A 55,791-nucleotide genomic window follows, 5' to 3' on the forward strand; every position below is an offset into this window, starting at 1 on the left:
TCGGCAGCGAGAACAAGCTGTTCTCGCTGTCCGGCTCTTCCACCATCATCTCGCCCTATCGGGACGCCGCCGGCCACATCGTCGGTGTTTTGGGCGTAATCGGCCCGACCCGGCTGAATTATGCCCGTGTGATCCCGACCGTGGACTACGCTGCCCGCATCGTCAGTCGCCTCCTGGGCGGCTGACCGGCGGCTCAGACGATCACGGGCGCTTGATTTTCGGCGCCCGAAGCACGATATCCGGGCGAGAAAAATCCCTGAGACGAGTTTGAAAAGAGAGCCGATGACCGATCGAGACCGGCAACCCGAAGACACGACCGCTGCGACCGGCGAGCCCGTGGTGTCGAAGCCCTACATCATGCCCGACGATCCCGAGCCCGGCTCGGTCGAATTGTTGCAGAAGGAAGCCGCCGAGGCGCGCGACCGCATGTTGCGGACGCTGGCCGAGATGGAGAATCTGCGTAAGCGCACCGCCAAGGAGGTCGCCGACTCCAAGCTCTACGGCGTCACCGGCTTTGCCCGCGACGTGCTCGACATCGCCGACAACCTCCAGCGCGCGCTCGATGCCATTCCGGCCGAGACTCGCGCCGCCGCCGATCCCGGCATGACCTCGCTGATCGAGGGTGTCGAGCTCACCGAGCGCTCGCTGCTCAATGCGCTGGAGAAGCACGGCGTGAAGAAGTTCGACCCCTCGGGCCAGAAGTTCGACCCGAACTTCCAGCAGGCGATGTTCGAAGTGCCCGATCCGTCGGTGCCGTCAGGCACCGTGGTGCAGGTCATGCAGGCCGGCTACACCATCGGCGACCGCGTGCTGCGTCCGGCTCTGGTCGGTGTCGCCAAGGGCGGCGCGAAGGCTGCGCCCGCGGCCAACAGCAACGAGGCGAACTGAAGCGGGCGTAAGCTCGCAACCCTCATGGTGAGGAGCCGCGCCCGAACGGCGCGCTCCTCAGGATGCGGGTTTGGCGGAAGAGTCGCGTCGCCTTACGCGCTCACCGCGATATCCGCAGACTGAATCCGCTTCACGCCGGCCTTGGCCATATCGGCCCAGGCTTTCGCTAGCGAGCCTTGATTGTCGATGCCGCGGCAGGCGTCCTCCACGACATAGACCTCGAAGCCGGCCTTGCGCGCGTCGAGCGCGGTCCAGGCGACACAGAAATCCGTCGCGAGACCCGCAACGAACACGCGCTTGATCTTGCGGCCCTTGAGATAGCCGGCGAGGCCGGTCGAGGTCTTGCCGTCGGCCTCGAGGAGGGCCGAATAGCTGTCGACGTCCTTGTGAAAGCCCTTGCGGATGATGAGCTCGGCCTGCGGGATCGAGAGATCCTTCGACAGCGAAGCGCCGTCGGTGCCCTGCACGCAATGGTCCGGCCACAGCACCTGCTTGCCGTAGGGCAGGTCGATCGTTTCGAACGGCTTCTTGCCGGAATGAACTGAGGCGAACGAGACGTGGCCGGGCGTGTGCCAGTCCTGCGTCATCACCACGTTCGAAAATCCCTTGGCCATCTTGTTGATGACGGGCACCACCTGCTCGCCTTCCTTCACCGCGAGGCTGCCGCCCGGAAGAAAACAGTTCTGCACGTCGATCACGAGCAGCGCGGATGTGTCGTCCGGCTTGATCGAGGCCGCGGCCAACAGCGCGGTTGGAGCGAGGCTCGCGAGCGCCGTCGTCCCCAACGCCGCCAAGATTTGTCGCCGATCCAGCATCGTTCGTCTCCCTCTGAATGATCCAACGAGGAAGGAGCCTAATTCCGTTCGTATACGAACAGAAGCCCGAAAATGCAGCCGGGTCTGTCCAGCCCTTGGGCGGGCTATTTTCTCGTCGTCCCGGCGAAGGCCGGGACCCATACGCCGCAGCAATAGTTTTGCGAAGACTCGGAGTTACCGGCTCGTCCTGCAACCACTCCCTGTGGTTATTGGGTCCCGGCCTCCGCCGGGACGACACCGAGTGTGCTGGACCGTTTTCGCTTAGCCCTTCGGCTGGATGCCGTCGCGCACGGCGCGGAAGCGGGTGAAGGCGTTCACCCACTGGTCGCGCGGCGCGCTGGCGATGATGCGCAGCGAGGCGCCGCCGGTTGAGAAGCGGATCCACTGCACCACCGTGACCGCGGTCTTGTCCCTGCCGCTGATGCCGTCGATCCGGGTCTCAAAGCCCTGCTGGCCATTGATGCGGATCGGCTCGGACATGGTGACGCGCGATTCGCGCACGCCGGGGATCTGGAGCGCGGCCTCCTGGGCGAAGCGGGCGCGATCGTCGGCCTGCTGCGGGGTCGCGCCGATCAGGCCGAGGATCATGAACGGCTTCGATTCATAGCCTGTGCTCTCGTTGCCGTCGGCCAGGATGATGCTGCTGCCCGGGACCAGCGTGCGAACGTCCTTGAAATCGGCGAGGTCGGTGATCTTGAACGGCATCAGCCCGATCTGCTCGTCGGCCGACACCTCCCTGCGGGTTACCGCGGTCGCAAACATCTGCCGCACCGCGTCGTCGGTGTAGATTTTCGATGCGTTCTCGGGGACCTGCACCGCGACATAGCCGGAGAAGCCGGCACCCGGCACGATCATCGAATAGCGCTTCACCGGAGTATCGCCGGCCTTGCCGCTCTCGGTGGTGAAATAGGCCAACCCCGCCGGCGTCTCGATCTTGTCCGGCTTGACGCCGTTGCTGCCGGCCGGATTCGCGTTGAAGGCGGCCACGACCTCGCCATAGGCCGCCGGCGGCAGCTCGGTGATCAGCACCTTGACGTTGCCGTCCTCGCTCTCGAAGCCGGGAAAGGTCTTGGCCGTGCTCAGCCCGACCAGTGGCGCCATGCCGAGGCGCAAGCCAGGCGGGAAAACGGCGTCGGCGGCGAAGGCCGGAAGTGCTGTGGCAGCGAGGAGGGCGAGCGCGGCGAGGGGGCGAATGAGCTTCATGGGCACTCTACTTGGTTCACATTGAGGCCGTTCGATGGTCGGCCATCGGGCCCCTTTGTCGCGTGGGGCAGCCTCGCGCGCGGTGGTCCGGCCGGTCCGCCTTTTAGCGGGTTTGGTCTTGCCGCAACAGGGTGGCGGCGGGGGGCAGGCCGAGCGCAGACCTGTTAATAATTCCTCACCCGCAAGGGCGGTCCAGCCCGGATATGTTCTTCCAAAACCCAATGTTTTCACGGCCGAAACTTGCGTTCGGTCCTTGCGGGGCCCACCCCCCCTCCTATATGAGCGTCAACCATCGCAATATCGCGGATGTTTGATCTTAGGGGGTTTCGGTTCGGGTGCCTTCTGGGCCCAGCCAACCTGCCGCAAAAACAAGGATATCTGGACCATGGGAAAGGTCATTGGGATCGACCTCGGCACCACGAATTCGTGCGTCGCCGTAATGGATGGCAAGAACGCCAAGGTCATCGAGAATTCCGAAGGCATGCGCACGACGCCTTCGATCGTCGCCGTCACGGATGACGGTGAGCGCCTCGTCGGCCAGCCTGCCAAGCGCCAGGCCGTCACCAACCCCGAGCGTACGTTCTTCGCAGTGAAGCGCCTCATCGGCCGCCGCTACGACGACCCGATGGTCGAGAAGGACAAGAAGCTCGTTCCGTACAAGATCGTGAAGGCTTCCAACGGCGACGCCTGGGTCGAGGCCGACGGCCAGACCTACTCGCCCTCGCAGGTTTCGGCGTTCATCTTGCAGAAGATGAAGGAGACCGCGGAAGCCCATCTCGGCCAGAAGGTCGACCAGGCGGTCATCACCGTTCCGGCCTACTTCAACGACGCCCAGCGCCAGGCGACCAAAGATGCCGGCAAGATCGCTGGCCTTGAAGTGCTGCGCATCATCAACGAGCCGACTGCGGCAGCCCTCGCCTATGGTCTGGACAAGACCAAGACCGGCACCATCGCGGTGTACGATCTCGGTGGTGGCACGTTCGACATCTCCATTCTCGAAATCGGCGACGGCGTGTTCGAGGTGAAGTCGACCAACGGCGACACCTTCCTCGGCGGCGAAGATTTCGACATGCGCCTCGTGGGCTATCTGGCCGACGAGTTCCAGAAGGAGCAGGGCATCAACCTGCGCAACGACAAGCTCGCGTTGCAGCGCCTGAAGGAAGCCGCTGAAAAGGCCAAGATCGAGCTGTCGTCGACGACGCAGACCGAGATCAACCTGCCCTTCATCACCGCGGACCAGACCGGCCCGAAGCATCTGACGATGAAGCTGACCCGCGCCAAGTTCGAAGCGCTGGTCGATGACCTCGTTCAGAAGACGGTCGAGCCCTGCCGCAAGGCGCTGAAGGATGCGGGCCTCACCGCCGCCGAGATCGGCGAAGTGGTGCTGGTCGGCGGCATGTCGCGCATGCCCAAGGTCCAGGAAGTCGTGAAGCAGTTGTTCGGCAAGGAGCCGCACAAGGGCGTCAATCCGGACGAAGTCGTGGCGATCGGCGCTGCGATTCAGGCTGGCGTGCTCCAGGGCGACGTCAAGGACGTGCTGCTGCTCGACGTGACCCCGCTGTCGCTGGGCATCGAGACGCTGGGCGGCGTGTTCACCCGTATCATCGACCGCAACACCACGATCCCGACCAAGAAGAGCCAGGTGTTCTCGACCGCCGAGGACAGCCAGAACGCGGTCACCATCCGCGTCTTCCAGGGCGAGCGTGAAATGGCGGCCGACAACAAGATGCTCGGTCAGTTCGACCTGATGGGCATTCCGCCGGCCCCGCGCGGCATGCCGCAGATCGAGGTCACCTTCGACATCGACGCCAACGGCATCGTCAACGTCTCGGCCAAGGACAAGGCCACCGGCAAGGAGCAGCAGATCCGCATCCAGGCCTCCGGCGGCTTGTCGGAAGCCGACATCGACAAGATGGTCAAGGACGCCGAGGCCAATGCGGCAGCCGACAAGCAGCGCCGCGAGGCGGTCGACGCCAAGAACCATGCCGACGCGCTGGTGCATTCTACCGAGAAGGCACTCGCCGAACACGGTTCGAAGGTCGCCGAGACCGAGCGCCGCGCCATCGAGGATGCCGTCAGCGACCTCAAGGAAGCGCTGAAGGGCAACGATGCCGAGGCGATCAAGACCAAGACCAACACGCTGGCCCAGGCGTCGATGAAGCTTGGTGAGGCCATGTACAAGCAGCAGGCCGAGGCCGATGCGGCCAAGGATGCTGCCAAGGACGACGTCGTCGACGCGGAATTCACCGAAGTCGACGACGACAAGAACAACAAGAAGTCTGCATAAGCCCGCGAGGGTCATGATGCGGACGGCTTGGACCCCACACGCTGAACTGGCCTCTCCCCTCAGGGGGGAGGCCGTCGTGTCGGGCTCGACGGGGCGCGCTCCCGTTACGATCGATCAATTCCCAGCCGTTATTCTCAACGCTGCCGTGGTGCCCTCTGCCGCAAGGCGGAAGGGCGCTTATATCGTCGCGTGGCGGCGTTGTTTCGCCCCGACTTGAATCGCGATTGGATAGACCGGGTCAGACATGTCCACCAAGCGCTGCTATTACGAAACCCTCGAGGTCGAACGCTCCGCCGACGATTCCGTCCTGAAATCGTCCTTCCGCAAGCTTGCGATGAAATTTCATCCCGACCGCAATCCGGGGGATGACACCAGCGAAGTCCGCTTCAAGGAAATCAACGAGGCCTACGAGGTCCTCAAGGACAAGGACAAGCGCGCGGCCTATGACCGTTTCGGCCATGCTGCCTTCGAGCAGGGCGGTCCTGGCGGCGGTGCCGGTTTCGGCGCGGGCTTCGCCTCCTCCTTCTCCGACATTTTCGAGGATTTGTTCGGCATGGCCGGACAGCGCGGCCGTGGCGGCCGCGAGCGTGGCGCCGACCTGCGCTACAACATGGAAATCACCCTCGAGGAAGCCTTTGGCGGCAAGACCGCGCAGATCGAGATTCCGGTCTCGGTCACCTGCGAGGCCTGCTCGGGCATCGGCGCCAAGGCCGGCACCAAGCCGAAGACCTGCTCGACTTGCGGCGGCGCCGGCCGCGTGCGGCAGTCGCAGGGCTTCTTCACGCTCGAACGCACCTGCCCGGGCTGTCAGGGCCGCGGCCAGATGATCGAGGACGCCTGCCCGTCCTGCTCGGGCCAGGGCCGCGTCACCCGCGAGCGCAATCTGTCGGTCAACATTCCCCCGGGCGTCGAGGACGGCACGCGGATCAGGCTCGCCGGCGAAGGCGAAGCAGGGGTCCGCGGCGGCCCGCCCGGCGACCTCTACATCTTCCTGTCGCTGGCCCAGCACCAGTTCTTCCAGCGCGACGGTGCTGATCTGCATTGCCGTGTGCCGATCTCGATGGTGACCGCGGCGCTCGGCGGCGAATTCGAGGTGCCGACCATCGAGAAGGGCAAGACCAAGGTGAAGGTCCCCGCCGGAACCCAGTCTGCCCGCCGATTTCGCATTGCATCAAAAGGCATGCCGGTGCTGCGCTCGCGCCAGATGGGCGACATGTACGTCCAGGTCGTGGTGGAGACCCCGCAGAATCTCACCAAGAAGCAGCAGGAATTGCTGGCCGAGTTCGAAAAACTCTCCTCCGGCAATACCCAGCCGGAATCCGAGGGGTTCTTCACCAAGGTCAAGGATTTCTTCGGTAATCGGGCGAACTGACCCGTCTTGACCGTATCGTTTTCGGCCTATACCTGTTTATGACCATTTTCTGACACGCCGCGGTCACGCGGTCTCGTCCCGTCCGGTCCAGACATGCCATTGCCGTCGTCCGCGCGTGCGTTGAAGAAGCCTCGTCTTGATGACGAGGTGCGCTTTCTCAGATCGTGGATCGAAAAGCCCCTCCACATGGGCGCGGTGATGCCGTCGGGCAAGCTTTTGGCCCGGACCATGGCCCGTTACGTCGATATGAACTCGGATGCACCGGTGGTCGAGCTCGGCCCCGGCACGGGCGCCATCACCTCGGCGCTGGTCGAGCGCGGCGTCGACCAGAAGCGTCTCGTCCTCGTCGAATACAATCCGGGCTTCTGCGCTTTGCTGCGCGATCGCTATCCGCAGGCCAAGGTGGTGCAGGGCGACGCCTATCGCCTGCGTGACACGCTCTGGAACGTGCTGAGCGCACCGGCCTCCGCAGTTGTGTCCGGCCTGCCGCTGGTGACAAAACCGATGCTGACGCGGCTGCGGCTCATCCGCGATGCCTTCACGGCGCTCGCGCCCGGCGCCCCCTTCGTACAGTTCACCTATGCGGTGGTGCCGCCGATCCCGAAATCGCTGCCAGGCGTGTCCACAGAGGCCTCGGAACGGATCTGGATGAACCTTCCGCCGGCCCGCGTCTGGGTGTATCGCAAGGACTAATTCCGCCGGCTTCCCTCTTTGCGCGGCGGGTTTGTTTCGCCGAACGCATGGAAGCGGATGTCCGCACCGAAAATCCTGGTCATTCCCGGCTCACTCCGCACCGGCTCGCACAATGCGAAGCTGGGGGCGGTTGCCGCTTATGAATTCGCCCAGGCCGGCGTCGACGTCACCCGCATCTCGCTCGCCGATTTTCCGCTGCCGATCTACGACGGCGATCTCCAGGCCAAGTCCGGCGTGCCCAAGCACGCGGTCAATCTCAAGCGCATGATCGGCGCGCATCATGGCGTGCTGATCGTCTCGCCCGAATACAATGCCTCGGTGCCGCCGCTGTTGAAGAACGCGATCGACTGGGTCAGCCGCGTGCAGGATCCGCACGAGGCACGCGGCGAGGTCTTCCGCAACCGTACTTTCGCGCTCGCCGGCGCTTCGCAGAGCAGGCTTGGCGCGGCCCGAGCGCTTGGGGCGTTGCGATTGATCCTGACCTCCTGCCACGCCAGTGTGATCGCCAGCCAGCTCACGCTCGCCTTTGCCGACCAGGCCTATGACGATATGGACAGGCTGAAGAACCAGGGCGATATCGACGCCATGAGGGAGATGGTGCGGCAGTTGATCGACATTTCTCAACGCATGATGTGAGGTGACATGACGCCAGCCGAAATCGCCCCGAAAGACCGCCTGATCGTCCCGCTCGACCTGCCGAGCCCGGAGGCCGCGGAGGCGATGGTTGCAAGGCTCGGCGACAGCGTCACCTTCTACAAGATCGGCTATCAGCTCGCTTATGCCGGCGGCTTGCCGCTGATCGGCAAGCTCGCCGACAAGGGCAAGAAGGTGTTTGCCGATCTCAAGATGCACGACATCGGCAACACCGTGATGCGCGGTGTCGAGAGTGTCGCCAAGCTGGGGGCGACGTTCCTGACCGTGCACGCCTATCCGCAAACCATGAAGGGCGCCGTCGAAGGCCGCGGCAGCGCCAGCCTGAAGATCCTCGCCGTCACGGTGCTGACCTCCTACAACGACGACGATCTGCATGCGGCCGGCTATCGGCTCAGCGTGTCGGAACTCGTCGAAGCGCGCGCGCAGCAGGCGCAGGTGCTCGGCGTCGACGGCCTCGTCTGTTCGCCGGAAGAAGTGGGCGCCTTGCGCAAGATCGTCGGCCATCAGATGAGCCTCGTCACGCCCGGCATCCGGCCCGCGGGCGCGCCGACTGGCGACCAGAAGCGCATCATGACGCCGGGCCGTGCGATCGCCGCGGGGGCCGACTATCTTGTCGTCGGTCGTCCGATCCTCGAAGCCGCCGACCCCAGGGCGGCGGCTGACGCAATCCAGGCCGAAATCGCGCAAGCGCTCGGCTGATCAAGCTGATCAAAAAGGGAGAAGAACAATGGCAAAAGGCTACTGGATCGGACGCGTCGACGTGCACAGTGACGAGGGCTACAAGCCCTACGCGGTGGCGAATGGTGCGATCTTCAAGAAATGGGGCGCTCGCTTCGTCGTCCGCGCCGGCAAGTTCACCACTGTCGAAGGCGCCAGCCGCACGCGCAACGTCGTGATCGAATTCCCGGACTACGAGACCGCGATCGCCTGCTACAACTCGCCGGAATACCAGGCCAACATCAAGGTGCGCCAACCGCACTCGCTCGCCGACCTCATTATCATCGAGGGCTATGACGGCCCGCAGCCGTCAGATGGCTGAGGCGGGATCTGAGCGCGCGCCTCGTCCTTCGAGACGACCGCTCTGCGGTCTCCTCAGGATGAGGCTAAGCAGCATCGGCACCCGTCGAATTTGCTGCCATGTACTCCGACCTCATCCTGAGGGCCCGCCGTAGGCGGGCGTCTCGAAGGATGGCCGCAAGCGGCCGGCCCTCCAGGAGAGTTAGGCGTGCGCCTGCGCCTGCCCGATCCCCCTCGGTTGCCGGAACTGCGTCCCGCCGCTACAACGCACCTGAGAGGATCAGACCATGTCCGAGATGCGCTTGATTGTTGCTGGAGCCGGCGGCCGGATGGGCCGGGCGCTGACGCGGGCGATTGCCGACACCAAAGGTGCGGTCGTGGCCGGTGCGCTGGAAGCGCCGGGCTCGGAGCTGCTCGGCAAGGATGCCGGCGTGCTCGCAGGCCTGCCAGCCAACGGGATCAAGCTGTCCGCCGACCTCTGGGCGATGTCGAAGGATGCTGACGGCATTCTGGATTTCACCGTGCCGGCGGCGACCATCGCCAATGTCGCGATCGCGGCCGAGCGCGGCCTCGTCCATGTCATCGGCACCACCGGTCTTTCGGGCTCCGACAACGCTGTGATCAAGAGCGTCACCAACCGCGCCGTCGTGGTGCAATCCGGCAATATGAGCCTTGGCGTCAATCTGCTGGCCGCGATCGTCAAGCGCGTTGCCAAGGCGCTCGACGACAGCTTCGATATCGAAGTCGTGGAAACTCACCACCGCATGAAGGTCGATGCGCCCTCCGGCACCGCGCTGATGCTGGGCCAGGCCGCTGCTAGTGGCCGTGGCATTTCGCTCGAGGAGAACGCGGAGCGTGGCCGCGACGGCATCACCGGCGCGCGCAAGCCCGGCGCCATCGGCTTTGCCTCCTTGCGCGGTGGCACCGTGGCCGGCGAGCACAGCGTGACATTCCTGGGCCCCTTCGAGCGCCTGACGCTGTCGCATCTCGCCGAAGACCGCATGCTGTTCGCCCATGGTGCGCTGAAGGCGGCGTTGTGGGCGCATGGCAAGAAGCCGGGACATTATTCCATGGCCGACGTGCTCGGCCTCGCCGACATCTGAACGAGAGAGCATGATCCGGAAAAGTGTGAAGCGGTTTTCCGACAAGATCATGCTCAAACAATAACCCGAACGGAAAGCAGTCAATGAGCGAACGTCTTCTCGTGCTCGTGCGCCACGGCCAGAGCGAATGGAATCTGAAGAACCTGTTCACGGGCTGGAAGGATCCTGATCTCACCGAGCTAGGTGTGAAGGAAGCCAGCGAGGCCGGCCGCAAGCTGAAGGCACAGGGCCTCGTGTTCGACGTCGCCTACACCTCGGTGCTGACGCGCGCACAGCACACGCTTGATCTCATTCTCGGCGAACTCGATCAGAAAGGTTTGCCGACGTCGAAGGATCTCGCGCTGAACGAGCGCGACTATGGCGATCTCTCCGGCCTCAACAAGGACGACGCGCGCAAAAAGTGGGGCGAGGATCAGGTGCTGATCTGGCGCCGCTCCTACGATGTGCCGCCGCCCGGCGGCGAAAGCCTGAAGGACACCCTCGCGCGCGCGCTGCCGTATTACGTGCAGGAGATCCTGCCGGGCGTGCTCAACGGCAAGCGCACCCTTGTCGCCGCCCACGGCAACTCGCTGCGCGCGCTGATCATGGTGCTGGAAAAGCTCTCGCCCGAAGGCATCCTGAAGCGCGAGCTCGCGACCGGTGTGCCGATCATCTACCGACTCAATGCGGATTCGACTGTGGCGTCGAAGCTGGATCTGGCGGGTTGAGCACGATCCCGTAGGGTGGGCAAAGGCGCATAGCGCCGTGCCCATCATTCTTCCGCCTTCGCTGATGCATGGTGGGCACGCTTCGCTTTGCCCACCCTACGGCAGCGTGCCTACTGCATCCCCACCTGCCCGGCTTCCCAGCCCAGCATCGCCTGCTTGCGGGTGATGCCCCAGTGATAGCCGGTGAGCGTGCCGCTCTTGCCGAGCGCGCGGTGGCAGGGCACGACGAAGGAAACGGGATTCCTGCCGATCGCGGCGCCGACGGCGCGCGAGGCCTTCGGGTTGTCGATGTTGCAGGCGATGTCGGAATAGGACACCGCGCGCCCCATCGGGATCTTCAACAGCGTCTCCCACACCCGCACCTCGAAATCGGTGCCGATCATGACCACGCGCAACGGCTGATCCGGCCGCCACAGTTTTGTGTCGAAGATGCGTTGCGCGAGCGCAGCGGTGCCCTCGTGATCCTCGACGTAGGTTGCGTTCCGCCAGCGCCGCGTCATGTCGGCAAGCGCCGCCTTCTCCTCGCCGGGATCGGCGAAGGCAAGGCCTGACAATCCGCGATCGGTCGCGATCACGATGGCCGTGCCGAAGGGCGAGGGATGGAAGCCATAGCGCAAGGTGAGACCGGCACCGCCGTTCTTCCATTCGCCCGGCGACATCGCTTCATGGGTGACGAAGAGATCGTGCAACCGGCCCGGGCCCGACAGGCCGGAGTCCAGCGCGGCGTCGAGGATGCTCGCGGAATCCCTGAGCAGCCCCTTGGCGTGATCGAGGGTCAGCGCCTGCATGAAAGCCTTTGGTGTGATCGAGGCCCAGCGGCGGAACAGATGGTGGAGCTCATCCGGCGTGACGCCGGCCGCATCCGCCATCGCCTCGATGGTCGGCTGCGCGCGCCATTTCTCCGAGATGAAGGCAATGGCCCGGCGCACGGAATCATAGTCGCGCAGCGCGGCGTTCTGGGAGCCCGGCTTGGCCAGGCGCTGGTCATGTATGGCGAGTGTCATCATGACCGGAAATGTAGGAGAGGCGGCGGCGCGAAACCACCCGTTTTCCGATCCGGAATCAGGAGACCGGATTATAGATCGGGCCGCGCTTTGCGGCGTTGAGCGCATCAACCAAGGCTTTGTAAAAACTAGCCTTTTCGTCCGGTCCGAGAAAGCCGGCGATCTGGATCCGGCGGCCGCGCGAGATCAGATAGAGGTGCTCGATGCCGTACTCCTCGTCGATCTCCTGGTCGAGGCGGACCCAGAGCGGGTTGAAAGTCCATTCGGCGACCTGGCCGCGATGGCTGACGCGGCGCACGCGCAGCTCCGACGGCGTGACCACAATCTCCTCGCTCGCCCGCGCGGTGCGGAAATTGACCTTGAAGGCCCACCAGACCACCAGCACGTCGAGGCCGAAGAAACCGAGCACCGGCCACGCCCCCATCATCAGGAAGACCATGCCGGTGACGAAGCTGACGACGCTCAGGAACAGCATCACGGCGAGGAAACCGGTGCGGTTCAGCGAGCGATGCGGCGTCAGCCGCGCAGAGAGGATCTCCACCTCGCGCGGATCTTCAGCGTCTTTGCGCTCAATTTCGTTGCCTGTGCTCATCGTCCCTCAGTATATCCCGATCATGGCGAAAATCATCCGCAAGCCGGCCCCGCGCAAAGTGGCCGTGACGAAGAAAACGGCAAAGACGGCCGCAGCGAAGCCGAAGGCGGTAAAGACCAAGGCCCTCAAACCCAAATCTACAAAACCTTGGACCCCGGCCGAGATCCACGAAGTCTTCAGCCGCTTCCGCAAGGCCAATCCTGAGCCGAGGGGCGAGCTCGAGCACGTCAATCCGTTCACGTTGTTGGTTGCCGTGGTGCTGTCGGCGCAGGCAACCGATGCCGGCGTCAACAAGGCGACGCGCGCATTGTTTGAGGTCGCCGACACGCCGCAAAAAATGCTCGATCTCGGCGAGGAGCGGCTGCGCGAATACATCAAGACCATCGGCCTCTACCGCACCAAGGCCAGGAACGTGATCGGGCTGTCGGCAAAATTGCTCAGCGAGTTCGGTGGCGAGGTGCCGCGCACGCGCGCCGAGATCGAGTCGTTGCCCGGCGCGGGGCGCAAGACCGCCAATGTCGTGCTCAACATGGCCTTCGGCGAGCACACCATGGCGGTCGATACGCACGTGTTCCGCGTCGGCAACCGCACCGGGCTCGCGCCCGGCAAGACGCCGCTCGAAGTCGAGCTTGGACTCGAAAAGGTGATCCCGTCCGAGTTCATGCTGCATGCGCATCACTGGCTGATCCTGCATGGCCGCTACACCTGCCTCGCGCGCAAGCCGCGCTGCGAGGTATGCCTGATCAACGATCTTTGCCGGTGGCCGGAGAAGACGGTGTGAGGCAATATTCGCCGTCGTTCCGGAACGATGTGAAGCAAGTTGGTTTTGAGGTCATGTCGTGAGTGAGCAGGAACAAGTCTCGCCGCCCCCGTCTGCCGCCGCACCAGCCGCGGCGCCCAAGCCGGCACTGCCGCCGGCGAGCTCGCTCTGGGGCCGGCTCGCGATTCCGCTGTTTGCCGTGATCGTCGCGCTCGCCTTCGTCGCGCTGGCGACGCTGCGCTTCGACGAATGGGTCGGCAATGCGGTGGTCCAGACCACCAACGATGCCTATGTCCGCTCGGAGCTGACCCGTCTTGCGAGCCGCGTCTCGGGCGAAGTGCTGACTGTCGCGGTGACCGACTTCCAGCGCGTCAAGGCCGGCGACCTCCTGATCCAGATCGATCCCGCTGATTACGAAGCCCAGGTCGCGCAGTCCGAAGCCGCGGTCGCCGCGGCGCAAGCCGTGCTCGACAATCTCGCCAACCAGATCGAGCTGCAATATGCGACGATCGCGCAGGCCGAAGCTTCGCGACTGTCGGCGGAGGCGCTTGAGGTCGAGGCCAAGCAGGAGCAGGATCGCCAGCAATCGCTGACGCAAACCGAATCCGGCACGCGGCAGCGCTTCGAACAAGCCGTCGCGGGCTACGCCAAGGCGCAGGCCGATGTACGCGCCAGCCGCGCCGTGATCGCCGCCCAGCAGCATCAGCTCGAAGTCCTGCAAGGCACCAGGAAGCAGCGCGCCGCCGATCTCGACGCCACCAAGGCGACGCTGGCGAGTGTGAAGCTCAAGCTTGGTTATTCCAAGATCACGGCGCCGTTCGATGGCGTCGTCGGCGAGCGTCAGGTGCAACCCGGCGATTACGTCAATATCGGCACCAATCTCATCAACGTGGTGCCGCTGCCGAAAGTCTATGTGATCGCGAACTACAAGGAGACCCAGCTCACGCACGTTTCACCGGGCCAGCCGGTCGAGATCACAGTCGACAGTTTTCCGCGCGAAAAGCTCCGCGGCAAGGTCGAGCGCATCGCCCCCGCAACCGGCGCGCAGGTCGCGCTGCTGCCACCTGACAACGCCACCGGCAATTTTACCAAGGTCGTGCAGCGCATTCCCGTACGCATCCAGCTCGATGACAACCAGCCCTTGCTGACGCGGCTGGTGCCGGGCATGTCGGTTGTCACCAGCATCAACACCGCGGGCGCGAATGGCGGAAAATAACGACGCCGATCGCGGGCCGGTCTCGCGCGGCGGCGTCGCGCCACAGCCGCTGTTCGCCGTGGCGGCGGTGCTGCTCGGCTCGTTCCTCGCCAATTTCGACAGCCGCCTGACCACGGTCGGCCTGCCCGATTTGCGCGGCGCGTTTTCGCTGAGCTTCGACGAGGGCGCCTGGCTTTCTACCGCCGGCATCGGCTCGCAGATCTTCATCGCGCCGGCGGTGGCGTGGCTTGCGACCGTGTTCGGCCTGCGGCGTGTGCTCGGCATCCCGAGCCTGGTCTATGCCGCGGTCTCGCTGACGCTTCCGTTCGTGCGCGACTATCCGACGCTGATCGCGCTCAGCGTCGTGCATGGCCTGTTGCTCGGTACGTTCGTGCCGGCGACCTTGATGATCGTGTTCCGCAATTTGCCGATCCGCTGGTGGCTGCCGGCGATCGCGCTCTATTCGATCCGTGTCGGCTTTGCGCTCGATACCTCGTCATCACTGGTCGGCTTCTATGTCGATCATCTCGGCTGGCAGTGGGTGTATTGGCAGAGCGTCGTGATCGCGCCCCTGATGGGCCTGATGGTCTATCTCGGCACGCCGAACGACCCGGTCAACCGCGCCTTGCTGCGCGAGGCCGATTGGGGCGGCATGCTGCTGCTCGGCGCCTCGGTCGGGATGATCTATGCCGGCCTCGACCAGGGCAATCGGTTGGACTGGCTCGGCTCCGGCACGGTGATGGCGCTGTTGGTCGGCGGTGGTGTCTTGTTCGTGGCCTTCGTCATCAACGAGGTGCTGGCTCGCCAGCCGTGGGCGCATGTGAGCGTCCTGTTCTCGCGCAATATCGGGCTGTCGCTGGTCGTGATCCTGCTCTACACCCTGACGAGCCTCTCCAACTCATCGCTGGTGCCGAACTTCCTCGGCAATGTCATCCTGCTCAGACCGGAGCAGAGCGGGCTGCTGCTGCTCACCTATGGCGCGCTACCGATGTTCGTGCTGGTGCCGATTTCGATCTGGCTGCTCCGGCATTTCGATGCGCGTGTGGTGACGGTGCTGGGATTTGCCTGCTTTGCCGCCGCCAATCTCTGGGGCACCCAGCTCACCCATGACTGGGCGCGCGAGGATTTTATCGGCATCGTGCTGCTGCAAGCGGTCGGTCAATCGACGACGCTGTTGCCGATCATCATCCTGGCGGTGTCGAACTCCGACCCCAGCCGGGCCACGGCCTTTGCCGCCTATATCCAGATCATGCGGCTCGGCGGCGCCGAGATTGGCGTGGCGCTGATGGGAACGTGGCTGCGCGTCCGCGAGCAGGTCCATTCCTTCTATCTCGGCCAGAACCTCGAGGTCGGCGACGTCAATGTCGTGCGCGCGCTCCAGCAGCTTGCAGATCACTTCGCGGCCCACGGCGCGGGCTCGGCGCAGGCACGCGCGGTCGGCACGCTCGCAAGTTTCGTGCAGCGCGAGGCCAATGTGCTCGCCTATATCGATGGTTTCTGGCTGTGCTTCTGGCTGGCGATGGCCGCGCTCGGCTTCATCGCGCTGATCACCCGCGCGCCGCCCGGCCCGTTCACGCCGGCGCCGTTCGGCTTCGCCAAGATGCTGCTGCGCAAATGCGGAGTGCGGGTCGCGTAGTCGCCGTCACCGCATCTGCCGCGCGGGCTCGATCAGCTCCGGCCGCGGACCTGACAACCGCTTGTGCATGTGGACCATGAAGGCCATGCCAAAAATCGGCGTCGCCAGATTGACGATCGGGATCGAGACGAAAGCCGCGATGATCAGGCCGGCGGTGAAGATGGTCGCGGCATTGTCGCGGCGCATCGCCTTGGCTTCCTCCGGCGAGCGGAAACGCATCGCGGCGAGCTCGAAATATTCGCGGCCCAGGAGCCAGGCCGTGGCGAGGAAGAAGATCAGGAAGCCGGCGCCAGCCAGGAACACGAAGGGCAGCGCGATCAGATAGACCAGGATTGTCAACAGCCCGGTCTTGATGCCCTCGTAGATCGCCTGGTTGAACGGCAGAGCGACGCCCGGCCGCTCGGCGGGATAATATTCGCGCTCGACGATCTCGGCGACGTCGTCGACGAACAGGCTCGCCACCAGCGAGGTGATCGCGGGCATCAGGAAGACACTGCCGAACACCACGCCAAGACCGGCCGCGATCGAGATGATCCAGGCAAAAATTTCGAGCGAAGAATGCCAGCTTGGCCCGAGCAGGCCCTCGAGCCAGACCTCGCCATAGGTGGCAAACCAGCTGAGCAGCCGCTGCAAGCCGATCGCCAGCACGACGATCAGCACCAGAGCAAGGCTGATCGATCGCCACAGGATCGAGCGCATCGGCGGCGAGATCATTTGCGACAGCGCCTTGACGGCGGCATCCAGCATGGAACTTCCCCTCACGAAATCACCTGCGAGAGGTAGACACCCCAGGGCGCTTCGGCAAGGGACGCTGACCTGTTGCGGCCTGCGGCTCGGCCACAATGCTGGCCCAGCAGGTGATGGCACTACAGACCGTGCTCCAGCGACCAAATCCCTTGTAGATCTGGGCAGCGATCTGCTCCTGCTGCTTCAGCGTGCCCTCGGCCTTGATCTGCGGATCGGAGACGTTGCGGATCGCGAGCCAGCGCGGCGCCTTGGCGCCCATCTCCTGGGCCACCAGCCCGAGGATGGCGTCGCCCATCTCGGAGACGTCGCCGAGGCCTTGGAGATGGAAATGATCGTCCGAGGTGTCGAAGCCGAAGAAGTCGGTGGTGACCACGGAGGACGACAGGTCGCTGGGCTTGGTGACGAAAATCTTCGGCGCCCTGGTGTTGTCCTTCGGCAATTGCCCGGCATTGGCCTTGAACAGCGTCTTGGCGACCGCGAATTTCGTCGTCTTGGCCGACTTGCTGGAGAAATGCTCCTGGGCAAAAGGCTGCTTCTTGAACTTCGACAGGCAGTCGAAGCGGACGATCGGGCTGACGATGACGTCGCCGACCTCGACCTGCTTGCCGATGCCGCCGGCTGTTCCCGTGGTGATGACGAGGGTCGGCTGTACCTCGGTGATGATCTGACGCCAGACGTCGATGTTCGGCAGCTGCGGGCCGTCCTGCGACATGTGCGAGTCGGATTTGAAGATCACGACCTTCTTCTTGCCGATCGTCGTGGTCCAGTAGGTGCCGAGCCGCTTCGCCTCGATCGCCGGACAGCCGTTGCGCATCTTCTTGGAGATAGCAGCGTAATTATGCGTGTAGGGCACGTAGTCGTTGCGGGAATCCTTGCCCGGCGTCAGCACGCGGCTGAGCGCGTGGCCTTCGTCGACGGTCCAGGTCACGACCAGCACGTCCGCGCGCGGCAACGGGCCCTTGCCGTCGCCTTTCGGCTTCGGTCCGGTTTGCGGCGCCAATCCCTTGGGCCAGGGAATGTCGGTGAAGCGCGACAGGCCGGTCGCGGTCGAGAAGGCAAGGAACGCGCGGCCCTCGCTCGATTCGGAATCGAAATCGATGATCTCGCGTTGAAAGTCCTCCGCATTGACCTTCGCGGTCTTCTTCACGGCGACGTCCGCGATACGCTTGACCGTAAAGGTCTCGCGCGGTGGCGGCGTCGTGATCGGATCGAACCCAAGATTTCTCTGAACCCATTTGCGATCGGCCGGCATTGCATCGTCTCCGCCAATTGATTTTCACACGCGTCTGATTTTGACAAACGTCTTTCATTGGTCGGCCAAGGTGGCCGGCGGTTGCAATCTAAAATCGAATTCTTTGACATCGAATGGTCGGGGCTACTGACCGATTCTGTGTCGATTTTTGCTCGTGGAGGATTTCACCTGTCAAAGAAGAACTATTCTGAAAAAATGTCGCTCAATATCTGAACCAATCAGGTTCTCAGATTACACCTATAGTTGAGATGCGACAATCTGTCTTCCAATCACAAACGGAGGAAGTCATGGCAAGCTCGACCAAGCGTGTTGCGTTGGTGAACAGCGCGCGGAAATTACCGAAGGGGGCCAAGCTCGTCGGCGCGGCCGATCCCAAGCAGGAAATCGAGATCAGCGTTCGCCTGCGCGCGAAGCGTGCCGACGACGAGAAGGTGATGGCGCTCGGTGCGCAACCGCCGCGCGAGCGGCAATATCTTTCTCGCGCCGAGTTTGCCGAAGAGATGGGCGCCGATCCCGCCGACATCGCCAAGATCGACGATTTCGCCCATCATCACGAACTCAACGTCAAGAGCGTGCACCTGGCCTCCCGCACGGTGAAGCTGACCGGTACGGTGAAGGCGATGAGCGCGGCCTTCGGCGTCAAGCTCAACAAGGTCAAGCATGACGGCGCGACCTATCGCATGCGCAAGGGCAACGTGCAGATCCCGGCCGAGCTCGAAGGTATCGTGATCGGCGTGCATGGTCTCGACAATCGACCCGTTGCTCAGCCGCACTTCCGCCGCAGGACGGCGACGAAGGGCGCGACCGCGCGCGCGGGGCAGGGCGGCAGCTTCTCGGTCGAGCAGATCGCCCAGCTCTACAACTTCCCGGGCGGCGAGACGGGCGCCGGCCAGTGCATCGCCATCATCGAGCTCAACGACATCGACCAGAAGGGCCACCCCACGGGTGCCGGCTACAAGACGTCGGACCTGAAGGCCTTCTTCAAGAAGGCGGGCATCCCGATGCCGAAGATCGCCCCCGCAAGTGTCGACGGCGGCGCCAACAAGCCCGGCCATTCCGACGCCGACGGCGAAGTCGTGCTCGACATCGAGGTCGCCGGGGCGGTCGCACCCGGCGCCAAGATCGTGGTCTATTTCGCGCCCAACACCACCAACGGCTTCATCGACGCGGTCAAGGCCGCGGTCCACGACACCGCGCGAAAGCCCTCGGTGATCTCGATCAGCTGGGGCGGACCGGAAGATCCGGCCGGCTCGCAGCAATTCGTCGACGGCCTGAACGAGGCGATCCGCGATGCCGCCGCGATGGGCGTCACCGTCTGCGTCGCCTCCGGCGACAATGGCTCAGCCGACATGAGCGAAGGCTGGGACGGCAAGCCGCACGCCGACTTCCCGGCATCCAGCCCATTCGCGCTGGCCTGCGGCGGTACCAATCTGAAGGCGCCGAACGGCCACATCAACGAGGTGGTCTGGAACGGCGGGACGCAGGGTGGCGCGGGTGGCGGCGGCGTCAGCATCGTGTTCCCGCGGCCGCAATACCAGGCCCACGCCCATGTGCCGAAATCGCCGTCGCATTCGGTCGGGCGCGGCTTGCCCGATGTCGCCGGCGACGCTGATCCCGCGACCGGCTACCAGATCTTCCTTAACGGCGTCATGACCACCATCGGCGGCACCAGCGCGGTGGCGCCCTTGATGGCCGGACTGATCGCCCGCATCAACGAGGCCACGACCAAGAAATTCGGCAAGACGGTCGGCTTCATCAACCCGCTGATCTACGCCTCGCATGCGCAGGGCGTGTTCCGCGACATCACGGTCGGCAATAACGACATCACCGGCTCCCTCCACGGCATGTACAAGGCCGGCCCCGGCTGGGATGCCTGCTCCGGCCTCGGCGTCCCCAACGGCGCGGCGTTGCAGAACCTGCTCGCGGTGTAAACGGCGGTCGCTCTTTTCCCTCTCCCCGTTCTTACGGGGAGAGGGCTACACCACGTCCAGCGGCTTGCCGCGCACATTCGGGCCGAACAGCGTCATTGCGATCACCACGATCAGCATCGCTGTGGTGATCAGGCTGAACACGCCGGTGACGCCGGCTTCCTTCAGCATGTAGGCGACGATGAAGCCCGAGAACGTCGCGCTCAGGCGGCTCATCGAATAGACGAGACCGGAGGCCTGAGCCCGGATCTGGGTCGGAAACACCTCGGTCTGGTAGGCGTGATAGGCGTAGGACATCGTGGTGTTGCAGGCCGTCAGCAGCACGCCGCAGACGATCAGCACACTGGGCTCGGTCAGTTGCGCGAACGCCATGCCGAAGACGATGATGGCGATGCAGGCACCCGCGATGATCCATCGGCGCTCGAATTTGTCGGCGAAGGTGGCAGCCAGCAGCGGCGCGATCGGATAGGCGAAGGCGACGATGAAGGAATATTGCAGGCTCTTGGTGACAGTGATGCCCTTCTGGACCAGCAGCGTCGGTACCCAATTGGCGAAGCCATAGAAGCCGAAAGCCTGGCAGAGGTTGAACACCATGAAGAGGAGGACGAGCGAGAGATAGGGCGGCCGGAACAGATCGGCGAAGCGGACCCGCGCGGTCGCCTGCATCGCCTGGTGTGCGGATGGCATCAGGGGGCGTGAGCCCGCGCCGCCGCTCGCGGCCTCCAGCGTCGCCATAATGCGGAGCGCCTCGTCGTTGCGCCCGTGGCGCGCGAGCCAGAGCGGGCTCTCGGGCAGGAACAGCCGCACCACCCAGACGATCATGCTGGCGGCAGCGCCGATCAGCACCACCCAGCGCCAGCCCTCGACGCCGTAAGGTGCGAGCGGCACCAGCCACCAGGCGAGGAAGGCGACGACGGGCACGGCCACGAACATGATCGACTGGTTGACCGCAAAGGCACGTCCGCGCATCCGGCTCGGCACCAGTTCGGTGATGTAGGCGTCGATGGTAATGACCTCGACACCGATGCCGATACCGGCGAGGAAGCGCCAGAACAACAGGCCTTCCGAGGAGGTCTGGCAGGCCATGATCACGGATGCCGCGGTGTAGCCGAGCAGGGCATAGGTGAAGATCGCGCGCCGCCCGAAGCGGTCAGCGAGGAAGCCGAGGAAGAAGGTGCCGACGAACAGCCCGGCAAAGGTTGCGGCGACGAAGGCGCCAATGCCGGAGAAGCCGAAAAAGGCCGTTGTCGTCGTGGAGAGCAACCCGCTGCGGCTCAGGCCCGGCGCGATATAACCGGTCAGGAACAGATCGTAGATCTCGAAACAGCCGCCGAGCGAGAGCAGGATGACGAGGCGCCAGACGTAAGAAGTCCCTGGCATGGCCTCGAGCCGTCGCGAGATTTCGTCGGGTGCCGATGGCGCAGCGCCGAGCTCAAAGCCTGTGTCGATGCCGACAACGCTCATGATGTCCTCCCCGTGGCACGCGGATCGCGCGCGGTTCCCGGCGGCTCATCTCTGAGGTTTTTCGTGAACCTTGCCGGGCCGCGCCATGTTGGCGGGTCGAAGCCAGAAATCCAGAAGAACATATCGATGGGAGCGTTCGAGATTTTCGAACTCGGTCTTTCTTCACCTCGCCCCGCTTGCGGGGAGAGGTCGGATCGCATCGCGAGATGCGATCCGGGTGAGGGGTACAGCTCCCTCGGCGACCCTCAAGCGTGGAGAGAGGCCCCTCACCCCAACCCTCTCCCCGTAAGAATGGGGCGAGGGAGCGCACCGCCGTCGAGGAGGCGTCAATCGCTCCTCATCCCGCCAGTGTCGCCTGCCAGCCGCCGCTACGCACCTGCTCGGCGATCAGCGACAGCATCAACCGGCGCATCTCTTCCATCGCGTACGTCATCGGGCGGTTGCGCAGGCGGCAGAGGTAGAGCGTGCGGGTCAGCTTCGGCTCGATCACCTCGCGTGCGACGAGGCGGCCGGCCGCGAGCTCCTCCCGTGCGAACAGCTTTGTCGCGATGGTGCAGCCCAGCCCTTCCACCAGCGCGCCGGTCATGCCCGTGATCGAGTTGGCGTGCAGGATCGCGCTGCCCTCCAGCCGCTTGAGCAGGACCGGATCGTCCAGCAGTGCGCGCGAGGACAGGCCGAGGCCATAGCGCAACAGGATCAGCGGCAGCCGGTTCAGCTCCTCGAAGCGGATCGGGGCCTTGCCCTTGCCGACCAGTTTTGGAATGCCGACGAGGAACATCTCTTCTTCGAGCACGGCTTCCGTGATCAGCTCCTTCTCCGACGGCGGATTGTAGACCAGCGCCAGATCGACGCTGGAGATCATCAGGTGCATCAGCGTCGCGCCGGACAGGCTTTCGGTCAGCGACAGCTTGAGCTTGGGATATTTGGTGAGCACCGTGCGCATCAGCTCCACGCCGATCGCCTTGACGCCGGAATTGGCCATGCCGATGGAAATATCGCCGGCAATGACGCGGGCGCCTTCGCGCACTTCGGTCTCGGCCTCTGCCATCGCGCGCAGGATGATGCGCGCGTGCTCATAGAGCCGCTCGCCAGCCGCCGTCGGTTCCATGCCGCGCGGCTTGCGCTCGAACAAGGGCGTTGCGAATTCGGCCTCCAGATTCGAGATATGATGGCTGAGCGCAGACTGCGCGACGTTGACCTGGTCGGCCGCACGCGACAGGTTCCGCTGCTCGTAGACGGCAATGAAATAGCGGAGCTGGCGCGAATCCATGGGGTAAAGCGTTCTATAAGCGCGAAGGCAATCTTCGATAGATTATATTTTTCAGAAGGCTTGTGAAGACCTAGTCTTCGCAAGCCGAACGGACAGGGAGTGAGGTATGGCTGAGACCGGATTGCCGCTCGAAGGCGTGCGGGTCGTCGAGATGACCCACATGGTCATGGGCCCGACCTGCGGCATGATCCTCGCGCAGTTCGGCGCCGAGGTGATCAAGGTCGAGCCGCCATCGGGCGACAAGACCCGCACCCTTGGTGGCATGGGGACGGCATTCTTCCCGCTGTTCAACCGCGGCAAGCGCAGCGTCGTGCTGGATTTCGAAAAGCCTGAAGACCGCGACACCATGCACCGGCTGCTCGAGACGGCCGATGTGTTCCTGGAGAATTTCCGCGATGGCCAGCTCGAGAAGCAGGGGCTTGGCACCGAGGAATTACGCCGCCGGCACCCGCATCTGATCATCGCGGGCCACAAGGGCTTTCTCTCCGGCCCCTATGAGCATCGCCCGGCGCTCGACGAGGTCGTGCAGATGATGTCGGGGCTGGCCGCCATGACCGGCACGAAGGAGAAGCCGCAGCGCGTCGGCTCCTCCGCCAACGACATCATGGGCGGCATGTTCGGCGTGATCGCGATCCTGGCAGCGCTCTATCAAAAGCGCGGAGGCAAGCGCGACGGTGCCGACATCCGCATCGGCCTGTTCGAGAACTGTCTGTTCCTGGTTGCCCAGCACATGGTCGAATACGAGATGACGGGCAACAAGCCGCGCTCGATGCCAGAGCGAGAGCACGCCTGGCCGATCTACGACATCTTTGATGCCGCCGGCGACGGACGCATTTTCATCGGCGCCGTGACCGAGGGCCATTGGCAGAGTTTTTGCCGCGAGTTCGGGCTGGCAGATCTTCTCGATGATCCCGCTTTGCGGACGACGACCGATCGCATCCTGGCGCGGCCGCGGATCATTCCGCGCGTGGCCGAGATCATCAGGCAGTGGAACGTGGCGGAGCTGTCGCAAAGGCTCGACGCGCTCAACATCTGTTTTTCGCCGATCAACCGGCCCGAGGATCTCCTGACCGACCCGCATGTGCTGCGGCCGGGCGGCCTCGTCACCAACACCACCGCGGACGGCAATCCGTTCCATGTGCCGGCGCTGCCGGTCGAGTGGAATGGCAGCCATTTCGGTGAGGGCCTGAAGGTCGCGCCGCTCGGCGCCGACACATCCGCCGTTCGCGCCGAGATCGACAAGGACGACGTCACGTCAAAAGCCGCTGGGAGGCGCGCATGAGCCGGATCGAGACAATCTATCCCACCGATCGCGTCAGCCTGCGTGAGGTCGGCTTGCGCGACGGGCTCCAGCTCGTGAAAAAGATTCCATCAACCGAGGCCAAGCAACGCTGGATGCGCGAGGAATACGCCGCCGGCGTTCGGCATTTCGAGGTCGGCTCGTTCCTGCCGGCAAAGACCTTTCCGCAATTCGTCGACGTCCGCGATGTGATTGCAACGATGGGGAGCCTGCCTGGCGCCCATGGCATTGCGCTTGCGCTCAATGAGCGCGGCGTCAATGAGGCGCTGGAGTCCGGCGTTGGTGAGATCGCCTCAGTGGTTTCCGCGACCGAGGAGCACAGCCAGGCCAACGCGCATCGCTCGCGCGAATCCGCAATCGCCAATGTGAAACGGCTGTGCGAGATGCGCGACGCCAGCCCTCACAAGCCGCTTGTCAACGCCGCGATCTCGATGGCGCTGGGCTGCTCGATCACCGGTGCGGTCGATCCCATCGAGGTGCTGCGTCTGGTCGACAAATGCCTGGAGGCCGGTGTCGATTTCGTCGCGATCGCCGACACCGTCGGCTACGCGGGCCCGAAGCACGTGGCCGAATTGTCGCGCGACGCGGTCAGGCTCGCCGGCTCAAAACCGATTTGCATCCATCTCCACGACACCCGCGGCATGGGCATCGCCAACGCTGCGGCTGCTCTTGATGAAGGCGTCCGCATCCTCGACGGCTCCCTCGGCGGCCTCGGCGGCTGCCCCTTCGCGCCAGGCGCAACGGGTAACGTCGTGTTCGAGGATCTCGTGTTCCTGTGCGAGAGCAAGGGGTTCGCAACGGGCATCGATCTTGAGAAGCTGATCGCGGTGCGCAAGATTTTGCGCGAGGAGATGCCGGGCGAAGCGTTGTACGGCGGTGTGGCGCGGGCGGGGTTGCCCGGCGGAGCGGCGAAGGCGGCTTAAAGCGAAATGCGCGCTACTCGTCCTTCTCCCCTTGTGGGAGAAGGTGGCGCGAAGCGCCGGATGAGGGGTTTCTCTCCGCGAACTCAAATCGAGAGAGACTCTCTTGCTGAGAAAGACCCCTCACCCGTCTCGCCGCTGCGCCATAGCCGATGCGAAGCATCGGCGTTCTTAAGTGACGGCGGCCGAAGGCCGCCTATGCCACCCTCTCCCACAAGGGGAGAGGGGAGGGCACCGTCTATGCGGCAACCTACTCATGCCGATGCCCGTGTTTCCGCGCCTTCGCCTGCTTGCCGTCCCCAGTCGGGATCATCACCACGCGCCCATAACGCACGCCGCGTTCGGCGATGATGTGGTCGGCGAAATGCTTGACCTCGCTTGCGTCGCCGCGCAGCGCGGTCATCTCCATGCAATTGTTGTCGTCGAGATGGACGTGCAGGGTCGCCAGCGCGAGGTCGTGGTGGCCGTGGAATTCCTGCACCAAGCGCTTTGAAAGATCGCGGGCGGCGTGGTCGTAGACATAGACGAGGCCGGCGACGCAGGGGCCGGTCTGTGCGGTATCCTCGGTGCTCTGTTGCAGGCCGGCGCGCGCGAGGTCGCGGATGATCTCGGAACGGTTCTGGTAGCCGCGCGCTTCGGCCGCGGCATCGATCTCCGCCAGCAAATCGTCCTCGATCGTGATGGTGATGCGTTGCATCAGATACTCTCCGTGCGCCTCGCCTATGTCCGTTGAACCGTAGCCCGGATGGAGCGTAGCGCAATCCGGGGCGGTGCCGATATGTTAGCAGAACCCGGATTTCGCTGCGCTCCATCCGGGCTACGCAGATCTTATCTCGCTCTCCTCACAGCCGCGTCGCGCGCAGCCGCAGCGCATTCCCGACCACGCTGACTGAGGACAGCGCCATCGCCGCTGCCGCAATGATCGGCGAAAGCAGCACGCCAAAGGCCGGATAGAGGATGCCGGCCGCGATCGGAATCCCCGCGGCGTTGTAGATGAAGGCGAAGAACAGGTTTTGGCGGATATTGCTCATGGTCGCCTGCGACAGCTTTCGCGCCCGCACGATGCCGGTGAGATCGCCTTTGAGCAGGGTGATGCCTGCGCTCTCCATCGCCACGTCGGTGCCGGTGCCCATGGCGATGCCGACTTCGGCTGCCGCCAGCGCCGGCGCGTCGTTGACGCCGTCGCCGGCCATGGCGACGCTGCGGCCGGCCTTTTGCAGCTTTGTCACCACCGCGCTCTTCTGGTCCGGCAGCACCTCGGCCTCGACATCGGCGATGCCGAGCTTCCGCGCCACGGCTTCAGCCGTGGTGCGGTTATCGCCGGTCAGCATGATCACCTTGATGCCCTCGGCCGCGAGCGCCTTCAGCGCCTCCGGCGTTGAGGCCTTGACCGGATCCGCAATGGCAAAGAGGCCGGCGAGCGCACCATCGATGGCCATATTGATGACGGTCGCGCCATCGCCGCGCAGGCGCTCGGCCTCGACGTCGAGTGCCTTGGTGTCGATGCCGATCGAGGCAAAGTATTTTGCATTGCCGAGCACAATCGTTTTGCCATCGACCCTGCCGGTTGCGCCCTTGCCTGTCGGGGAATCGAACCGCTCGACTTGGCCGAGCGCGAGCTGTTTATCCTTCGCCGCACGCATGATGGCATCGGCCAAAGGATGCTCGCTGGCGCGCTCGACGCTGGCGGCCAGCCGGAGGATGTCGTCTTCCGCATGGCCGGCAACCGGAACGATCGCAACCACCTTGGGCTTGCCTTCGGTCAGCGTGCCCGTCTTGTCGACCACGAGCGTGTCGATCTTCTCCATCCGCTCCAGCGCTTCGGCGTTCTTGATCAGCACGCCCGCTTGCGCGCCGCGGCCGACGCCGACCATGATCGACATCGGGGTCGCAAGTCCCAGCGCGCAGGGACAGGCGATGATCAGCACGCTGACGGCGGCGACGAGACCGAAGGCCAGCCGCGGCTCCGGTCCGAACCAGGCCCACGCAGCAAAGGCGATGATGGCAACGGCGATGACTGTCGGTACGAACCAGCCCGCGACCTGGTCGGCCAGCCGCTGGATCGGCGCGCGCGAGCGCTGCGCATCCGCGACCATCTGCACGATCTGCGACAGTAGCGTCTCGCGCCCGACCTTGTAGGCACGCATGATGAAGCTGCCGGACTGGTTCAGTGTGCCCGCGATTACCTCGGCACCGGGCTCCTTGGTGACCGGCATGGACTCGCCGGTGACGAGGGATTCGTCGAGCGAGGAGCGGCCTTCGAGAATGACGCCGTCGACCGGCACCTTCTCACCGGGACGAACGCGCAAGCGGTCGCCGGCGTGCAGTGAATCGATCTCGACTTCATGCTCGCTGCCGTCCGCATCGACGCGGCGCGCGGTCTTTGGCGCAAGCTGCAACAGCGCCTTGATCGCGCCGGACGTCGCATCGCGGGCGCGCAGTTCCAGCACCTGGCCGAGCAGCACCAGCACGGTGATGACGGCAGCGGCCTCGAAATAGACGGCAACCGCGCCCTCATGGCCGCGGAAGGTCGCGGGGAAGATCTGCGGCGCGATGGTACCGATCAGGCTGTAGACATAGGCGACGCCGGTGCCCATCGCGATCAGCGTGAACATGTTGAGGTTGCGGGTGACCAGCGACTGCCAGCCGCGGACGAAGAACGGCCAGCCGGCCCAGATCACCACGGGCGTTGCGAAAACGAGCTGGATCCAGTTCGACAGTGTCGGGTCGATCCAGTTGTGCGGACCGGCGAGATGGCCGCCCATCTCCAGCACCACCGCCGGCAGCGCCAGCGCGCCGCCGATCCAGAACCGCCGCGTCATGTCGGCGAGCTCCGGATTGGGTCCGGTCTCCAGGCTCGCGACCTCCGGCTCCAGCGCCATGCCGCAGATCGGGCAGCTGCCCGGTCCGATCTGCCGGATCTCCGGATGCATCGGGCAGGTGTAGATCGTGCCCGCGGGCATCTCCGGTTCGGGCGCCTCGTGCTCTTCGTTTTTCTTGGCGAGATATTTTGCGGGATCGGCGGCGAATTTGGTGCGGCAGCCGGCGGAGCAGAAATGGAATGTCTCGCCGTGATGCTCAAAGCGATGCTTTGAGGTCGCGGGATCGACCGTCATGCCGCAGACGGGGTCGAGGACCTTTGCTGCGGCATCGCTATGCTGATGCGCGTGATTGCCGTGTCCACCGCAGCATGACGAAGCTGCCGGCTTCGCAGCGGCCGGCGCGGCCTTGGCGGAACAGCCGCATCCCGAATGAGCGTCCGCCTCGTGATGATGCCCGTGTTCGGCGTCGTTCATTCCCGTGCTCCGGCCTTGCAACTTATACCCTAGGGGGGTATATAGACGGCATGCGTAAGGACATCAAGGCATCCGTCGGAAAACGGCTCGGCCGGATCGAGGGGCAGGTTCGCGGCCTCTCGAAAATGGTCGAGGACGACCGCTACTGCATCGATATCGTCACGCAGATCTCGGCGGTGCGTGCCGCACTGCGCCGGGTCGAGGAAGAGGTTTTGAAGGACCACGTCGCCCATTGCGTCGAGCACGCTATCGCCAGCGGCGACAAGGCGGATCAGCGCGAGAAGATCGCGGAGCTGATGGCGGTGATTGGGCGGGCGGAGCGGTAGGTTTTCCCTGTCGTCCCGGCGAAGGCCGGGACCCATAACCCCAGGGAGGAGTTTGGCGAAGATTCGCCGTTCGGGACTTCTACCGCCTGCAATCGATAAATCACGCGGTACGGGTCCCGGCCTTCGCCGGGACGGCACCGAATATGTTGGATGGCAGTCGCGTTAAGCTTCTTCCCGATTGGCGCTAAGCCGCCCTCTCGCGCGTCCGTCCCCGCTGCCTTGGCCGATACATCGCGATTGTCTTCAGCAGCAGAAAATGCTCCGAGATGGTGACGCGTTCGACCGTTTCCGCAGGCTGCGCGCTCACTTCTTCAGCTGAAACTTGAGCCGGCGCTTCTTCGTCAATCGCTTCAGGAACGAGCGGCGGCGCACTGATCGTTTCTGGAAACACCCCGAATGAGCCCGCTACCTCCTCGAGCGGCTTTTGCTTGTCGGCCCAGTGCAGAGCGGTGTAGTCGAAGCCGTGCACGATGGTGGGTTTGACGACTTCGAAATAGGGCGAGATGTCGAAGTCGCGGGGCATGTAGAGCGAGGAATCGCGGATGTGCAGGATCTCGCGGCGCGCGGCGCGGCTGCCGGCCTTGGTGATCTTCGGCAGGATCGGATAGCGCACGGCGTCGAAGGCCTGCGCGATCAGCGCCGAGCAGATGATCTTGGTCGGATCGCCCGAGCCGATCGCAATCATGCGCCGCCGCCAGCGCTGCGGTATCGGCAGCGGAAACAGGAAGCGCATGAGGTCGACGATGTTCTTGGTGTCGTAGCCGAACCCGATGCGGTTGATCGCATAGCGGCAGACCGTGGTGCGGTCCTCGTAGGACAGCCCGACCGGACGGCAGACGCGGGTGTGATAGGGGAAATATTTCGACAGCGGCGCGGAGGTGACGCCTTCACCGATATTGGCCTCGATCAGCACATGCGGTTCGCCGTCAGGCTCCGCTGCGCCCTCGATCGCGCCGACATAGAGCGCGGCATGCGACCAGGTCGACTGCGTCAGATATTTGATGATGCCGGAGATGCGGTTGTTGCCCTCGACCAGCAGCACGTCGCCAGGCTCGATGACGCCGCGCAAATGCTCCGGGTCGCTCGGCGTGAACGGCTCGTAGCCCGGCACCTCCTTTGAGAGGTACGCGGCAATCAGCTTGCCGACTGAATCTAGGACCGTCCCCATGAACTCCCCCCACGGCCTTTTCCGGCCGTCTTTTCTCTTCTCTATCATGGTCGGAACGTGTTGCAATTCGGTTCATCGCTCTGTGAGCTCAAGCACGATTGATTCACCATGATGGTTGCCGCGCAACATCAGATACGGCAAAGTTCGCGAGCTGTTCCCGTTTGCCGCAAGTCCCCGGAAACCATGACATGACAATCACGCGCCGCAGCTTCCTATCGGCGTCGGCGGGCTTTGCCGCAATGCCGGTCCTGCGCGCAACCGCCGCGACCTTGCCGCGCGAAGCTGACATTGTCGTGATCGGCGCCGGCGCGGCTGGCATCGCCGCAGCGCGGCGTGTGATGGCGGCCAATCGCAAGGTCGTGGTGGTGGAAGCGGCCTCCCAGATCGGCGGCCGCTGCATCACCGACAGCACGACCTTCGACGTCCCGTTCGATCGTGGTGCGCGCTGGATGCACAATCCCGACACCAACCCGATGATCCGGCTAGGGCGCAGCGTCGGGCTCGACGTCCTGCCGGCGCCATCCGGGCAGAAGATGCGCATCGGCCGCCGCAATGCACGCGCCGGCGAGACCGAGGAGTTTTTGGCGGCGCTGGTGCGTGCCAACCGTGCCATCGACGAGGCCTCGCGCGGCAAGCTCGATACATCCTGCGCGTCGGTGCTGCCGAAGGACCTTGGCGATTGGGCGGGCGCCGCCGAATTCGTGCTGGGCGCGAGCTTTGCCGGCAAGGATCTGAAGGAGCTGTCCGCGATCGACAAGGCGCGCGCGCAGGACCGCAATGCCGCGATCGCTTGCCGGCAGGGGCTGGGCACGCTGATCGCAAAACTCGGCGAGCAGGCGCCGGTCGCGCTCTCGACGCCAGCGAGCCGGATCGTCTGGAGCAATCGCGACGTCAGTGTGGAGACGCAATCCGGCAAGATCAGCGCGCGCGCCGCCATCATTACGGTCTCGACCAATGTGCTGACCTCGGGTGCGATCAAGTTCGCACCGGATATTCCCAAGCGCACGCTTGATGCCGTCTCAAAGCTCGGGCTCGGCAGCTATGATCACATCGTGCTGCAACTGCCGGGCAATCCGCTCGGCCTTTCGCGCGACGACATTCTCATCGAGCAGAGCAACTCGACGCGCACCGCGCTCATGTTCGCCAATATCGGCGGCTCCTCTTTGTGCTCGATCGATGTCGGGGGCGGATTCGGCCGTGATCTCTCGGAGCAGGGCGAGAAGGCGATGACGGCCTTCGCCAAGGAATGGATCTCAAAACTGTTCGGCAGCGAGGCGGCAGCCGCCGTGCAAAAGACCAGCGCAACGCGCTGGAACGCCTCGCCTTATGTCATGGGCGCGATGTCGGCGTCTTCACCCGGCGGCCAGCTCTCGCGGAAAATCCTGACCGAGCCGATGGGCTGCATGTTCCTTGCGGGCGAAGCCACGCACGAGACGCTCTGGGGCACCGTCGACGGCGCCTGGGAAAGCGGCGAGCGCGCGGCCGATGCGGCGCTTCGCAAGATCGGCGCGCTGAAGGACGAGCCGGCCGACGTGCCGACGCAGTCGATGAAGCGGCGGCGGACACGGCCGCAGTAAAGGAATTGATTGTCGTCCCGGCGAAGGCCGGGACCCATAACCACAAAACGTGGTTTGGCGAAGACTCGTAGTTCGGTACCTCTACCTGCCGCAACCAATAAATCACGCGGTATGGGTCCCGGCCTTCGCCGGGACGACGGAGGGAGCTATCGCAAAATCCCATCCAACACCGGCAGCCCCGCAATCACGGCTATCGCAATCAGTGCGTAGCAGATGCCGCGAAACACCGTTTCGCTGGCGCGGCCGAACAGCGATGCGCCGAAGGCGACGCCGATCGCATAGACCGGGCCGACGATGAGCGAGAGCAGGAGCGACTCGCGCGAAATAAGCCCGGTGGCGGCGTAGCTGACCATCGAGAAGAAATCCGACGCGCCGAAGAACAGCAAGATGTTGGCGCGCGCGACGATCGAGGCGATCGGGCGGCCGAGCCAATAGCCGACGATCGGCGGTCCGCCGGTTTGCGCCAGCCCACTGCAGAAGCCCGACAGGCCACCGATGCCGACCGAGAGCCAGGCGTGGTCCTTGCCGCGATAGCGCCAGCCAGACAGCAGCAGCAGAAGCAGCGCGGCGACGAAGCAGGAGATGATCCAGCGCGTGGTGACGGGGTCGAGCACCCTGAGGAAATAGGTGCCGACGGGCACGCCGACCAGCGCGCCCAGCACGATCACCGCGGTGGCCTTGCGGTCTGCCTTCCGCCACGCATCGGGCAGCAGCGGCGCCGCCGCGACGAAATCGATGACGAGCAGCAGCGCAGCGACAAGCCGGGGCCCGGCGATGCTGCTCGCCAGCGGCATGAAGATCAGCGCCGAGCCGAAGCCGGAGAAGCCGCGTGCGGTGCCCGAAACGAAAGCGATGGCGCAGAGCGCCATCGCGATGGTGAGGCTGACGTCCTTTGGGAGAAAGTCAGTGAGGGTCATGCTTTATTATACAAGAGCATGATGTTGTCCGAACACCGCTTCACACTTTTCGGCATCATGCCCGTAACGTACCGCCGGTCTTCTTCGTCACCTCCGCCACGATCTTCGCGGCGACGGCCTCGATCTCCTGGTCGGTCAGCGTCTTCTCGCGCGGCTGGATTGTCACCGCGATCGCGATCGACTTCTTGCCGTCGTCGATGCCCTTGCCTTCATAGACGTCGAAGACGTTCACGCCGGTGATCAGCTTCTTGTCGACGCCTTGCGCGGCACGCGTGATATCGCCGGCCTTCACGGTGCGGTCGACGATGAACGCGAAGTCGCGCGAGACCGGCTGGAACGCCGACAGCTCGATCGCCGGTTTTGCGCGGGTCGGCTTCTTCTTGGCCTCGGGGAGGCGATCGAGGATCACCTCGAACACCATCAACGGGCCGCCGGCGCCGAGCGCCTCCAGCGCGCGCGGATGCATCTCGCCGAAATAGCCGAGCACGTTCTGCGGGCCGATCTGGATCGTGCCGGAGCGCCCCGGATGCAGCCATGCCGGTCCGCCGGCGACGATCTGCAACGCCTGCATCGGTGCGCCGGCCGCAGCCAGCACAGCAAGCGCATCGGCCTTGGCGTCGAACACATCGGTCTGCGCCGAGTCCGACCAGTGCCGGCCGAGACCCTCGGACGACGCAAAACCGCGGCGGACGCCGCTAGCGGCCATGAACTGATCCTGCGGACGATCGCCCTTGAACACCTGGCCGACCTCGAACAGCGCGACATCGCCAAAGCCGCGATCGGCATTGGCCTGCGCGGCTGCGACCAGGCCGGGCATCAAGCTCGGCCGCATATCCGAGAGATCCGCGGCGATCGGGTTGGCCACTTCGAGCGCGCGCTGGCCGCCGCCGAACAATTCGGCCGCAGCCTTTGTGATGAACGACCAGGTCACGGCTTCGATCATGCCGCGGGTCGCGAGCGCGCGCCTGGCGCGGCGGGTGCGAAGCTGGAGCGGCGTCAGCACCGGTTTGCGCGCGTCTTCGCCGCGCTCGAACGGCGTCATCGGCACCTTGTCGACACCGAAGATGCGGACGACTTCCTCGACGATGTCGGCGTTGCCATGAACGTCGGTGCGCCAGGAGGGCACCGCGACCTTCACAACCGGACCCGGCCCCGCCATCATGAAGCCGAGATGGGACAGGATGCGCTTCATCTCGACCTGCGGCACCTCGATGCCGGACAGCCGCTTGACCTCGGTGACCGGGAAATCGATCACGCGGTCGTCGCCAAAAGCCTTACCGACGACAATGTTCTCCGACGGCGCACCGCCGCACAGCTCCATCACGAGTTTGGTCGCGAGCTCAAGCCCCGGCACCATGAAGGCCGGATCGACGCCGCGCTCGAAGCGGTAGCGCGCATCCGAATTGATGCCGAGCTTGCGGCCGGTCTGGGCGACGTTGATCTCGTTCCACAGCGCCGATTCGATCAGCACGTCGGTGGTGTTTTCATCGCAGCCCGAAGCTTCGCCACCCATGATGCCGGCGAGCGATTCGACGCCGTGCTCATCGGCGATCACACAGATGTTGGAGTCGAGGTTGTAGGTGCGGCCATCGAGCGCGAGCAGCGTCTCGCCGTTGCGCGCGCGACGCACCACGAGATTGCCCTTGACCTTCTTGGCGTCGAACACGTGCAGTGGACGCGCGCGGTCGTAGGTCATGAAGTTGGTGATGTCGACCAGCGCGTTGATCGGGCGCAGTCCGATCGCGGTCAAGCGCTTCTGGAGCCATTCCGGCGACGGCCCGTTCTTGACGCCACGTACCAGCCGCAGCGCGAAGCCCGGGCACAGTGCTGCGTCTTCGACCGTGACTTTCACCGGGCAGGCGAATTCGCCTTTGATCGGCTTGATGGTCGGATCTTTGAACTTGCCCATGTCGGCGGCGGCGAGGTCGCGCGCGATGCCGTGCACACCGGTGCAGTCCTGCCGGTTCGGCGTGAGGTTGATCTCGATCACGGGATCGCCGAGCGCGGCCCATTCGGCGTAAGCAACGCCGATCGGGGCGTCCGCCGGCAACTCCATGATGCCGTCATGGTCGTTCGAAATTTGCAATTCGGCCGCCGAGCACAGCATGCCGCGGCTCTCGACGCCGCGGATGGTGCCGACGCCCAAGGTGATGTCTTTGCCGGGAATGTAGGTGCCGGGCGGTGAGAACACGCTGACGAGCCCTGCACGTGCATTCGGCGCGCCGCACACGACCTGCACGGGGGCAGCACCGCCACCGGTATCGACCATGCAGACGCGCAGCCGATCAGCATTCGGATGCTGCTCGGCCGAGATCACCTTCGCGATAGTGAACGGCTTCAGCGCCTTCGCCTTGTCCTCGATGTTCTCGACCTCGAGCCCGATCATGGTGAGCTTGTCAGCCAGCTTTTCCAAGGGCTCGTCGGTGTCGAGATGATCCTTCAGCCAGGAGAGGGTGAATTTCATGGCTGCTTTTTCTCCACGGAGACGGTCTGCTCCCTCTCCCGCTTGCGGGGGAGGGCTGGGGTGGGGGCTCTCTCCGCAATGGCAGTGGCGATTGTTTCGAGAACGCCGACGCGATTGGTCATGACATCGAGATTGCTGAAACGGAGCACCTTGAAGCCTTTCGCTTCGATTACGGCAGATCGCCGCGCATCAGCGCGTTCGCCCTCGTCAGAAAAATGCTGGCCGCCATCGAGCTCGATGACGAGCTTCGCTGTATGGCAGACGAAGTCGGCAACGTATTTCTCAATTGGTACCTGACGCCGGAAACTCGCACGGTTCAGCCGGCCGCCGCGCAGCTCCGACCAAAGAATGCGCTCTGCGTCGGTCGAGTTGCGTCTGAGCGCGCGAGCATTTGCACGCAGGCGGGGCGACATCTTCCAGTCCGGATGTTCAGGATCAACCATTGGCAACCCCATCGAGGAGAGACCCTCACCCCAGCCCTCCCCCGCAAGCGGGGGAGGGAGTCCGAGCGTCCTCGTGGCCGTAGCAATGGTATCCCAGCGAGCGCTCACGAGCTCAGCCCTCCCGCGAGCGTGGGCACTTCCAGCGGCTTGAAGCCGTAATGGGACAGCCAGCGGACGTCGCTGTCGAACATCTGACGCAGATCGGCGATGCCGTATTTCAGCATCGCGATGCGGTCGATGCCCATGCCCCAGGCAAAGCCCTGGTACTCATCGGGATCGATGCCGCAGGCGCGCAGCACGTTCGGATGCACCATGCCGCAGCCGAGAATCTCGAGCCAGTCCTCGCCTTCGCCGAAGCGGATCTCGCCCTTGTCGCGACGGCACTGGATGTCGACTTCCAGCGACGGCTCGGTGAACGGGAAGAACGAGGGCCGGAAGCGCATGTTGATGTGGTCGACCTCGAAGAACGCCTTGCAGAACTCGTGCAGGATCCATTTGAGGTGGCCGAGATGCGAGTGCTTGTCGATGACGAGGCCTTCGACCTGGTGGAATTGCGGCGTGTGGGTCGCGTCCGAATCGATGCGATAGGTGCGGCCCGGGCAGATCACGCGGATCGGCGGCTTCTGGCTCAACATGGTGCGCACCTGCACCGGCGAGGTGTGGGTGCGCAGCAGCATGCGTGAGCCGTCCTCCTTCGGGTGGAAGAAGAACGTGTCGTGCATCTCGCGCGCGGGATGGCCTTCCGGGAAGTTCAGCTTGGTGAAATTGTAGTCGTCGGTCTCGATATCAGGGCCTTCTGCGACCGAGAAACCCATGTCGGCGAAGATCGTGGTCAGCTCGTCCCAGACCTGGCTCAGCGGATGGATGCGGCCGGCATCAGTCGGCGCATCGCGCAGCGGCAAGGTGACGTCGATGGTCTCCGATGCGAGCCGTGCATCGAGCGCGGCCGATTTCAGGAGGTCGCGCCGCGCGGCCAGCGCCTGCGTGACCTTGTCCTTGGCCAGATTGATTGCGGCGCCTTGCGTCTTGCGCTCGTCCGGCGACATCTTACCGAGCGTCGCGAGCAGCGCGGAGATCGAGCCCTTCTTGCCGAGCGAGGCGACGCGCACCGCTTCGAGCGCGGCTTCGTCGCCGGCGGCGGCGATCTGGTCGAGGATGGATGTTTCGAGCGTTGCGAGGTCGGACACGGTCAAATCCCTGCTGCTAAATTCGGCTGGGTTGTCGCCGCCCGAAGGCCGTAACGTCAAGCAAAAAGCCGGTCATTTCGGGCTCACAACCGGCTGGGTTGAACCTCGCGCGGAGGCCCGGCACCCAGGGAATACAAGGAGACTGCGCGATGCTCTCAAGATCATGTCTGACCGTTCTGGCCGTCGTTCTGTCGGTCGTCGGTACCCCGGCGCGCGCCATGGTTTGCATGGAGAAGTCCATGACGCTGGACGAGGTCGCCGACGCCATCAGCGCGCAGAAGGGCTGCAAAAGCGCGATGAAGCTGTTTCAGGATTGCGAATTAACCGCGAGCGGCGACGTCAAGCTCGGCGCCGCCGTCGAAAAGAAATGCGAGGCGGACTTCATGCCCAACCTCAACGCCGCGCAGAAACGGGCTTACCAACGCGAGATGCGCGTGTGCGACGGCAAGTACCGGAACAAGTCCGGCACCATGTATCTCTCGTTCACGGCATTCTGCCGGGCGGAGGTCGCCCAGCGTTACTCGCAACACGCGCTGAAGGCTGCGGGCCAGAAGGCCCGCTAGTCTCCTTAGGCGGCCAGCGCAGCCTTGGCCTTCTCGGCGATCAGCTGGAACGACGCCGGTTCGTTGATCGCGAGATCCGACAGCACCTTGCGGTCCACGGTGATCCCGGACTTGGCCATGCCGTCGATAAATCGGCTGTAGGTCAGGCCGAACGGACGGACGGCGGCGTTGATGCGCTGGATCCAAAGCGCGCGGAACGTGCGCTTCTTGCGCTTGCGGTCACGGAAGGCGTACTGCAAGGCCTTATCGACGGCCGGCTTTGCGGTGCGGATGGTGTTCTTGCGGCGGCCGCGGAAACCCTTGGCGGCCTTGTAGACTTTCTTGTGCTTGGCGTGGGCGGTCACACCGCGTTTGACGCGAGCCATGACAAAGATCCTTCAGAGATGACTTGGTTTTCGGATTGCCGCGGGATGCGCGGCACGGTTGGCAATGATCGTGGACGCGATCAGGCGTTCGGCAAGAAGTACTTCTTGACGTTGTCGCCGTCGGTCTTGAACAGCACGCGGGTGCCGCGGAGCTGACGGATCTGCTTCTTCGTCCGCTTGATCATGCCGTGACGCTTGCCGCGCTGGGCGTGCATCACTTTGCCGGTGGCAGTCACCTTGAAGCGCTTTTTAGCGCCCGATTTGGTCTTCAGCTTGGGCATTTTGCTCTCCTATGGCCATAACAGAATGCCGCCCGTGAAGGCGGCTGGCCGTCTAAAATGCTCGTTAGAGCGTTGATTGTGCTCAGGTTTTTACGAACTAGCGCAAAACCCGCACGGACACCGCCGCGGCAGCCCTTAAATCAGCCGGGCGATGAAGGCTGGGCTTATGGCAGAGCGAGAGCGAAATGGCAACGGTGAACCGCCGGAACGGGCTCACCGACTATTGGGGGTTGCCACCCCGATGTTCACGCTGTTTCGCCCGGAGCAGGACCAAAATGGCCCATTCTTCCCAATCGCTTTTGTCAGCTTTCGCTTCCCCGCGCCGCCTTGTGCTCTTCGCCACGCTTGCCGCGGCCGCCATCCCCTCGACCGCCGATGCCCGTGTCGGCGCCTATGACGGCGTCTGGAATGTCACTTTCGCCACCACCCGCGGCAATTGCAGCTCGGGCTACAGCGTCCCCTTCAGCGTGGCCGGCAGCCGGGTCTCGTCCGCCGGTGGCGGCCGGGTCTCGGGCTCGGTCAATCGCGGCGGTGCTGTCGCGGTCCAGGTTTCGGTCGGCGCGTCCCATGCCACCGGTGGCGGCCGGCTCGCCGGCGTCGTGGGAGCTGGTTCTTGGAGGGGCATCATCTCTGGCGACCAATGCAGCGGCACCTGGCAGGCAACGCGAACCTGAAACACAAACGGCCCGCCGGAGATCCGGACGGGCCGTTGAAATCTCGGCTGTACCGAGCTGGCGTCAGCGCGGCGCCAGCACCATGACGACCTGGCGGCCCTCGAACCGGGCGTCCTGCTCGACCTTGGCGAGCTCGGCGACGTCGGTCTTGATCTTGTCCAGCAGCTTGGTGCCGATCTCCTGATGCGCCATTTCGCGGCCGCGATAGCGCAGGGTGATCTTGACCTTGTCGCCCTCTTCGAAGAACCGCAGCATCGCACGCATCTTCACGTCATAGTCGTGATCGTCGATCATCGGGCGGAGCTTGATCTCCTTGATCTCGACGGTCTTCTGGCGCTTGCGGGCTTCGGCGGCTTTCTTCTGGGCGGAATACTTGTATTTCCCGTAGTCCATGATCTTGCAGACGGGAGGGCTGACATTCGGCGAAATCTCGACCAGATCCATGCCAGCTTCCTGGGCCATGCGAATGGCAAGAACGGTCTCGACCGTGCCCTTGTTGTCGCCGGTCTGATCGATCAGCTGGATCTGCGCATTGCGGATATCATCATTGATGCGCGGCCCGTCTTTGGCGGCTGGGGCCGGGGCTCTATTGGGACGGCGAATGGGTGGTTCTCCAAAGTTGTGAAAGGAAGCGGCTATTTTGAAGGAAGAAGCGTTTGCCGGCAAGCAAGTCGCGTGTACGGGAAGCGAAAAACCCTCAAATGCGAGGCATTTTGGCCACGCCTATCGGCACGGTGCTCGACATAGACACCTTGCTCCGGTTCCGCAAGCGTCCCAAAAGGTCAGGGTTGATACCGGATTATGCCATCGGACCGGCCCGGACAGCTCAAACCGCACAGCCCGAGTAAATGTTCCATGACCAACGCGATTCCCGAAGCCGTGCTCGACTTCATCGAAATGGGCGAGGGCCCGTCGGTCCGCAAGATCGCGGTGCGCAGCCGCGCCGGGCAAGGGCCCGGCCTGGTCTGGCTCGGCGGCTTCAAGTCCGACATGCAGGGCGGCAAGGCGGTGGCGCTGGATGGCTGGGCCGCAGAGCATGGCCGTGCCGCAGTCCGGTTCGACTATTCCGGCCATGGTGAATCCAGCGGCGATTTCGCCGACGGAACAATTGGAATGTGGCTCGAGGATAGCGTCGCCGTGTTCGAGCGCTTCTGCACCGGTCCTCAAGTGCTGATCGGCTCGTCCATGGGCGGCTGGATGGCGCTGCTGCTCGCGCGCGAGATCAGGAAGCGTTCCGGTAAGGCATCGCTCGCGGGCCTGGTGCTGATCGCGCCGGCGCCCGACTTCACCGAAGAGCTGATGTGGAAGAAGTTTTCGCCCGAGGTGAAGAAAGAGATCGAGACCAAGGGTTTCTGGCTGCGGCCGTCCGAATACGGTGACGGCTCGCCCTATCCGATCACGCGGAACCTGATCGAGGAGGGGCGCAATCATCTCGTGCTCGGCAGCGCCATCGATCTCGGCTGTCCCGTCCGAATTCTCCAGGGCGCGCAGGATCCCGATGTGCCGTGGCAGCACGCCTTCGCGCTGACGCATCGTCTGCCGGCCGACGACGTCGTGCTCACCATGATCCAGGACGGCGATCACCGCCTGTCACGCCCACAGGACATTGCGCGCATTCTTGCCGCGGTCGCGGAGATCGGGTGAACTGTTGCTCGGTGTCATTGCCCGCGAAAGCGGGCAATCCAGTATTCCAGAAGCCGTCGTGCTTTAACCGAGAAGCCGCGGCGTACTGGATGCCCGCCTTCGCGGGCATGACGAAGAAAGGGAGAAACGCCAATGACCACCACCGCCATGCTGCGCGCCTTCTGCGACGCGGTTGAACAGCGCAACGGCCGTGCCTTTGCCGATCTGTTCACCGAGGATGGCGTCTATCACGACGTGTTCTACGGCGCGTTTGCGGGCCGCGAAAAGATCGCGGCGATGGTCGATGACTGGTTCTATCGCACGGCGACCGATTTCCGCTGGGACATGCATGATCCCGTGTCCGACGGCACCACGCTCTATGCGCGCTACACCTTCAGCTACAAATCAACCTTGGCAGAAGCGAACGGTGCGCGGGCGATGTTCGAGGGCGTCGCGATCATGACGCTGCGCGACGGCAAGATCGTGAGCTATCACGAGGTCGCCAACACCGCGCCGGCCTTCGTCGATTTGAAGTTCGCGCCGGAACGGATCGCGAAGATCGTCGCCAAGCAGGGCGCGGAGCTGAAGGCGCGGCCGGAGATGAAGCGGCATCTGGCGTGACGACGGAGCACTACGGCGGCGACGGCTTTGCCACCGGCTTGCGCTGCGCAAGTGCTGCCACCGTCGCGGTGCCGATCGGGCCCTCCTCGTCGTAGAGCCAGCATTCGCCGATCGCCACGCCGTCGGACGCCTGGTGATTCACCACGTCGAAGCCGATCCAGTTCGTCACCGGCAGGCGGTGCAGGTAGATCGTCACGTCACTGTTGATGTAGCCGAGCCCCTTGTCGCCGGCATTGGCAAACGGACTTGCGAAATCGGCGCCGGTGGCGACATGGACGAACGGCGTCATCGGCACGCCCGCAACGAGCTCGCGCACCTCGCTCATCCAGAGCCGGCGTGGACCGAGCGAGCCCATATGGCCGACGATCGGCCGCGTCGTCCATTTGCCGTTCATGCCGAGCCTGGGATCGGTCGGTTTTGGAATGTCGGCCGGCTTCGGCGCGTCCCAGTTCGGCGGCGACCAGACGTTGCCCTCTGGATTTTGTGTTCGCCGCAGCAACTGGCAGGAGGCGCGCGCCATGCTGACTCCGCCGGAGAAGAACTCCGCCTCGACCACGCGGATGCGCATTCCGTCGCGCACGAGCCGCGTCGTCACTTCAATCGGCTTGTCGATCGTTGGTAGCCGAAACATGTCGACGGTCAATCGCGCCGGCACGAACTCAGGGCCGGAATGACGCTCCTCGATGGCGAAGCCGAGCAGGCCGACGATGACGCGGCCGTGCAGCGATTTCGGATCCCACGGACCATTGGCGACTTCCGTCGGATGGAATGTATCGCCGTCGCGGGTGAAGAAAGGCATGTTTGTCATGACGCGCGACCTTGAAGGAACGCGTGGGGAAATCAAGGGTCGCGAGAGCGCGGTCAGTAGCCACAACAACCGCTGTCATCGCCCGGCTTGACCGGGCGATCCAGTACTCCGAGGCAGTCGTGATTGAATCGAGAGCCGCGGCGTACTGGATGCCCCGCCTTCGCGGGGCATGACAGCGGAGGGTTAGGAGGCGGTGTGCCACTCCTCACGCACGCTTTCGTCGCGTTCGTCGGCGATCGCGTCTGCCCTGATCGCTGCGAACTCTTCGTCTCGCACCAGCTGCCCCAACGCCCACACCGCCGCCCCCCGCACCAGCGGACTCGCGTCTCCCAGCAATCGCCGCGCCTCCGCCGCCAGCGCCGCATCACCGGAGTTGCCGATCGCGATCAGCACATTGCGCAAGAAGCGGTCGCGACCGATGCGCTTGACCGGCGACTTCGTGAACAGCGCACGAAACGATGCATCGTCGAGCCGTGCCAGCTCGGCCAGCCCCGGCGCGCGCAGCTCGTCGCGCGCGGCGAGCTTTGCTTCACGGCCTTCCTGCGCGAACTTGTTCCAGGGACAGGCGGCGAGGCAATCGTCGCAGCCATAGATGCGGTTGCCGATGGCTTCGCGAAATTCGGGCGGGATCGGTCCCTTGTTCTCGATGGTCAAATACGAGATGCAGCGCCGCGCATCGAGCTTGTAGGGCGCGGGAAAGGCCGCGGTCGGACAGATGTCGAGACACGCCCGGCACGAACCGCAATGATCGATCTCGGCGTTGTCGCGCGGCAGCTCCAATGTCGTGTAGATCGCGCCGAGAAACAGCCATGAGCCGAACTCGCGCGAGACGAGATTGGTGTGCTTGCCCTGCCAGCCCAAACCCGCGGTCTGCGCGAGCGGCTTCTCCATCACCGCCGCGGTGTCGACGAACACCTTGACCTCGCTTGGCACGGTCGCGACCAGCCAGCGCGCCAGCGCCTTCAGCCGCTTCTTGATGAGGTCGTGATAGTCGTCGCCCTGCGCATAGACCGAGATCGCCGCGCGCGTGCGCTGTTGCAGGATTTTCAGCGGATCAGAGTCGGGACCATAGTTGACGCCGAGCATGATCACCGAGCGCACGTCCTGCCACAGGCCGCGCGGATCGACACGGCGCTCCGGCTGTGCCGCGAGCCAGTCCATGTCGCCATGGCCGCCCGACGCGATGAATTCGAGAAAATATTTGCCGGCGTCTTCGATCGTGCCCGGCTCGGTGATGCCGATGCAATCGAAGCCGAGCGCCTGCGCCTCGCGTGCAAGCGCCGTCTTCAGTTCAGTCGGATCGGAGTTCAGAAATCCAGGTCCACGTAGGTCCGCGACGCCGGCACGCCCGCGAGCCATTCGCTCAGCAGCGGACGGAACGACGGGCGGGATTTCACCCGCGCGTACCACGCCTTTGCCGCGTCGTCCTCGCTCCATGGCACGTCGCCCAGATAGTCGATCGCCGAGAGATGCGCCGCGGCGGCGAGATCCGCGTAAGTGAGCCTATCGCCGGCGAGGAAGTTACGCGTCTGCGCCAGCCAGCCGATATAGGCCAGATGATAGCGCACATTGGCCTTGGCGGCGCGCATCACGTCGGCCGAGGGCGGGCCGCCGCCGTTCTCCTCGCTCATGAAGCGCTTGTAGATGCGCTCGGTGACGAGCGGATGGGAGACTTCCTCGAAGAATTTTTCGTTGAACCAGGCCATCAGCCGGCGCACCTCGACACGCTCGGCGATCGTCTCCGGCATCAGCCGCTTGGGGCCCATCTCGGCGCCATAGGCCTCGTCGAGATATTCCGCGATGATGGGGGCGCCCGGAATTGGCGGCTGCTCGTCGTCCACCAGCACCGGCGTGGTGCCGGCCGCGTTGAGCAGCAAAAATGCCTCGCGCCGTTCCCAGCTGCGTTCCTCGACCAGCTTCGGCTCAAGCCCGTATTCGCCCGCGATCAGGCGGATGAAACGCGAATGCGGACAGAACGGATGATGAAACAGCGTAAACATGAAGCCTTTGACTATTTGATGGTGCTTAAGAATCCATCAATGTTTGTGCGGCGCCACACTAGTCTTTCAAAACCGCGAAGCAAGGGCGTGACGGCGCATTTTGCGATTGCAGCAAAGAGGCGAATAGGCGAGAAGAGCCCCGTTTTCCAGCGGAAATGGACCGTAAATATGTCAGATGCAATACGGGCAGTGATCCTCGGCATCATCGAGGGTGTGACCGAGTTCCTTCCCGTTTCCTCGACCGGCCACCTGCTGCTTGCGGAGCGCTTCTTCGGCCTCGGCGAGGGCGCCTTCTGGGATTCGTTTACGGTTCTGATCCAGCTCGGCGCGATCCTTGCGATCGTCGTGTTGTACTTCAAGAAATTGTGGGACGTCGCGATCGGCATGTTCACCGGCGACGCCTATGCGCGCCGCTTCGTGATCGGCGTGCTGGTGGCGTTCCTGCCCGCGGTCGTCGTCGGCCTCGTCGCCGGCAAATACATCAAGAGCATGCTGTTCAATCCGTGGGTGGTGTGCTTCTCGCTGATCGTCGGCGGCGCCATCCTGCTATGGGTCGATCGGCTCGATCTCAAGGCGCGCGAGCATGACGCCACCAAATTTCCGCTGCTGATGTATCTCTATATCGGCATCGCGCAGTGCATCGCGATGATCCCGGGCGTGTCGCGCTCCGGCGCCAGCATCGTCGCCGCGATGTTTTTGGGGGCCGACAAGCGCGCGGCGGCGGAGTTCTCGTTCTTCCTCGCGATTCCCACCATGATCGGCGCGTTCGCCTACGATTTCTACAAGAACCGCTCCGAGATGACGATGGACCACATGGGCATCGTCGCGATCGGCTTTGTGGTGTCGTTCATCACCGCGATCATCGTGGTGAAGGCGTTCCTCGGATACGTCACCCGCCACGGCTTCGTGGTGTTCGCCTGGTGGCGCGTCATCGTCGGTACGCTCGGCCTGATCGCGCTGGCGCTCGGCCATTAAGCTTTATGGCCCGTAGCCCGGATTTCGCTGCGCTCCATCCGGGCTACGCCTGAAGCTCAAACCACGGCCTCAACCTAATATAAGCTTTTGACCGGTAGGCAGTTTCCAGAGCGGGGCGGCGCGCGCCTCGCAACGGAGCTGAACGATGACCCTCGTCAGCGGCTGGGGACGCTTCCCGGTCGTCGATAGCGAACTGCTGCGGCCGCGGTCGTTCGAGGCGGTGGGCGAAGCCGTCGGCACGGCCGGCGCTGTGGCGCGCGGTAATGGCCGCGCCTATGGCGACGCCGCGATCGGAGCCAGCCGGACCGTCGCGATGACGGGTTTCGACCGGGTCAGGTCGTTCGATCCGGCAACCGGGCGTCTCCGTCTCGAAGCCGGCGTGCTGCTGTCGGACCTGATCGATACCTTTGGCCCGCGCGGATTCCTGCCCTTCGTCGTTCCCGGCACGCGGTTCGTGTCGGTCGGCGGCGCGATTGCCGCCGACGTGCATGGCAAGAACCATCATTGCGAGGGTGGCTTCGGCCGTTACGTCGACAGCATCCTGCTGCGCACCGGGCAGGGCGACACCATCGAGGTCTCGCGCGAGCAGAATTCGGATGCGTTCTTCGCGACCATCGGCGGCATGGGCCTCACCGGGGTCATTCTCGAAGCGACGATGCGGCTGCGGCGGGTCGAGACCGGCTGGATCCGCGAGCGGGTGATCTCCGCGTCCGATCTCGATGCCGCGATGCGTGCGCTCGACGCCGGCGATTCCGCGACTTATTCGGTGGCATGGATCGATTGCGCTGCGCGCGGCAACGACCTCGGCCGCGCGCTGATCTATCTCGGTGAGCACGCGCGCACAGACGAGCTTGTCGACGGTGCCGATCGTTTTCCCGCGGGCAAGAATCCCGGGCTCGCCGTGCCCGTCGATCTCCCGTCGATCACGCTGAACCGCTACAGCATCCGCGCCTTCAACGAGCTCTACTACCGCATGGGCGCGCGGCGCGCCGGCGGCAGCCACGTGGTCTCGCTCTATCCGTATTTCTTTCCGCTCGACAGCGTCGGTGCCTGGAATCGCATCTATGGACGGCGCGGCTTCCTCCAGCATCAATGCGTGCTTCCGGAAGCCGGCGCGCGCGACGTGCTCGCCGATATCCTCGACCGCGTCTCGAAGCGCGGCGATGCCTCGTTCCTCGCAGTGCTGAAGAAGCTCGGCCAGGGCGACGGCATCCTGTCGTTCCCGCTGCCCGGCTACACGCTGGCGCTGGATTTCCCCGTGAAGGGCGACATCCTGAATTTCCTCGACGAGATCGACCGCCTGGTCGTCGCCGCCGGCGGGCGGCTCTATCTCGCCAAAGACGCGCGCCAGTCGCGTGCGACTTTCGAGGCCGGCTATCCCGCCCTGCAACGCTTCAACGCGATCCGAAAATCGCTCGATCCCGCAGGACACATCCGCTCAAAGCTTTCGCAGCGTTTATTTGATGAGGTTTAAGCCATGACGTCGCGCAAGACTGTATTGGTGCTCGGTGGCTCCTCCGATATCGGCCGCGCCGCCGCGCGCGCCTTTGCGAAAGCAGGATACGATGTCGGACTCGCCGGGCGCGACGCCGCTGCACTCGAGCCCGACGCCGCCGATCTGCACGCCCGCTACAACATCGAGGTGAGCACGCTGAAGTTCGACGTGCTCGATACGGCTTCGTTCGACAGCTTTGTCGGCGGCCTTCCGGCATTGCCTGACGTCGTCATCTCGATCGTCGGATTGCTGGGTGTGCAGGATCAGGCGGAGAGCGATCTCGCGCACGCCACGACGATCATGCGCTCGAACTACGAAGGGCCATCGCTGATCCTCGGCCTGTTCGCCGAAAAATTCCTGGCGCGCGGCAACGGCACCATCGTCGGCGTGTCCTCGGTCGCGGGCGATCGCGGGCGGTCCTCGAACTATATCTACGGCTCGGCCAAGGCGGGCTTCTCCGCGTTCCTGTCCGGCCTGCGCGGCCGCGCCAGCCGCGGCGGCGTGCATGTCGTCACCGTCAAGCCCGGCTTCGTCCGAACGAAAATGACGGAAGGCATGAAGCTGATCGGCCCGCTCACCGTCGAGGCGCCGGTGGTCGGCGACGCGATCCTTCAGGCCGTGGAGAAGAAGACCGACGTCGTCTATGTCAGCGGCAAATGGCGCCTCGTGATGTTCATCATCAAGGCGCTGCCGGAAGCGGTGTTCAAGAAGCTGAAGTTCTGAGGCTCACGCGCTCTTGCGCTGGAACTGGCCGGCCGCGCGAAAGCGCCAGAGATATTGCGGGGCGATCGCTTCCAGCGAATCGGCTGGGATGCCGAGGCCTTCCAGCGTCAGGCCGGCCGCCTTCGCCGCGTCCGAGACGACATTGTCGCGCTCGAGCAGCGTGACCTGGTCCGGCGTCAGCTTCAGCGCGCCGGGCGCGAATTGCAGGAAGTTGGCCTGGAAGCGGGCCAGCCCGAACGGCAGCGAGATCAGCGCCGGCTTGCGATCGGCGATGGCCAGGATGGCCTCGATGATCTCGCGCATGGTCAGCACTTCCGGCCCGCCGAGCTCGTAGGTGGCGCCCGCCTTGGCCTTGCCGTCGACGGCATCCGCAATCGCAGTGGCGACATCGCCGACATAGACCGGCTGCATCTTCGTGGCGCCGCCGATCAGCGGCAGCACCGGCGACATCCGCGCCAGCGACGCAAAACGGTTGGTGAACTGGTCCTCAGGACCGAACATCACCGACGGACGGAAGATCGTGGCCGACGGCACCGCAGCCGTCACGGCGGCTTCGCCGGCCGCCTTGGCCTTGGCATAGCGCGAGGGCGATTCCGCGTCGGCGCCGATCGCCGAGACATGGATCATGCGCGCGCCGGCAGCGGCGGCCGCCTTGGCGACGGTCTCGGCGCCCTTGGCCTGGACGGCGTCAAAGCTCTGCGCGCCGCCCTCAGTGAGGATGCCGACCAGATTGATCACGACATCCGAATCACGCACCGCCGCCTCGACCGACGCCGGGTAGCGCAGATTGGCCTGAATGGTGTGGACCTGCCCGACCTTGCCCGAGGGCTGGAGGAAGCCGGCCAGCTCCGGGCGCCGCACCGCGACCCGGACCCGGTAATCGCGCCGGCACAGGGCGCGGACGACATTCCGGCCCAAAAACCCCGATCCGCCGAAAACCGTGACGAGAGTTTCCAGATTCGATGCCATGGGTCCATTCCTGCGGAAGAGTGCGTCTTATCAGGCTTGTATCGGGCCAGTTTGCGATGCGCAATCCGCATCCCCAAACCTGGGTCACGCTTGAATTGACAACCGCGTCACCGAACCGTAGTAACCGCCTCCGTGCCCCAAACGGCATGCCCAGGTGGTGGAATTGGTAGACGCGCTGGCTTCAGGTGCCAGTGGCTTAACGGCCGTGAAGGTTCGAGTCCTTTCCTGGGCACCATTTTGCAGAATTTCGACGCAAAATAGGGCTGCTGTCGCTCAGTGGAGATAGCAGGGCGGCAATCCATGCCGTCGCCGTCGCGAAGGTACCTTGGTGGGACAAATCCGCCCGCCCGCCCTCAGACCACGCTCCTCCCAGCCCGCTCCGCCACCGATTTCTGCACAAAATACATCGCGATCAGCGAGACGATCGCCGAGGCGACGACGACGTAGCCGATCCGGTCGAAATGGATCAGCGACCCGTCCGGCGCTTGCGCGATGATCGCGCCGGCGAGCATCGAGCCGAGCCCGCCGGAGAGCTGCTGGAGTGACGCGCTGACCGCGCTGAACGAGCCGCGCTGGCTCGCGTCGGGGATCGCCGACATCAGGGCCTGCGACGGGATCATGCGTGAGAAGATGCCGACGAACATCAGCACGTTGACGGTGATCGCGGTCACGAGCGTGACGTGGCCGAGATGGGTGTAGATCAGCACCATGATCACGGACACGACGCTGCCGAACACGAAGGTTGGATATTTGCCGAACGCGTCGCTCGCCCTGCCGACCAGCGGCCCCGTGACGATGCTGAACAGGCCGGAGACAAGATAGATCGTCGGCAAATGCGTGATGTCGATGCCGAGATTGTGCACGGTGAAGGCGCTGGAGAACGGCATCAGCATGTAGCCGCCGGTCGCCAGCAGCGTCGTCACGGCGAAGGCCAGCGTGTAGCGGGGCTCTCCGATGGTCGCGACCAGATGATGGAAAGGGTTCTTGTCCTGCTTCAGTTTCAGATGCGCATCGACCGGCTCCATGGCGAAGGCGATGATGCCGATCGCTGCGATTGACAGACCGACGATCGCAAAGAAGCAGACATGCCAGTTCCAGCGATTGGCGAGAAACAGTCCAGCCGGAATGCCGAGCACCTGGCTCGCGGCGAACGCGGTCTGGACAAATCCCATCACGCGGCCGCGCAAATGCAGCGGGAACAGGTCGGTGGTGATGGCGAGCACGACCGAGCCGATCACGCCGCCGAATAGTCCGGTCACGATCCTGCCGAGCAGCAGCACGTGGTAGTTCTGCGCCATGGCGCAGAGCAGGGTGCCGAGCGTGAAGCCGACATAGAAGAACAACAGCAGGCGCTTGCGATCGAAGCGATCGGCAAAGCCGGCGGCCAGAATGCCTGAAGCTCCCGCGCTGAACGCGTAGGCCGAAACCGCGACGCCGAATTGCCCCGCCGTGATGTCGAGCGAGGGCATCAGGATGGCGCCGAGCGGCGACATGATGATGAAATCGAGAATGATCGTGAACTGCGCGAACGCGAGCAGCGCGACGAGGAGCGTCTGGTAGCGCGTAAAGCCGCGCTGGCGTTCCTGTTGATCGTCGATAGGCGCAGCCAACGTCTGTTCGGTCATGACATCTCATTCACAGGCAACGGGGAGCTTGCAACAGATGGGGGCGGTTGGCGCGAATTCCACGGTGCGCATGGTGCAAGTTGCTCTGGAATACGGAGCTCGCGCCGGATTGTGGGATCCGTGCAACAGCTTGACGAACAAAGAAGCGTTGGCCCCTTCCGACAGCCGCTGAAGCCCCCTCCTTTGCCAGCCGAATTAAGCCGCCCTTAGCGAATGCCCCCTAGGCTCGCGGCCGTCCATTTTCCTGCTCCCGGCCTCCCCAACCCTTGGGCCGGTCGTGTTGCGGTCAGTCAGAGCGTTTTCGGATGGAGCAGCCCGTCAGGCAGTACGATCGGAGTGAGGCCGCACCGCAGGCCACGCCAGCGCCTGCCCGCACGTTCGTGATCGATCTCGAAGGCGCGCTCTTGCGCTCGGAACTGCTGATGGAAGCGCTGTTCTCCAGCCCCGGCCGCATGCTGGCCCGCTTCGGCGCGGGCGGACGCCCGGGCATGGCCGCACTCACCGATATTCTGGCGCGGGCCGAGATCGACTATTCCCATCTGCCCTATGACACCGATGTGCTGAACCAGGCGCTGGCGGCGCGGGCGCGGGGCGAGACAATTTTTCTGGTCGCGGATCGCTTCGCTGATCATGCCGCGGGGATCGCCGCGCATCTCGGTTTCGACGGCGTCGTAGCGCCGGCGGATCTCGTGGATCGCGCCTCCGTCGATCGCATCAGCGAGCGCAGCCGCAGTCGCCCCAGCTTGAAGGTTTGGGCGCAGGCGCTGCGCGTCTACCAATACGCCAAGAACACGCTGGTGTTCGTGCCTGTTATCACCGCGCATCAGATGAATGTTGCGACGCTCGGCACCACGCTGCTGGCGTTCCTGGCGTTCTCGGCCTGTGCGTCGGGCGCCTATCTGATGAACGACCTGCTCGATCTCGCAGCCGACCGGCAGCATCCGACCAAGCGCCATCGCGCGCTCGCGGCGGGTGATTTGCCGATCTCGTCGGCGCTGCTTGCGATCCCTGTGCTGTGGACTTTCGCAGTTGCCGCCAGCCTCTGCATCTCCACAGCTTTCCTCGGCGTGCTCGCGGTCTATCTTGCCACCACCATCGCCTATTCGCTTGTGCTCAAGCGCAAGATGCTGGTCGACGTGGTGACGCTCGCCGGCCTCTACTCCTTGCGCATCGGCGCCGGCGCCGTTGCCACCGGCGTGATGCTGTCGGAATGGCTGATGATCTTCTCGCTGTTCGTGTTCACCTCGCTGGCGCTGATCAAGCGCTTCAGCGAGCTCAGCATGCGCGAGGGCGCGGGCCTCGCCGATCCCTCCAATCGCGACTACCGCATCACCGATCTGCACATCATTGCCGCCATGGCCGCCGCGAGCGCCATGAATGCGGTGACGGTGTTCGCGCTCTATCTGTCGTCCTCCGCGGTGACGCCGCTCTACAGCCGTCCCTGGCTGCTGTGGCTGCTGGCGCCCTTGCTGCTCTACTGGTTCGGCCGTGCGCTCATGATTGCGCATCGCCGCGAGATGCCCGACGATCCCATCATCTACGCCTTCCGCGACGGCGCCAGCCGCACCACCGTGGCGGCGATGATCTGCATCATGCTGGCGGCGATCTGACCGGGCCCGCCGGGGCGCATCCGGCGCTTGCGCGACCCGTCCGCAGTGGATACATCGCGGGCAATCCCGATTAACCTATGACGAAATCGCTACCGATTCGATTGAGGGTTTGAAACGCCATGACCGTACGCCTGCACCGCGGCGATTTGCCTGATCTCACCCGCTACACCGGAGCTGTGGCGATCGACACCGAGACCATGGGCCTGAACCCGCACCGCGACCGGCTCTGCGTGGTGCAGCTCTCGCCCGGCGACGGCAGCGCCGACGTGGTGCAGATCCCGAAGGGGCACACCGACGCGCCGAACCTGAAGGCGCTGCTGGCCAATCCCGCCATCACGAAAATCTTCCATTTCGCGCGGTTCGACGTTGCGGTGCTGTACCAGACCTTCGGCGTGATGACCGGGCCGATCTACTGCACCAAGATCGCCTCCCGCCTGACCCGCACCTATACCGACCGCCATGGCCTCAAGGACCTCGTGCGCGAGGTGCTCAATGTCGACCTCTCCAAGCAGCAGCAATCCAGCGACTGGGGCGCCGATGGCCTGACCGAGCCGCAGCTCGCCTACGCCGCCTCCGACGTGCTGCATCTGCATGCCTTGCGCGAGCGGCTGGACGCCATGCTGGTCCGGGAGGGCCGCACCGCGCTGGCCAAGGCCTGTTTCGACTTCCTGCCGACCCGTGCCCTGCTCGACCTCCAGGGCTGGGAGGAAGAGGACATTTTCGCGCATTCCTGACCCTTCGAGCGTCGGCTAGGCTAGGGCGATCGCCCCGTTTCGGACACTTTCGTAACGGCCTGTCGCGGGCTGCATATTCCTGAGGTCGCGGGTACAATGGGGCGCCCTCGATTGGAGCGTTCTGACCAGCTAAGCGATGTCCCTGGAGCACCGGTGAACTCGGCCCAGTTTTCAACCTACGACGCCGCGCTTGCGGCGAAGTTTGCCAGCGCGGCGCGCCACAGCCGCCTGGTGCGGATTCTGCGCATCGCGGTGCCGGTGACCGTGATCCTGTCCATGGCCTCGATCGTCGCCGTCTCGACCTTCCTCAACCCCTTCAGCATGATTCCCGTGAAGGTCGACTCCGGAAACCTCGTGGTCACAGGCACCAAGATCACGATGGAATCGCCGCATATGTCCGGCTTCACGCCGGACCAGCGGCCCTATGAGCTCTGGGCCAAGACCGCGACGCAGGACGTCACCGATCCCGATCATGTCGATCTCGCGGATCTGCGCGCAAAAGTCCTGATGGAGGATCAATCTCTCCTGTTCCTCGATGCCCGCACCGGCCGGTTCGACAACAAGCAACAGCAGCTCGACCTGCACAAGGATATCTTCCTGCGCACCTCGACCGGCTATGAGGCGCGGCTGAACTCAGCCTTCGTCGACATGGCCAAGGGCACGGTCTCTTCGGACGAACATGTCGACGTCAAGCTGACCAACGGCACGCTCACCGCCGACCGGCTGCGCATTACCGAAGGCGGCGATGTCATTCGCTTTGAGGGCAACGTCGTGATGCATCTGGACAAGATCAGCACGGATGATGCAGCAGCTGCGCCTGTCGAGCAGCCTGCGCCGGCGCCGCCGCCGAAGTCCAAGAACAAGTCTGCGATTTCAAAATGATTTTCATGGCCCATTTTTTCCCGCGCAACCAGGACAAGCGGCGCGCCGCCGTCCGCGCCGCCGCGCTTGTCGTCGGCGTCGCGCTGATCGCGACGGGTGCAGCGTTCGCGCAGAGCACGACGCAGGGCGTGCCCAATGCCATGCAGGGTTTTTCGCAGAACCGCGACCAGCCGATCCAGATCGACGCCGCCACGCTCGAGATGCGCGACAAGAAAAAGGAGGCGACCTTCTCCGGCAATGTGAAGGTCGTGCAGGGCGACACCACCATGATCTCGAAGACGCTGGTGGTGTTCTACGAATCGAGCAGCGACAAGGCGGCCGCACCTGCGCAAGCCGCACCTGCCCAACCCAATGCTGCAAAGGGCGCGAAGGCTGCTCCCATACAGTCGGCGACGCCGGGACCCGGCGGCGCCTCCTCGATCAAGCGGCTGGAGGCGCGCGGCAATGTCGTGGTCACCCAGAAGGATCAGGTGGTGACCGGCGACACCGCCGTGTTCGACACCAAGACCAACCTCATCACCATGCTCGGCGGCTCGGGCGGCCAGGTGGTCCTGACGCAATGCCAGAACGTGCTGCGCGGCGACCGTCTCCTGGTCGACATGACCACCGGCGTCTCGCGGGTGGAATCCGACGCCGGCAGAGTGCAGGGCCTGTTCATCCAGTCCCAGGGCGGCTCGAGCGGCAAATGCGGGACGCCCACAACCCCTGGCTCCGGCCCCGCGGTGCCCTCGCTCATTCCGGGTAAGCCTAAGTAAATCAATAGGTTATGTAATAATTTCCGGCCGCGAGGTTGAAGCCGGCGCGACAAGACTGTATCTACCGCAACGGGCTTTCGAAGCGGGGTCCGCCGCTAATCGAGGGTGTTTCACTGGGCATGAGACATCCTTTCACTCATGCTGCGTCGGCGAATCGCTCCGAGGCGGCGGATCGCGGGGTCACCCGTGCAGGACTACGGTGCAGGACTACCGTGAAGGCTTGAGACAGGCGGGGATGGTCGATTTATTCAGCATGTTCCGTCGGCGCCCCGCCAAGCGCGGCCGGCCTGGATTTGCGCGTCAGGACATCACCGCTCTCACCGACAGCGTCGGGGGCCTGCTGGCCAGCCCGGTGCGGGATGCCCCGCCGATCGCCCGTGAGCAGCCGGCGCACGTGCCGGACCCGTACGGCGTCGAGGCACCGCCGCGGCCGCGCCAGCCGGCGGCTGAGCCTGCCAAAGCCAGGACCAATGCGAAGCCCAGTGCGAAGTCCAATGGCTCGGGCGGGCCGCAATTATTGAAGCGGCCGGGCTTCCTGGCTGTGCATAGCGTGGAAAAGAGTTTTGGCAGCCGCCAGGTCGTGCGTGGCGTCAGCATCTATGTGCGCCGCGGCGAAGCCGTCGGCCTGCTCGGCCCGAACGGTGCCGGCAAGACCACCGTGTTCTACATGATCACCGGCCTGATCAAGCCCGATCGCGGCGCGATCGAGCTCGACGGCCACGATGTCACGAAGCTGCCGATGTACCAGCGCGCGCGGCTCGGCATCGGCTATCTGCCGCAGGAAGCCTCGATCTTCCGCGGCCTCACCGTCGAGCAGAACATTCGTGCCGTGCTCGAAGTGGTCGAGCCCTCGCGCAAGAAGCGCGAGCAGCAGCTCGATTCGCTGCTCGACGAATTCAACATCACCCGCCTGCGTAAATCGCCGTCAATTGCGCTATCCGGCGGTGAACGCCGCCGCGTCGAGATCGCGCGCGCACTGGCGACGCGTCCGAACTACATGCTGCTCGACGAACCCTTCGCCGGCATCGATCCGATCGCAGTCGGCGACATTCAGGACCTCGTCCGCCATCTCACCAATCGCGGCATCGGCGTGCTCATCACCGACCACAATGTCCGTGAGACGCTCGGCCTCACCGACCGTGCCTATATCGTCTATGCCGGTGAAATCTTGACCGAGGGCAGCCCGGATGAGATCGTCAATGATCCGGATGTCAGGCGGCTTTACCTTGGCGAGGAATTCCGCCTCTAGCCCGTTTTTCAAATTCGTCAAGGCGTGTACATCGGCCTCAGACTAATATAAGCAAAAATCGGACCAATTTTTTGGGAACGGTTCTTGCTTCATGGCGCTCACGCAGAGATTAGAGTTCCGGCAATCGCAGTCGCTGGTCATGACGCCGCAGTTGATGCAGGCGATCAAGCTGCTGCAATTGTCCAATCTCGATCTCACGACCTTCGTCGAGGAGGAACTCGAGCGTAACCCCCTGCTGGAACGGGCCAATGACGAGCCGCCGGCGGGCGAAGCCCAGGCGGAAACCGGCCAGTTCAACGATTCCGACGGCGGCCATAACGACGAGCCGGGCGGCGGTCCGGGCGAAGCCTTCGAGCCCGGCCAGGAAGAATGGATGAGCAAGGATCTCGGCACCCGCGCCGAGATGGAACAGACCCTGGACACGGGCCTGGACAACGTCTTCTCCGAGGAGCCGGCCGAGGCGGCCGCGCGTACCGCCCAGGATGCGGCGCCGACCACCTATACCGAATGGGGCGGCGGCGCCTCCGGCGACGAGGACTACAATCTCGAAGCCTTCGTCGCCGCGGAAATGACCCTCGGCGACCATCTCGCCGAGCAGCTCTCGGTCGCCTTCTCCGGCCCGGCGCAGCGGATGATCGGGCAGTATTTGATCGACCTCGTCGATGAGGCCGGCTATGTGCCGCCGGATCTCGGCCAGGCTGCCGAGCGGCTTGGCGCATCGCAAGCGGACGTCGAGGCCGTTCTTGCCGTGCTGCAAAAATTCGATCCGCCCGGTGTCTGCGCGCGCAACTTGAGCGAATGTCTGGCGATCCAGCTCCGCGAGCTCGACCGCTACGATCCGGCGATGCAGGCCTTGGTCGAGCACCTCGATCTGCTCGCCAAGCGCGACATCGCAGGTCTGCGCAAGGTTTGCGGCGTCGACGACGAGGACATCGCCGACATGATCGGCGAGATCCGCCGGCTCAATCCCAAGCCCGGCATGAAGTTCGGCTCGGCGCGGCTTCAGACCATGGTGCCGGACGTCTATGTCCGCCCGGGTCCGGATGGTGGCTGGCATGTCGAGCTCAACAGCGACACCTTGCCGCGCGTGCTGGTCAACCAGACCTATTATTCCCAGCTCTCGAAGAAGATCGGCAAGGACGGCGACAAGTCCTACTTCACCGACGCGCTCCAGAATGCGACGTGGCTGGTGCGTGCGCTCGACCAGCGCGCCCGCACCATTTTGAAGGTCGCCACCGAGATCGTGCGCCAGCAGGACGGCTTCTTCACCCATGGCGTGGCGCATCTGCGGCCGCTGAATCTGAAGGCTGTGGCCGACGCCATCCAGATGCATGAATCCACGGTGTCGCGCGTCACCGCCAACAAATACATGGCGACGAATCGCGGTACATTTGAGCTGAAATATTTCTTCACGGCGTCGATCGCCTCGGCCGACGGCGGCGAGGCGCATTCCGCCGAAGCCGTGCGTCACCACATCAAGCAGCTGATCGATTCGGAAGCGCCTGCCGCGATCCTGTCGGATGATACCATCGTGGAACGGTTGCGCGTTTCGGGCATTGATATTGCCCGCCGCACGGTCGCGAAGTACCGCGAAGCCATGCGCATTCCTTCTTCGGTGCAACGCCGTCGCGACAAGCAGAGCGCTCTTGGTAAC

Annotated in this window: 54 protein-coding genes and 1 tRNA gene (2 of these 55 running past the window's edge); 32 read left to right on the top strand and 23 right to left on the bottom strand. The window is 64.3% G+C overall.

Going from position 1 to position 55,791, the window contains the following annotated elements:
- Both hrcA and grpE read left to right on the top strand, forming a co-directional pair.
- On the top strand, window positions 1–185 hold the final stretch of the coding sequence (gene hrcA / locus UB31_RS25700) for a heat-inducible transcriptional repressor HrcA (protein ID WP_045004742.1). Its footprint begins 904 nt before the window's first position; the window shows 185 of its 1,089 coding nt (coding positions 905–1,089); its start codon lies off the left edge, out of view; the stop codon is at window positions 183–185.
- A 97-nt stretch (window positions 186–282) separates the two neighbouring features.
- The gene (gene grpE / locus UB31_RS25705) at window positions 283–888 is read left to right on the top strand and encodes a nucleotide exchange factor GrpE (protein WP_045004744.1); all 606 of its coding nucleotides are present in this window, start codon (window positions 283–285) and stop codon (window positions 886–888) included.
- Window positions 889–980: 92 nt separating this feature from the next.
- On the opposite strand, the gene pncA is transcribed toward grpE, so the two are convergent.
- Both pncA and UB31_RS25715 read right to left on the bottom strand, forming a co-directional pair.
- On the bottom strand, window positions 981–1,703 hold the full coding sequence (gene pncA / locus UB31_RS25710; protein WP_045012879.1) for a bifunctional nicotinamidase/pyrazinamidase: 723 nt from the start codon (window positions 1,701–1,703) through the stop codon (window positions 981–983).
- A 261-nt stretch (window positions 1,704–1,964) separates the two neighbouring features.
- On the bottom strand, window positions 1,965–2,906 hold the full coding sequence (locus UB31_RS25715; protein ID WP_045012880.1) for a hypothetical protein: 942 nt from the start codon (window positions 2,904–2,906) through the stop codon (window positions 1,965–1,967).
- 385 nt (window positions 2,907–3,291) lie between these two features.
- Between UB31_RS25715 and dnaK the strand changes: the two genes are divergently transcribed.
- The 8 genes from dnaK (at window position 3,292) to UB31_RS25755 (ending at window position 10,739) form a co-directional block, all read left to right on the top strand.
- Entirely contained in the window at window positions 3,292–5,193 is a 1,902-nt protein-coding gene (gene dnaK / locus UB31_RS25720) for a molecular chaperone DnaK (protein WP_045012881.1), read from the top strand.
- Between the two features lie 244 nt (window positions 5,194–5,437).
- Window positions 5,438–6,565 (top strand): molecular chaperone DnaJ, encoded by a 1,128-nt coding sequence (dnaJ, locus tag UB31_RS25725; protein ID WP_045012882.1) that lies wholly within the window; start codon window positions 5,438–5,440, stop codon window positions 6,563–6,565.
- A 93-nt stretch (window positions 6,566–6,658) separates the two neighbouring features.
- Entirely contained in the window at window positions 6,659–7,258 is a 600-nt protein-coding gene (locus tag UB31_RS25730) for a class I SAM-dependent methyltransferase (RefSeq protein WP_045004753.1), read from the top strand.
- Window positions 7,259–7,315: 57 nt separating this feature from the next.
- On the top strand, window positions 7,316–7,894 hold the full coding sequence (locus UB31_RS25735) for an NADPH-dependent FMN reductase (protein WP_045012883.1): 579 nt from the start codon (window positions 7,316–7,318) through the stop codon (window positions 7,892–7,894).
- A 6-nt stretch (window positions 7,895–7,900) separates the two neighbouring features.
- On the top strand, window positions 7,901–8,611 hold the full coding sequence (gene pyrF, locus UB31_RS25740; RefSeq protein WP_045012884.1) for an orotidine-5'-phosphate decarboxylase: 711 nt from the start codon (window positions 7,901–7,903) through the stop codon (window positions 8,609–8,611).
- Window positions 8,612–8,639: 28 nt separating this feature from the next.
- The gene (locus tag UB31_RS25745; RefSeq protein WP_045004758.1) at window positions 8,640–8,951 is read left to right on the top strand and encodes a DUF1330 domain-containing protein; all 312 of its coding nucleotides are present in this window, start codon (window positions 8,640–8,642) and stop codon (window positions 8,949–8,951) included.
- 265 nt (window positions 8,952–9,216) lie between these two features.
- On the top strand, window positions 9,217–10,032 hold the full coding sequence (gene dapB / locus UB31_RS25750; RefSeq protein ID WP_045004760.1) for a 4-hydroxy-tetrahydrodipicolinate reductase: 816 nt from the start codon (window positions 9,217–9,219) through the stop codon (window positions 10,030–10,032).
- Between the two features lie 83 nt (window positions 10,033–10,115).
- A complete protein-coding gene (locus UB31_RS25755; RefSeq protein WP_045004762.1) occupies window positions 10,116–10,739 on the top strand; it encodes a 2,3-bisphosphoglycerate-dependent phosphoglycerate mutase in 624 nt (207 codons plus the stop codon).
- A 110-nt stretch (window positions 10,740–10,849) separates the two neighbouring features.
- Here UB31_RS25755 and UB31_RS25760 read toward each other — a convergent pair whose 3' ends face one another.
- Complete coding sequence (locus UB31_RS25760; RefSeq protein ID WP_045012885.1) at window positions 10,850–11,746, bottom strand: methylated-DNA--[protein]-cysteine S-methyltransferase; 897 nt, start codon at window positions 11,744–11,746, stop codon at window positions 10,850–10,852.
- A gap of 55 nt (window positions 11,747–11,801) precedes the next feature.
- The gene (locus UB31_RS25765; RefSeq protein ID WP_045012886.1) at window positions 11,802–12,335 is read right to left on the bottom strand and encodes a DUF2244 domain-containing protein; all 534 of its coding nucleotides are present in this window, start codon (window positions 12,333–12,335) and stop codon (window positions 11,802–11,804) included.
- Window positions 12,336–12,357: 22 nt separating this feature from the next.
- Between UB31_RS25765 and nth the strand changes: the two genes are divergently transcribed.
- From nth to UB31_RS25780, 3 genes are read left to right on the top strand one after another with little or no spacing between them, the layout of a single operon-like run.
- Entirely contained in the window at window positions 12,358–13,116 is a 759-nt protein-coding gene (gene nth / locus UB31_RS25770; protein ID WP_045012887.1) for an endonuclease III, read from the top strand.
- A 58-nt stretch (window positions 13,117–13,174) separates the two neighbouring features.
- Window positions 13,175–14,311 carry an HlyD family secretion protein gene (locus UB31_RS25775; RefSeq protein ID WP_045012888.1) on the top strand — a complete coding sequence of 379 codons (1,137 nt, stop codon included), beginning with the start codon at window positions 13,175–13,177 and terminating at the stop codon, window positions 14,309–14,311.
- On the top strand, window positions 14,298–15,926 hold the full coding sequence (locus UB31_RS25780; RefSeq protein WP_045012889.1) for an MFS transporter: 1,629 nt from the start codon (window positions 14,298–14,300) through the stop codon (window positions 15,924–15,926). The genes UB31_RS25775 and UB31_RS25780 overlap by 14 nt, the downstream gene beginning before the upstream one ends.
- Before the next feature lie 6 nt (window positions 15,927–15,932).
- On the opposite strand, the gene UB31_RS25785 is transcribed toward UB31_RS25780, so the two are convergent.
- Both UB31_RS25785 and UB31_RS25790 read right to left on the bottom strand, forming a co-directional pair.
- Window positions 15,933–16,673 (bottom strand): sulfate transporter family protein, encoded by a 741-nt coding sequence (locus tag UB31_RS25785; protein WP_045004772.1) that lies wholly within the window; start codon window positions 16,671–16,673, stop codon window positions 15,933–15,935.
- Window positions 16,674–16,692: 19 nt separating this feature from the next.
- The gene (locus UB31_RS25790) at window positions 16,693–17,925 is read right to left on the bottom strand and encodes a phosphorylase family protein (protein WP_245306058.1); all 1,233 of its coding nucleotides are present in this window, start codon (window positions 17,923–17,925) and stop codon (window positions 16,693–16,695) included.
- A gap of 287 nt (window positions 17,926–18,212) precedes the next feature.
- Here UB31_RS25790 and UB31_RS25795 point away from each other — a divergent pair, with 287 nt between their 5' ends.
- Window positions 18,213–19,856 carry a S53 family peptidase gene (locus UB31_RS25795; protein ID WP_045012890.1) on the top strand — a complete coding sequence of 548 codons (1,644 nt, stop codon included), beginning with the start codon at window positions 18,213–18,215 and terminating at the stop codon, window positions 19,854–19,856.
- A 45-nt stretch (window positions 19,857–19,901) separates the two neighbouring features.
- Here UB31_RS25795 and UB31_RS25800 read toward each other — a convergent pair whose 3' ends face one another.
- Both UB31_RS25800 and UB31_RS25805 read right to left on the bottom strand, forming a co-directional pair.
- Window positions 19,902–21,317, bottom strand: coding sequence for an MFS transporter (locus UB31_RS25800; RefSeq protein ID WP_045012891.1), 1,416 nt, complete (start codon window positions 21,315–21,317; stop codon window positions 19,902–19,904).
- A 337-nt stretch (window positions 21,318–21,654) separates the two neighbouring features.
- The gene (locus UB31_RS25805; RefSeq protein WP_045012892.1) at window positions 21,655–22,587 is read right to left on the bottom strand and encodes a LysR family transcriptional regulator; all 933 of its coding nucleotides are present in this window, start codon (window positions 22,585–22,587) and stop codon (window positions 21,655–21,657) included.
- Window positions 22,588–22,693: 106 nt separating this feature from the next.
- Between UB31_RS25805 and UB31_RS25810 the strand changes: the two genes are divergently transcribed.
- Together UB31_RS25810 and UB31_RS25815 are read left to right on the top strand one after the other, a co-directional pair.
- Window positions 22,694–23,869: a CoA transferase gene (locus UB31_RS25810; RefSeq protein WP_045012893.1), complete on the top strand. Its 1,176-nt coding sequence runs from the start codon at window positions 22,694–22,696 to the stop codon at window positions 23,867–23,869.
- Window positions 23,866–24,810, top strand: coding sequence for a hydroxymethylglutaryl-CoA lyase-like TIM-barrel protein (locus UB31_RS25815; protein ID WP_045012894.1), 945 nt, complete (start codon window positions 23,866–23,868; stop codon window positions 24,808–24,810). The genes UB31_RS25810 and UB31_RS25815 overlap by 4 nt, the downstream gene beginning before the upstream one ends.
- 247 nt (window positions 24,811–25,057) lie before the next feature.
- Here UB31_RS25815 and nikR read toward each other — a convergent pair whose 3' ends face one another.
- Together nikR and UB31_RS25825 are read right to left on the bottom strand one after the other, a co-directional pair.
- On the bottom strand, window positions 25,058–25,504 hold the full coding sequence (gene nikR / locus UB31_RS25820) for a nickel-responsive transcriptional regulator NikR (RefSeq protein ID WP_045012895.1): 447 nt from the start codon (window positions 25,502–25,504) through the stop codon (window positions 25,058–25,060).
- Between the two features lie 145 nt (window positions 25,505–25,649).
- A complete protein-coding gene (locus UB31_RS25825; protein WP_045012896.1) occupies window positions 25,650–28,103 on the bottom strand; it encodes a heavy metal translocating P-type ATPase in 2,454 nt (817 codons plus the stop codon).
- A gap of 50 nt (window positions 28,104–28,153) precedes the next feature.
- Between UB31_RS25825 and UB31_RS25830 the strand changes: the two genes are divergently transcribed.
- Window positions 28,154–28,429 (top strand): metal-sensitive transcriptional regulator, encoded by a 276-nt coding sequence (locus tag UB31_RS25830; RefSeq protein ID WP_045004787.1) that lies wholly within the window; start codon window positions 28,154–28,156, stop codon window positions 28,427–28,429.
- 184 nt (window positions 28,430–28,613) lie between these two features.
- Here UB31_RS25830 and UB31_RS25835 read toward each other — a convergent pair whose 3' ends face one another.
- Window positions 28,614–29,597 carry a YiiX/YebB-like N1pC/P60 family cysteine hydrolase gene (locus UB31_RS25835; RefSeq protein ID WP_045012897.1) on the bottom strand — a complete coding sequence of 328 codons (984 nt, stop codon included), beginning with the start codon at window positions 29,595–29,597 and terminating at the stop codon, window positions 28,614–28,616.
- A gap of 188 nt (window positions 29,598–29,785) precedes the next feature.
- On the opposite strand from UB31_RS25835, the gene UB31_RS25840 reads away from it, so the two are divergent.
- Entirely contained in the window at window positions 29,786–31,174 is a 1,389-nt protein-coding gene (locus UB31_RS25840) for a flavin monoamine oxidase family protein (RefSeq protein ID WP_045012898.1), read from the top strand.
- Window positions 31,175–31,320: 146 nt separating this feature from the next.
- Here UB31_RS25840 and UB31_RS25845 read toward each other — a convergent pair whose 3' ends face one another.
- The 4 genes from UB31_RS25845 to pheS all read right to left on the bottom strand — a co-directional run bounded on the left by UB31_RS25845 (window position 31,321) and on the right by pheS (window position 36,185).
- Window positions 31,321–32,091: a sulfite exporter TauE/SafE family protein gene (locus UB31_RS25845; RefSeq protein ID WP_045012899.1), complete on the bottom strand. Its 771-nt coding sequence runs from the start codon at window positions 32,089–32,091 to the stop codon at window positions 31,321–31,323.
- A gap of 55 nt (window positions 32,092–32,146) precedes the next feature.
- Window positions 32,147–34,555, bottom strand: a complete 2,409-nt coding sequence (pheT, locus tag UB31_RS25850; protein ID WP_045012900.1) for a phenylalanine--tRNA ligase subunit beta — start codon at window positions 34,553–34,555, stop codon at window positions 32,147–32,149.
- Window positions 34,552–34,998, bottom strand: coding sequence for an endonuclease domain-containing protein (locus UB31_RS25855; RefSeq protein ID WP_045012901.1), 447 nt, complete (start codon window positions 34,996–34,998; stop codon window positions 34,552–34,554). The genes pheT and UB31_RS25855 overlap by 4 nt, the downstream gene beginning before the upstream one ends.
- Before the next feature lie 104 nt (window positions 34,999–35,102).
- Entirely contained in the window at window positions 35,103–36,185 is a 1,083-nt protein-coding gene (pheS, locus tag UB31_RS25860) for a phenylalanine--tRNA ligase subunit alpha (protein ID WP_045005028.1), read from the bottom strand.
- A gap of 149 nt (window positions 36,186–36,334) precedes the next feature.
- Between pheS and UB31_RS25865 the strand changes: the two genes are divergently transcribed.
- Window positions 36,335–36,748, top strand: coding sequence for a hypothetical protein (locus tag UB31_RS25865; protein ID WP_045012902.1), 414 nt, complete (start codon window positions 36,335–36,337; stop codon window positions 36,746–36,748).
- Window positions 36,749–36,753: 5 nt separating this feature from the next.
- On the opposite strand, the gene rplT is transcribed toward UB31_RS25865, so the two are convergent.
- Window positions 36,754–37,113, bottom strand: coding sequence for a 50S ribosomal protein L20 (gene rplT, locus UB31_RS25870; protein WP_045004797.1), 360 nt, complete (start codon window positions 37,111–37,113; stop codon window positions 36,754–36,756).
- A gap of 80 nt (window positions 37,114–37,193) precedes the next feature.
- Window positions 37,194–37,394, bottom strand: coding sequence for a 50S ribosomal protein L35 (gene rpmI / locus UB31_RS25875; protein ID WP_008539890.1), 201 nt, complete (start codon window positions 37,392–37,394; stop codon window positions 37,194–37,196).
- Between the two features lie 275 nt (window positions 37,395–37,669).
- On the opposite strand from rpmI, the gene UB31_RS25880 reads away from it, so the two are divergent.
- Complete coding sequence (locus tag UB31_RS25880; protein ID WP_045004799.1) at window positions 37,670–38,068, top strand: hypothetical protein; 399 nt, start codon at window positions 37,670–37,672, stop codon at window positions 38,066–38,068.
- Between the two features lie 63 nt (window positions 38,069–38,131).
- Here the strand turns inward: UB31_RS25880 and infC are convergent, their stop codons facing one another.
- Entirely contained in the window at window positions 38,132–38,671 is a 540-nt protein-coding gene (gene infC, locus UB31_RS25885; protein ID WP_148743626.1) for a translation initiation factor IF-3, read from the bottom strand.
- 252 nt (window positions 38,672–38,923) lie between these two features.
- Here infC and UB31_RS25890 point away from each other — a divergent pair, with 252 nt between their 5' ends.
- Window positions 38,924–39,712 carry an alpha/beta hydrolase gene (locus tag UB31_RS25890; protein ID WP_045012903.1) on the top strand — a complete coding sequence of 263 codons (789 nt, stop codon included), beginning with the start codon at window positions 38,924–38,926 and terminating at the stop codon, window positions 39,710–39,712.
- Between the two features lie 132 nt (window positions 39,713–39,844).
- Complete coding sequence (locus UB31_RS25895) at window positions 39,845–40,312, top strand: nuclear transport factor 2 family protein (RefSeq protein WP_045012904.1); 468 nt, start codon at window positions 39,845–39,847, stop codon at window positions 40,310–40,312.
- 10 nt (window positions 40,313–40,322) lie between these two features.
- Here UB31_RS25895 and UB31_RS25900 read toward each other — a convergent pair whose 3' ends face one another.
- The 3 genes from UB31_RS25900 to UB31_RS25910 form a co-directional block, all read right to left on the bottom strand.
- A complete protein-coding gene (locus UB31_RS25900; RefSeq protein ID WP_045012905.1) occupies window positions 40,323–41,120 on the bottom strand; it encodes an acyl-CoA thioesterase domain-containing protein in 798 nt (265 codons plus the stop codon).
- Window positions 41,121–41,303: 183 nt separating this feature from the next.
- Window positions 41,304–42,479, bottom strand: coding sequence for a tRNA epoxyqueuosine(34) reductase QueG (queG, locus tag UB31_RS25905; protein ID WP_045012906.1), 1,176 nt, complete (start codon window positions 42,477–42,479; stop codon window positions 41,304–41,306).
- Complete coding sequence (locus UB31_RS25910) at window positions 42,428–43,120, bottom strand: glutathione S-transferase family protein (protein WP_045012907.1); 693 nt, start codon at window positions 43,118–43,120, stop codon at window positions 42,428–42,430. The genes queG and UB31_RS25910 overlap by 52 nt, the downstream gene beginning before the upstream one ends.
- A 168-nt stretch (window positions 43,121–43,288) precedes the next feature.
- On the opposite strand from UB31_RS25910, the gene UB31_RS25915 reads away from it, so the two are divergent.
- The 3 genes from UB31_RS25915 (at window position 43,289) to UB31_RS25925 (ending at window position 46,313) form a co-directional block, all read left to right on the top strand.
- A complete protein-coding gene (locus tag UB31_RS25915) occupies window positions 43,289–44,095 on the top strand; it encodes an undecaprenyl-diphosphate phosphatase (protein ID WP_045012908.1) in 807 nt (268 codons plus the stop codon).
- A gap of 145 nt (window positions 44,096–44,240) precedes the next feature.
- Window positions 44,241–45,569, top strand: a complete 1,329-nt coding sequence (locus UB31_RS25920) for an FAD-binding oxidoreductase (RefSeq protein WP_045012909.1) — start codon at window positions 44,241–44,243, stop codon at window positions 45,567–45,569.
- A gap of 3 nt (window positions 45,570–45,572) precedes the next feature.
- Entirely contained in the window at window positions 45,573–46,313 is a 741-nt protein-coding gene (locus UB31_RS25925) for an SDR family oxidoreductase (protein WP_045012910.1), read from the top strand.
- Between the two features lie 3 nt (window positions 46,314–46,316).
- On the opposite strand, the gene UB31_RS25930 is transcribed toward UB31_RS25925, so the two are convergent.
- Complete coding sequence (locus UB31_RS25930; RefSeq protein WP_045012911.1) at window positions 46,317–47,282, bottom strand: complex I NDUFA9 subunit family protein; 966 nt, start codon at window positions 47,280–47,282, stop codon at window positions 46,317–46,319.
- Window positions 47,283–47,430: 148 nt separating this feature from the next.
- Between UB31_RS25930 and UB31_RS25935 the strand changes: the two genes are divergently transcribed.
- Window positions 47,431–47,517: transfer RNA gene (locus tag UB31_RS25935), tRNA-Leu, on the top strand.
- 118 nt (window positions 47,518–47,635) lie between these two features.
- On the opposite strand, the gene UB31_RS25940 is transcribed toward UB31_RS25935, so the two are convergent.
- A complete protein-coding gene (locus UB31_RS25940) occupies window positions 47,636–48,907 on the bottom strand; it encodes an MFS transporter (RefSeq protein WP_045012912.1) in 1,272 nt (423 codons plus the stop codon).
- 305 nt (window positions 48,908–49,212) lie between these two features.
- On the opposite strand from UB31_RS25940, the gene UB31_RS25945 reads away from it, so the two are divergent.
- The 6 genes from UB31_RS25945 to rpoN form a co-directional block, all read left to right on the top strand.
- The gene (locus UB31_RS25945) at window positions 49,213–50,517 is read left to right on the top strand and encodes a UbiA family prenyltransferase (protein ID WP_050044831.1); all 1,305 of its coding nucleotides are present in this window, start codon (window positions 49,213–49,215) and stop codon (window positions 50,515–50,517) included.
- A 119-nt stretch (window positions 50,518–50,636) separates the two neighbouring features.
- Complete coding sequence (locus UB31_RS25950; RefSeq protein ID WP_045012913.1) at window positions 50,637–51,251, top strand: ribonuclease D; 615 nt, start codon at window positions 50,637–50,639, stop codon at window positions 51,249–51,251.
- A gap of 153 nt (window positions 51,252–51,404) precedes the next feature.
- Complete coding sequence (gene lptC, locus UB31_RS25955; protein WP_045012914.1) at window positions 51,405–52,133, top strand: LPS export ABC transporter periplasmic protein LptC; 729 nt, start codon at window positions 51,405–51,407, stop codon at window positions 52,131–52,133.
- The gene (locus tag UB31_RS25960) at window positions 52,130–52,888 is read left to right on the top strand and encodes an LptA/OstA family protein (protein ID WP_082078617.1); all 759 of its coding nucleotides are present in this window, start codon (window positions 52,130–52,132) and stop codon (window positions 52,886–52,888) included. Before lptC ends, UB31_RS25960 begins: the two co-directional genes overlap by 4 nt.
- A gap of 235 nt (window positions 52,889–53,123) precedes the next feature.
- Window positions 53,124–54,137, top strand: coding sequence for an LPS export ABC transporter ATP-binding protein (gene lptB / locus UB31_RS25965; RefSeq protein ID WP_045004825.1), 1,014 nt, complete (start codon window positions 53,124–53,126; stop codon window positions 54,135–54,137).
- A 91-nt stretch (window positions 54,138–54,228) separates the two neighbouring features.
- Window positions 54,229–55,791, top strand: partial view of an RNA polymerase factor sigma-54 gene (gene rpoN, locus UB31_RS25970; protein WP_045004827.1) — the 5' portion only. 51 nt of this gene lie beyond the right edge of the window; the window shows 1,563 of its 1,614 coding nt (coding positions 1–1,563); its start codon is at window positions 54,229–54,231; the stop codon falls past the right edge of the window.

The sequence above is a fragment of the Bradyrhizobium sp. LTSP849 genome, from assembly GCF_000938255.1.
Lineage (GTDB): Bacteria > Pseudomonadota > Alphaproteobacteria > Rhizobiales > Xanthobacteraceae > Bradyrhizobium.

Bases quoted from the DNA above. Each gene is read 5' to 3' on its own strand.
- nth (WP_045012887.1), top strand. From the start codon at position 12,358: ATGGCGAAAATCATCCGCAAGCCGGCCCCGCGCAAAGTGGCCGTGACG.
- UB31_RS25940 (WP_045012912.1), bottom strand. From the start codon at position 48,907: ATGACCGAACAGACGTTGGCTGCGCCTATCGACGATCAACAGGAACGC.
- UB31_RS25805 (WP_045012892.1), bottom strand. From the start codon at position 22,587: ATGGATTCGCGCCAGCTCCGCTATTTCATTGCCGTCTACGAGCAGCGG.
- rplT (WP_045004797.1), bottom strand. From the start codon at position 37,113: ATGGCTCGCGTCAAACGCGGTGTGACCGCCCACGCCAAGCACAAGAAA.
- UB31_RS25780 (WP_045012889.1), top strand. From the start codon at position 14,298: ATGGCGGAAAATAACGACGCCGATCGCGGGCCGGTCTCGCGCGGCGGC.
- UB31_RS25835 (WP_045012897.1), bottom strand. From the start codon at position 29,597: ATGGGGACGGTCCTAGATTCAGTCGGCAAGCTGATTGCCGCGTACCTC.
- UB31_RS25840 (WP_045012898.1), top strand. From the start codon at position 29,786: ATGACAATCACGCGCCGCAGCTTCCTATCGGCGTCGGCGGGCTTTGCC.
- UB31_RS25960 (WP_082078617.1), top strand. From the start codon at position 52,130: ATGATTTTCATGGCCCATTTTTTCCCGCGCAACCAGGACAAGCGGCGC.
- UB31_RS25945 (WP_050044831.1), top strand. From the start codon at position 49,213: ATGGAGCAGCCCGTCAGGCAGTACGATCGGAGTGAGGCCGCACCGCAG.
- rpmI (WP_008539890.1), bottom strand. From the start codon at position 37,394: ATGCCCAAGCTGAAGACCAAATCGGGCGCTAAAAAGCGCTTCAAGGTG.
- UB31_RS25815 (WP_045012894.1), top strand. From the start codon at position 23,866: ATGAGCCGGATCGAGACAATCTATCCCACCGATCGCGTCAGCCTGCGT.
- pyrF (WP_045012884.1), top strand. From the start codon at position 7,901: ATGACGCCAGCCGAAATCGCCCCGAAAGACCGCCTGATCGTCCCGCTC.
- UB31_RS25730 (WP_045004753.1), top strand. From the start codon at position 6,659: ATGCCATTGCCGTCGTCCGCGCGTGCGTTGAAGAAGCCTCGTCTTGAT.
- UB31_RS25845 (WP_045012899.1), bottom strand. From the start codon at position 32,091: ATGACCCTCACTGACTTTCTCCCAAAGGACGTCAGCCTCACCATCGCG.
- lptB (WP_045004825.1), top strand. From the start codon at position 53,124: ATGGTCGATTTATTCAGCATGTTCCGTCGGCGCCCCGCCAAGCGCGGC.
- UB31_RS25765 (WP_045012886.1), bottom strand. From the start codon at position 12,335: ATGAGCACAGGCAACGAAATTGAGCGCAAAGACGCTGAAGATCCGCGC.
- UB31_RS25890 (WP_045012903.1), top strand. From the start codon at position 38,924: ATGACCAACGCGATTCCCGAAGCCGTGCTCGACTTCATCGAAATGGGC.
- UB31_RS25810 (WP_045012893.1), top strand. From the start codon at position 22,694: ATGGCTGAGACCGGATTGCCGCTCGAAGGCGTGCGGGTCGTCGAGATG.
- UB31_RS25920 (WP_045012909.1), top strand. From the start codon at position 44,241: ATGACCCTCGTCAGCGGCTGGGGACGCTTCCCGGTCGTCGATAGCGAA.
- UB31_RS25800 (WP_045012891.1), bottom strand. From the start codon at position 21,317: ATGAGCGTTGTCGGCATCGACACAGGCTTTGAGCTCGGCGCTGCGCCA.
- UB31_RS25735 (WP_045012883.1), top strand. From the start codon at position 7,316: ATGTCCGCACCGAAAATCCTGGTCATTCCCGGCTCACTCCGCACCGGC.
- UB31_RS25910 (WP_045012907.1), bottom strand. From the start codon at position 43,120: ATGTTTACGCTGTTTCATCATCCGTTCTGTCCGCATTCGCGTTTCATC.
- UB31_RS25830 (WP_045004787.1), top strand. From the start codon at position 28,154: ATGCGTAAGGACATCAAGGCATCCGTCGGAAAACGGCTCGGCCGGATC.
- UB31_RS25715 (WP_045012880.1), bottom strand. From the start codon at position 2,906: ATGAAGCTCATTCGCCCCCTCGCCGCGCTCGCCCTCCTCGCTGCCACA.
- UB31_RS25930 (WP_045012911.1), bottom strand. From the start codon at position 47,282: ATGGCATCGAATCTGGAAACTCTCGTCACGGTTTTCGGCGGATCGGGG.
- pheT (WP_045012900.1), bottom strand. From the start codon at position 34,555: ATGAAATTCACCCTCTCCTGGCTGAAGGATCATCTCGACACCGACGAG.
- UB31_RS25865 (WP_045012902.1), top strand. From the start codon at position 36,335: ATGCTCTCAAGATCATGTCTGACCGTTCTGGCCGTCGTTCTGTCGGTC.
- UB31_RS25745 (WP_045004758.1), top strand. From the start codon at position 8,640: ATGGCAAAAGGCTACTGGATCGGACGCGTCGACGTGCACAGTGACGAG.
- UB31_RS25855 (WP_045012901.1), bottom strand. From the start codon at position 34,998: ATGGTTGATCCTGAACATCCGGACTGGAAGATGTCGCCCCGCCTGCGT.
- pncA (WP_045012879.1), bottom strand. From the start codon at position 1,703: ATGCTGGATCGGCGACAAATCTTGGCGGCGTTGGGGACGACGGCGCTC.
- queG (WP_045012906.1), bottom strand. From the start codon at position 42,479: ATGGCTCGCGGGCGTGCCGGCGTCGCGGACCTACGTGGACCTGGATTT.
- grpE (WP_045004744.1), top strand. From the start codon at position 283: ATGACCGATCGAGACCGGCAACCCGAAGACACGACCGCTGCGACCGGC.
- UB31_RS25785 (WP_045004772.1), bottom strand. From the start codon at position 16,673: ATGCTGGATGCCGCCGTCAAGGCGCTGTCGCAAATGATCTCGCCGCCG.
- UB31_RS25915 (WP_045012908.1), top strand. From the start codon at position 43,289: ATGTCAGATGCAATACGGGCAGTGATCCTCGGCATCATCGAGGGTGTG.
- UB31_RS25950 (WP_045012913.1), top strand. From the start codon at position 50,637: ATGACCGTACGCCTGCACCGCGGCGATTTGCCTGATCTCACCCGCTAC.
- UB31_RS25880 (WP_045004799.1), top strand. From the start codon at position 37,670: ATGGCCCATTCTTCCCAATCGCTTTTGTCAGCTTTCGCTTCCCCGCGC.
- UB31_RS25760 (WP_045012885.1), bottom strand. From the start codon at position 11,746: ATGATGACACTCGCCATACATGACCAGCGCCTGGCCAAGCCGGGCTCC.
- UB31_RS25795 (WP_045012890.1), top strand. From the start codon at position 18,213: ATGGCAAGCTCGACCAAGCGTGTTGCGTTGGTGAACAGCGCGCGGAAA.
- nikR (WP_045012895.1), bottom strand. From the start codon at position 25,504: ATGCAACGCATCACCATCACGATCGAGGACGATTTGCTGGCGGAGATC.
- UB31_RS25895 (WP_045012904.1), top strand. From the start codon at position 39,845: ATGACCACCACCGCCATGCTGCGCGCCTTCTGCGACGCGGTTGAACAG.
- dnaJ (WP_045012882.1), top strand. From the start codon at position 5,438: ATGTCCACCAAGCGCTGCTATTACGAAACCCTCGAGGTCGAACGCTCC.
- dapB (WP_045004760.1), top strand. From the start codon at position 9,217: ATGTCCGAGATGCGCTTGATTGTTGCTGGAGCCGGCGGCCGGATGGGC.
- UB31_RS25825 (WP_045012896.1), bottom strand. From the start codon at position 28,103: ATGAACGACGCCGAACACGGGCATCATCACGAGGCGGACGCTCATTCG.
- UB31_RS25790 (WP_245306058.1), bottom strand. From the start codon at position 17,925: ATGCCGGCCGATCGCAAATGGGTTCAGAGAAATCTTGGGTTCGATCCG.
- UB31_RS25755 (WP_045004762.1), top strand. From the start codon at position 10,116: ATGAGCGAACGTCTTCTCGTGCTCGTGCGCCACGGCCAGAGCGAATGG.
- UB31_RS25900 (WP_045012905.1), bottom strand. From the start codon at position 41,120: ATGACAAACATGCCTTTCTTCACCCGCGACGGCGATACATTCCATCCG.
- dnaK (WP_045012881.1), top strand. From the start codon at position 3,292: ATGGGAAAGGTCATTGGGATCGACCTCGGCACCACGAATTCGTGCGTC.
- UB31_RS25925 (WP_045012910.1), top strand. From the start codon at position 45,573: ATGACGTCGCGCAAGACTGTATTGGTGCTCGGTGGCTCCTCCGATATC.